Source organism: Rhizobium sp. YJ-22 (genome assembly GCF_029601685.1).
Lineage (GTDB): Bacteria > Pseudomonadota > Alphaproteobacteria > Rhizobiales > Rhizobiaceae > Metarhizobium.
Map to the genome: position 1 here is coordinate 452,657 of NZ_JARRIR010000004.1, position 54,546 is coordinate 507,202.

General features: G+C 64.2%; 57 protein-coding genes and 2 pseudogenes (2 of these 59 only partly in view). 37 read left to right on the forward strand and 22 right to left on the reverse strand.

Annotated elements, in window-relative coordinates; translation table 11 throughout:
* The 3 genes in view from P7F60_RS12760 to rsmA are tightly spaced (at most 6 nt apart) and all read left to right on the forward strand, a layout consistent with a single transcriptional unit that may run on beyond the window.
* On the forward strand, positions 1–321 hold the 3' end of the coding sequence (locus tag P7F60_RS12760; protein ID WP_277918099.1) for a peptidylprolyl isomerase. It extends 615 nt beyond the left edge of the window; 321 of the gene's 936 nt are visible here — the last part of the coding sequence; its start codon lies beyond the left edge, outside the window; the stop codon is at positions 319–321.
* A gap of 6 nt (positions 322–327) precedes the next feature.
* Positions 328–1,344 carry a 4-hydroxythreonine-4-phosphate dehydrogenase PdxA gene (gene pdxA / locus P7F60_RS12765; RefSeq protein ID WP_277918100.1) on the forward strand — a complete coding sequence of 339 codons (1,017 nt, stop codon included), beginning with the start codon at positions 328–330 and terminating at the stop codon, positions 1,342–1,344.
* Entirely contained in the window at positions 1,344–2,171 is an 828-nt protein-coding gene (rsmA, locus tag P7F60_RS12770) for a 16S rRNA (adenine(1518)-N(6)/adenine(1519)-N(6))-dimethyltransferase RsmA (protein ID WP_277918101.1), read from the forward strand. Before pdxA ends, rsmA begins: the two co-directional genes overlap by 1 nt.
* Before the next feature lie 199 nt (positions 2,172–2,370).
* Here the strand turns inward: rsmA and gmk are convergent, their stop codons facing one another.
* The 7 genes from gmk to fabD form a co-directional block, all read right to left on the reverse strand.
* Positions 2,371–3,039 carry a guanylate kinase gene (gene gmk / locus P7F60_RS12775; RefSeq protein ID WP_277918102.1) on the reverse strand — a complete coding sequence of 223 codons (669 nt, stop codon included), beginning with the start codon at positions 3,037–3,039 and terminating at the stop codon, positions 2,371–2,373.
* Positions 3,040–3,042: 3 nt separating this feature from the next.
* Positions 3,043–3,930: a YicC/YloC family endoribonuclease gene (locus tag P7F60_RS12780; RefSeq protein WP_277918103.1), complete on the reverse strand. Its 888-nt coding sequence runs from the start codon at positions 3,928–3,930 to the stop codon at positions 3,043–3,045.
* A gap of 68 nt (positions 3,931–3,998) precedes the next feature.
* Complete coding sequence (mltG, locus tag P7F60_RS12785; protein WP_277918104.1) at positions 3,999–5,231, reverse strand: endolytic transglycosylase MltG; 1,233 nt, start codon at positions 5,229–5,231, stop codon at positions 3,999–4,001.
* Positions 5,232–5,411: 180 nt separating this feature from the next.
* A complete protein-coding gene (fabF, locus tag P7F60_RS12790; RefSeq protein WP_277918105.1) occupies positions 5,412–6,674 on the reverse strand; it encodes a beta-ketoacyl-ACP synthase II in 1,263 nt (420 codons plus the stop codon).
* Between the two features lie 120 nt (positions 6,675–6,794).
* Positions 6,795–7,031, reverse strand: a complete 237-nt coding sequence (locus P7F60_RS12795; protein WP_006727438.1) for an acyl carrier protein — start codon at positions 7,029–7,031, stop codon at positions 6,795–6,797.
* Positions 7,032–7,318: 287 nt separating this feature from the next.
* Positions 7,319–8,056, reverse strand: coding sequence for a 3-oxoacyl-[acyl-carrier-protein] reductase (fabG, locus tag P7F60_RS12800; protein WP_277918106.1), 738 nt, complete (start codon positions 8,054–8,056; stop codon positions 7,319–7,321).
* Between the two features lie 19 nt (positions 8,057–8,075).
* Positions 8,076–9,020 (reverse strand): ACP S-malonyltransferase, encoded by a 945-nt coding sequence (gene fabD / locus P7F60_RS12805; RefSeq protein WP_277918107.1) that lies wholly within the window; start codon positions 9,018–9,020, stop codon positions 8,076–8,078.
* A 179-nt stretch (positions 9,021–9,199) separates the two neighbouring features.
* Between fabD and P7F60_RS12810 the strand changes: the two genes are divergently transcribed.
* From P7F60_RS12810 to rplI, 6 genes and pseudogenes are all read left to right on the forward strand, one after another.
* Complete coding sequence (locus P7F60_RS12810; protein WP_277918108.1) at positions 9,200–10,243, forward strand: aldo/keto reductase; 1,044 nt, start codon at positions 9,200–9,202, stop codon at positions 10,241–10,243.
* Between the two features lie 17 nt (positions 10,244–10,260).
* A pseudogene (locus tag P7F60_RS12815) lies at positions 10,261–10,770 on the forward strand (ClbS/DfsB family four-helix bundle protein).
* Between the two features lie 278 nt (positions 10,771–11,048).
* Positions 11,049–11,480 carry a 30S ribosomal protein S6 gene (gene rpsF, locus P7F60_RS12820; RefSeq protein WP_277918109.1) on the forward strand — a complete coding sequence of 144 codons (432 nt, stop codon included), beginning with the start codon at positions 11,049–11,051 and terminating at the stop codon, positions 11,478–11,480.
* Between the two features lie 12 nt (positions 11,481–11,492).
* Positions 11,493–11,741, forward strand: a complete 249-nt coding sequence (gene rpsR, locus P7F60_RS12825; protein WP_277918110.1) for a 30S ribosomal protein S18 — start codon at positions 11,493–11,495, stop codon at positions 11,739–11,741.
* A gap of 141 nt (positions 11,742–11,882) precedes the next feature.
* Complete coding sequence (locus P7F60_RS12830; protein WP_277918111.1) at positions 11,883–12,857, forward strand: DUF2232 domain-containing protein; 975 nt, start codon at positions 11,883–11,885, stop codon at positions 12,855–12,857.
* Between the two features lie 24 nt (positions 12,858–12,881).
* Positions 12,882–13,457 (forward strand): 50S ribosomal protein L9, encoded by a 576-nt coding sequence (rplI, locus tag P7F60_RS12835; RefSeq protein WP_277918112.1) that lies wholly within the window; start codon positions 12,882–12,884, stop codon positions 13,455–13,457.
* A gap of 70 nt (positions 13,458–13,527) precedes the next feature.
* Here the strand turns inward: rplI and P7F60_RS12840 are convergent, their stop codons facing one another.
* The 3 genes from P7F60_RS12840 to P7F60_RS12850 all read right to left on the reverse strand — a co-directional run bounded on the left by P7F60_RS12840 (position 13,528) and on the right by P7F60_RS12850 (position 16,690).
* Complete coding sequence (locus P7F60_RS12840; protein WP_277918113.1) at positions 13,528–14,592, reverse strand: HlyD family secretion protein; 1,065 nt, start codon at positions 14,590–14,592, stop codon at positions 13,528–13,530.
* 8 nt (positions 14,593–14,600) lie between these two features.
* On the reverse strand, positions 14,601–16,172 hold the full coding sequence (locus tag P7F60_RS12845; protein WP_277918184.1) for an MFS transporter: 1,572 nt from the start codon (positions 16,170–16,172) through the stop codon (positions 14,601–14,603).
* A 62-nt stretch (positions 16,173–16,234) separates the two neighbouring features.
* Entirely contained in the window at positions 16,235–16,690 is a 456-nt protein-coding gene (locus P7F60_RS12850) for a MarR family winged helix-turn-helix transcriptional regulator (protein WP_277918114.1), read from the reverse strand.
* A 282-nt stretch (positions 16,691–16,972) separates the two neighbouring features.
* On the opposite strand from P7F60_RS12850, the gene P7F60_RS12855 reads away from it, so the two are divergent.
* Positions 16,973–18,466 (forward strand): replicative DNA helicase, encoded by a 1,494-nt coding sequence (locus P7F60_RS12855; protein ID WP_277918115.1) that lies wholly within the window; start codon positions 16,973–16,975, stop codon positions 18,464–18,466.
* A 12-nt stretch (positions 18,467–18,478) separates the two neighbouring features.
* Here P7F60_RS12855 and P7F60_RS12860 read toward each other — a convergent pair whose 3' ends face one another.
* From P7F60_RS12860 to P7F60_RS12870, 3 genes are all read right to left on the reverse strand, one after another.
* On the reverse strand, positions 18,479–18,781 hold the full coding sequence (locus P7F60_RS12860) for an AzlD domain-containing protein (RefSeq protein WP_277918116.1): 303 nt from the start codon (positions 18,779–18,781) through the stop codon (positions 18,479–18,481).
* Positions 18,778–19,491: an AzlC family ABC transporter permease gene (locus P7F60_RS12865; RefSeq protein ID WP_277918117.1), complete on the reverse strand. Its 714-nt coding sequence runs from the start codon at positions 19,489–19,491 to the stop codon at positions 18,778–18,780. The genes P7F60_RS12860 and P7F60_RS12865 overlap by 4 nt, the downstream gene beginning before the upstream one ends.
* A gap of 85 nt (positions 19,492–19,576) precedes the next feature.
* A complete protein-coding gene (locus P7F60_RS12870; protein ID WP_277918118.1) occupies positions 19,577–20,440 on the reverse strand; it encodes an AraC family transcriptional regulator in 864 nt (287 codons plus the stop codon).
* Positions 20,441–20,546: 106 nt separating this feature from the next.
* Between P7F60_RS12870 and alr the strand changes: the two genes are divergently transcribed.
* From alr to cimA, 10 genes are all read left to right on the forward strand, one after another.
* Positions 20,547–21,707: an alanine racemase gene (gene alr / locus P7F60_RS12875; RefSeq protein WP_277918119.1), complete on the forward strand. Its 1,161-nt coding sequence runs from the start codon at positions 20,547–20,549 to the stop codon at positions 21,705–21,707.
* A 75-nt stretch (positions 21,708–21,782) separates the two neighbouring features.
* Positions 21,783–23,186: a DNA repair protein RadA gene (gene radA, locus P7F60_RS12880; protein WP_277918120.1), complete on the forward strand. Its 1,404-nt coding sequence runs from the start codon at positions 21,783–21,785 to the stop codon at positions 23,184–23,186.
* A 184-nt stretch (positions 23,187–23,370) separates the two neighbouring features.
* Positions 23,371–23,970 carry a CvpA family protein gene (locus P7F60_RS12885; RefSeq protein ID WP_277918121.1) on the forward strand — a complete coding sequence of 200 codons (600 nt, stop codon included), beginning with the start codon at positions 23,371–23,373 and terminating at the stop codon, positions 23,968–23,970.
* A gap of 146 nt (positions 23,971–24,116) precedes the next feature.
* Positions 24,117–25,601, forward strand: a complete 1,485-nt coding sequence (gene purF, locus P7F60_RS12890) for an amidophosphoribosyltransferase (protein WP_277918122.1) — start codon at positions 24,117–24,119, stop codon at positions 25,599–25,601.
* Positions 25,602–25,637: 36 nt separating this feature from the next.
* Positions 25,638–26,378, forward strand: coding sequence for an SDR family NAD(P)-dependent oxidoreductase (locus P7F60_RS12895; protein ID WP_277918123.1), 741 nt, complete (start codon positions 25,638–25,640; stop codon positions 26,376–26,378).
* Between the two features lie 199 nt (positions 26,379–26,577).
* Positions 26,578–27,963, forward strand: a complete 1,386-nt coding sequence (gene cysS, locus P7F60_RS12900) for a cysteine--tRNA ligase (RefSeq protein ID WP_277918124.1) — start codon at positions 26,578–26,580, stop codon at positions 27,961–27,963.
* Positions 27,964–27,987: 24 nt separating this feature from the next.
* Positions 27,988–28,389 carry a VOC family protein gene (locus P7F60_RS12905; RefSeq protein WP_277918125.1) on the forward strand — a complete coding sequence of 134 codons (402 nt, stop codon included), beginning with the start codon at positions 27,988–27,990 and terminating at the stop codon, positions 28,387–28,389.
* A complete protein-coding gene (locus P7F60_RS12910; RefSeq protein ID WP_277918126.1) occupies positions 28,386–28,865 on the forward strand; it encodes a GFA family protein in 480 nt (159 codons plus the stop codon). Before P7F60_RS12905 ends, P7F60_RS12910 begins: the two co-directional genes overlap by 4 nt.
* The gene (gene pip, locus P7F60_RS12915) at positions 28,862–29,815 is read left to right on the forward strand and encodes a prolyl aminopeptidase (RefSeq protein WP_277918127.1); all 954 of its coding nucleotides are present in this window, start codon (positions 28,862–28,864) and stop codon (positions 29,813–29,815) included. The genes P7F60_RS12910 and pip overlap by 4 nt, the downstream gene beginning before the upstream one ends.
* 37 nt (positions 29,816–29,852) lie before the next feature.
* Complete coding sequence (gene cimA, locus P7F60_RS12920) at positions 29,853–31,469, forward strand: citramalate synthase (protein ID WP_277918128.1); 1,617 nt, start codon at positions 29,853–29,855, stop codon at positions 31,467–31,469.
* Positions 31,470–31,494: 25 nt separating this feature from the next.
* Here cimA and P7F60_RS12925 read toward each other — a convergent pair.
* Positions 31,495–31,584: pseudogene (locus P7F60_RS12925) on the reverse strand (invasion associated locus B family protein); the annotation flags it as partial.
* Positions 31,585–31,738: 154 nt separating this feature from the next.
* Between P7F60_RS12925 and rarD the strand changes: the two are divergent.
* Entirely contained in the window at positions 31,739–32,647 is a 909-nt protein-coding gene (rarD, locus tag P7F60_RS12930) for an EamA family transporter RarD (protein ID WP_277918129.1), read from the forward strand.
* A 20-nt stretch (positions 32,648–32,667) separates the two neighbouring features.
* Here the strand turns inward: rarD and P7F60_RS12935 are convergent, their stop codons facing one another.
* A complete protein-coding gene (locus P7F60_RS12935; protein WP_277918130.1) occupies positions 32,668–33,288 on the reverse strand; it encodes a TIGR00730 family Rossman fold protein in 621 nt (206 codons plus the stop codon).
* 267 nt (positions 33,289–33,555) lie between these two features.
* Here P7F60_RS12935 and P7F60_RS12940 point away from each other — a divergent pair, with 267 nt between their 5' ends.
* The 5 genes from P7F60_RS12940 to P7F60_RS12960 all read left to right on the forward strand — a co-directional run bounded on the left by P7F60_RS12940 (position 33,556) and on the right by P7F60_RS12960 (position 39,869).
* On the forward strand, positions 33,556–35,595 hold the full coding sequence (locus tag P7F60_RS12940) for a LysM peptidoglycan-binding domain-containing protein (protein WP_277918131.1): 2,040 nt from the start codon (positions 33,556–33,558) through the stop codon (positions 35,593–35,595).
* Positions 35,596–35,858: 263 nt separating this feature from the next.
* Entirely contained in the window at positions 35,859–37,745 is a 1,887-nt protein-coding gene (locus tag P7F60_RS12945) for an ABC transporter ATP-binding protein/permease (protein WP_277918132.1), read from the forward strand.
* 139 nt (positions 37,746–37,884) lie between these two features.
* Positions 37,885–38,583 (forward strand): phosphatidylserine decarboxylase, encoded by a 699-nt coding sequence (locus P7F60_RS12950; RefSeq protein WP_277918133.1) that lies wholly within the window; start codon positions 37,885–37,887, stop codon positions 38,581–38,583.
* 20 nt (positions 38,584–38,603) lie between these two features.
* On the forward strand, positions 38,604–39,476 hold the full coding sequence (gene pssA / locus P7F60_RS12955; protein WP_277918134.1) for a CDP-diacylglycerol--serine O-phosphatidyltransferase: 873 nt from the start codon (positions 38,604–38,606) through the stop codon (positions 39,474–39,476).
* A gap of 237 nt (positions 39,477–39,713) precedes the next feature.
* A complete protein-coding gene (locus tag P7F60_RS12960; protein WP_277918135.1) occupies positions 39,714–39,869 on the forward strand; it encodes a hypothetical protein in 156 nt (51 codons plus the stop codon).
* 98 nt (positions 39,870–39,967) lie between these two features.
* On the opposite strand, the gene P7F60_RS12965 is transcribed toward P7F60_RS12960, so the two are convergent.
* Positions 39,968–40,738: an SOS response-associated peptidase gene (locus tag P7F60_RS12965; RefSeq protein ID WP_277918136.1), complete on the reverse strand. Its 771-nt coding sequence runs from the start codon at positions 40,736–40,738 to the stop codon at positions 39,968–39,970.
* A gap of 21 nt (positions 40,739–40,759) precedes the next feature.
* Positions 40,760–41,083: a YnfA family protein gene (locus P7F60_RS12970; protein ID WP_277918137.1), complete on the reverse strand. Its 324-nt coding sequence runs from the start codon at positions 41,081–41,083 to the stop codon at positions 40,760–40,762.
* A 153-nt stretch (positions 41,084–41,236) separates the two neighbouring features.
* Between P7F60_RS12970 and P7F60_RS12975 the strand changes: the two genes are divergently transcribed.
* The 8 genes from P7F60_RS12975 (at position 41,237) to P7F60_RS13010 (ending at position 46,153) form a co-directional block, all read left to right on the forward strand.
* The gene (locus tag P7F60_RS12975) at positions 41,237–41,656 is read left to right on the forward strand and encodes an NUDIX domain-containing protein (RefSeq protein ID WP_277918138.1); all 420 of its coding nucleotides are present in this window, start codon (positions 41,237–41,239) and stop codon (positions 41,654–41,656) included.
* Entirely contained in the window at positions 41,653–42,096 is a 444-nt protein-coding gene (locus tag P7F60_RS12980; protein ID WP_277918139.1) for a TIGR02301 family protein, read from the forward strand. The genes P7F60_RS12975 and P7F60_RS12980 overlap by 4 nt, the downstream gene beginning before the upstream one ends.
* 101 nt (positions 42,097–42,197) lie before the next feature.
* Positions 42,198–42,455, forward strand: coding sequence for a hypothetical protein (locus tag P7F60_RS12985; RefSeq protein WP_277918140.1), 258 nt, complete (start codon positions 42,198–42,200; stop codon positions 42,453–42,455).
* A 50-nt stretch (positions 42,456–42,505) separates the two neighbouring features.
* Entirely contained in the window at positions 42,506–43,228 is a 723-nt protein-coding gene (locus P7F60_RS12990; RefSeq protein WP_277918141.1) for a hypothetical protein, read from the forward strand.
* A gap of 72 nt (positions 43,229–43,300) precedes the next feature.
* Positions 43,301–44,134 carry a folate-binding protein YgfZ gene (locus tag P7F60_RS12995; protein WP_277918142.1) on the forward strand — a complete coding sequence of 278 codons (834 nt, stop codon included), beginning with the start codon at positions 43,301–43,303 and terminating at the stop codon, positions 44,132–44,134.
* Positions 44,131–44,751 carry an HD family hydrolase gene (locus P7F60_RS13000; RefSeq protein WP_277918143.1) on the forward strand — a complete coding sequence of 207 codons (621 nt, stop codon included), beginning with the start codon at positions 44,131–44,133 and terminating at the stop codon, positions 44,749–44,751. Before P7F60_RS12995 ends, P7F60_RS13000 begins: the two co-directional genes overlap by 4 nt.
* On the forward strand, positions 44,748–45,287 hold the full coding sequence (locus P7F60_RS13005) for a tyrosine phosphatase family protein (RefSeq protein WP_277918144.1): 540 nt from the start codon (positions 44,748–44,750) through the stop codon (positions 45,285–45,287). The genes P7F60_RS13000 and P7F60_RS13005 overlap by 4 nt, the downstream gene beginning before the upstream one ends.
* A gap of 59 nt (positions 45,288–45,346) precedes the next feature.
* The gene (locus P7F60_RS13010; protein WP_277918145.1) at positions 45,347–46,153 is read left to right on the forward strand and encodes a mechanosensitive ion channel family protein; all 807 of its coding nucleotides are present in this window, start codon (positions 45,347–45,349) and stop codon (positions 46,151–46,153) included.
* Positions 46,154–46,182: 29 nt separating this feature from the next.
* Here the strand turns inward: P7F60_RS13010 and P7F60_RS13015 are convergent, their stop codons facing one another.
* Positions 46,183–46,689, reverse strand: coding sequence for a superoxide dismutase family protein (locus P7F60_RS13015; protein WP_277918146.1), 507 nt, complete (start codon positions 46,687–46,689; stop codon positions 46,183–46,185).
* Between the two features lie 124 nt (positions 46,690–46,813).
* Between P7F60_RS13015 and P7F60_RS13020 the strand changes: the two genes are divergently transcribed.
* From P7F60_RS13020 to P7F60_RS13030, 3 genes are all read left to right on the forward strand, one after another.
* The gene (locus tag P7F60_RS13020; RefSeq protein WP_277918147.1) at positions 46,814–49,531 is read left to right on the forward strand and encodes a DUF2339 domain-containing protein; all 2,718 of its coding nucleotides are present in this window, start codon (positions 46,814–46,816) and stop codon (positions 49,529–49,531) included.
* A 34-nt stretch (positions 49,532–49,565) separates the two neighbouring features.
* Positions 49,566–50,234 carry an HD domain-containing protein gene (locus P7F60_RS13025; protein WP_277918148.1) on the forward strand — a complete coding sequence of 223 codons (669 nt, stop codon included), beginning with the start codon at positions 49,566–49,568 and terminating at the stop codon, positions 50,232–50,234.
* A gap of 97 nt (positions 50,235–50,331) precedes the next feature.
* Entirely contained in the window at positions 50,332–51,186 is an 855-nt protein-coding gene (locus tag P7F60_RS13030; RefSeq protein ID WP_277918149.1) for an MOSC domain-containing protein, read from the forward strand.
* 97 nt (positions 51,187–51,283) lie between these two features.
* Here the strand turns inward: P7F60_RS13030 and recO are convergent, their stop codons facing one another.
* The 4 genes from recO to era form a co-directional block, all read right to left on the reverse strand.
* Complete coding sequence (recO, locus tag P7F60_RS13035) at positions 51,284–52,033, reverse strand: DNA repair protein RecO (RefSeq protein WP_277918150.1); 750 nt, start codon at positions 52,031–52,033, stop codon at positions 51,284–51,286.
* Between the two features lie 50 nt (positions 52,034–52,083).
* Positions 52,084–52,452, reverse strand: a complete 369-nt coding sequence (locus tag P7F60_RS13040) for a response regulator (RefSeq protein WP_277918151.1) — start codon at positions 52,450–52,452, stop codon at positions 52,084–52,086.
* Positions 52,453–52,797: 345 nt separating this feature from the next.
* Positions 52,798–53,547: a Crp/Fnr family transcriptional regulator gene (locus P7F60_RS13045; protein WP_277918152.1), complete on the reverse strand. Its 750-nt coding sequence runs from the start codon at positions 53,545–53,547 to the stop codon at positions 52,798–52,800.
* Positions 53,548–53,633: 86 nt separating this feature from the next.
* Positions 53,634–54,546, reverse strand: partial view of a GTPase Era gene (gene era, locus P7F60_RS13050; protein ID WP_277918153.1) — the 3' portion only. 35 nt of this gene lie beyond the right edge of the window; only the last 913 of its 948 coding nucleotides appear in the window; its start codon lies beyond the right edge, outside the window; the stop codon is at positions 53,634–53,636.

Sequence of the window (54,546 nt, forward strand, 5' to 3'; positions counted from 1 at the left end):
GGCTGCGAGCAGGCGAAGGTGTTCGCCGCGACGATGAAGGACGTTTCGATCCGCAGCCTCGGCCGCGTCCTCGAGCCCGAACTGCCCGCCGACTGGAAGCCTTTGATCGAGAAGGCCAATGGCGTGACCACCGGCACCCGCGTCACCGAGCGCGGCGTCGAATATCTGGCGATCTGCAACAAGCGTCAGGTCAATGACGACTACGCCGCCGAAGTCGTGTTCCGCGCCGAAGATCTCGGCAAGGAAAAGAACGGCAAGAATCCGCGCGAGGAAAAATACCTCGACGACCTGCGCAAGAAGGCCCGCATCGTCTATTACTGATCCGAGATGACGATGCCACCCCTCGCCTTGACCCAGGGCGACCCCGCCGGGGTCGGCCCCGACATTACGCTGGCCGCCTGGGAAAACCGGGCGGTGCTGAACCTGCCGCCCTTCCTCTATCTCGGCGATCCCGACGTACTGGCCGCCCGTGCGAAAACGCTCGGGCGCGATGTGCCGTTGCGCGAGGCCGACCCGGCAAGCGCTGCGGCCATCTTCGCCAATGCCCTGCCCGTCCTGCCGATCGCGGCCGGTGCGACCGTTACGCCCGGCCAGCCGGATTCGAAGACGGCACGCGGCACTATCGCCGCCATCGAGATGGCGGTCGCGCTGACCATCAGTGGGCAAGCCGCTGCCGTCGTCACCAATCCCATCGCCAAGGCGGTGCTGTATGAGGCCGGTTTCGCTTTTCCCGGCCATACGGAATTCCTGGCCGACCTCGCCACGCGCGCCATCGGCAAGCCGCTGTTGCCGGTCATGCTGCTCGCCGGCCCAAAACTGCGGGCCGTGCCGGTCACCATCCACATCGCGCTGAGCGCGGTGCCCGCGGCGCTGACGACCGAGCTGATCCTCGATACCTGCCGCATCACCCATGCCGACCTGCGCGACCGCTTCGGCATCGCCGCGCCGCGGCTGGCGGTCTCTGGCCTCAATCCCCATGCCGGCGAGAACGGCACGATGGGGCGCGAGGATGATGCCGTCATCCGTCCGGCGGTCGAAGTCTTGCGGGCCGAGGGCATTGATGCGCGGGGGCCGCTGCCGGCCGACACCATGTTCCACGATGCGGCGCGCGCCACCTATGACGTCGCCATCTGCATGTATCACGACCAGGCGCTGATTCCCGCCAAGGCGCTGGGTTTCGACGATTCGGTCAATGCCACGCTCGGCCTGCCCTTCATCCGCACCTCGCCGGACCATGGCACCGCCTTCTCGCTGGCCGGCACCGGCGCGGCCAAGGCCGACAGCCTGATCGCGGCGTTGCGGCTTGCCGGCGAACTGGCCGCCACATCGAAGAAGGAAGGCTGATGGCCGCGTTGGACGGACTACCGCCGCTGAGGGATGTCATCCAGCGGCACGGGCTCGACGCGCGCAAGGCGCTCGGCCAGAATTTTCTGCTCGATCTCAACCTGACCCAGAAGATCGCCCGCACCGCCGGCCCTTTGGAGGGCGTGACGGTGTTCGAGGTGGGACCGGGACCGGGCGGGCTGACGCGCGCCATCCTGGCGCTGGGCGCCAAGAAGGTGATCGCCGTCGAGCGCGACACGCGCTGCCTGCCGGCGCTCGCCGAAGTCGCCGACCATTATCCCGGCCGGCTGGAAGTCATCGAAGGCGATGCGCTCAAGACGGATTTCGAGGCTTTGGTGCCGGAAGGCCCGGTGCGCATCATCGCCAACCTGCCCTACAATGTCGGCACGCAGTTGCTGGTCAACTGGCTGCTGCCGAAAGAATGGCCGCCATTCTGGCAATCGCTGACGCTGATGTTCCAGAAGGAAGTCGGCCAGCGCATCGTCGCCCGCGAGGACGACGACCATTACGGCCGCCTCGGCGTACTCTGCGGCTGGCGCACACGGGCGCATATGGCCTTCGACGTGCCGCCGCAGGCGTTTACGCCGCCGCCCAAGGTGACCTCATCCGTCGTGCATCTGACTCCGAACCCCGAGCCGCTGCACTGCGATGTGGCGAAGCTGGAGCGCGTGACCCAGGCCGCCTTCGGCCAGCGCCGCAAGATGCTGCGCCAGAGTGTCAAATCCCTCGGCGGCGAAGCGCTGCTGACCAAGGCCGGCATCGATCCGCAGCGGCGGGCCGAGACGCTGTCGGTCGAGGAATTCGTGACGCTGGCGAATTGTCTTTGAGACAGGCTGGGGGCAAGCGCCCCCTCATCTGCCCTTCGGGCATCGTCTCCCTAGGGGAGAAGAGTCGCCGCAACGGCTATACTTCTCTTTTCCAATAGCAGACGCTGATAGAATGCGGCATTCACCGCAAATCCCTTTGTCCCGTCGGGGAGCCCGTCGGGGAGAAGGTGGCCCTTAGGCCGGATGAGGGGCCGGCGCCCTACTTCAGATCCGGTTCTTCTTCCAGAAGCTGCTGCACGAAACCGCCCATGCCGAGGCGGCGGGTGCGTTTCAGGCGCTCGGCCTTGACGATGGACTGCACGGCGTCGAAGGCCGAGTTCAGGTCGTCGTTGATGATGACGTAATCGTATTCTTCCCAATGGCCGATTTCGGCGCGGGAATTGATCAGCCGGGTGCGGATAACCTCTTCCGAGTCCTCGGCGCGGCGGTGCAGGCGCGATTGCAGCTCGGTCATGGTCGGCGGCAGCACGAAGATCGAGACGACGTCGCTCGCCATCTTTTCCTGAAGCTGCTGGGCGCCCTGCCAGTCGATGTCGAACAGCATGTCGCGGCCCTCGGCCATGGCGGCCTCGACCGGCTCGCGCGGCGTGCCGTAGAAATTGCCGTGCACCTCGGCCCATTCCAGCAGCGAGTTGGAATCGCGCAACCGCTCGAATTCACGGGCCGAGACGAAATGATAATGCACACCGGCGATTTCGCTGGGGCGGCGCTGGCGGGTGGTGACGCTGACCGACAGGCCGATGCCCTTGTCGGTTTCCAGCAGCGTGCGCGCGATCGTCGACTTGCCGGCGCCGGAGGGCGATGAAATCACCAGCATCAGGCCACGGCGGGCAATCGGGACTAGGTTGGCGCTTGTCGCGGCACTCATGGTTTACTCCAGATTCTGAACCTGTTCGCGGAACTGATCGATGACCACTTTCAGCTCGATGCCGGCCGCCGTCACGGCCGCCGAATTCGATTTCGAACAGATGGTATTCGATTCCCGGTTAAATTCCTGTGCCAGGAAATCCAGCTTGCGACCGACCGGCCCGCCCCTGGCGATCAGTTCGCGAGCAGCAGCGACATGGGACGTCAGCCGGTCGATCTCCTCGCGCAGGTCGGCCTTGGTGGCGAGCACGGCGGCCTCTTGATGCAACCGGTCGCGATCCAGCGACGGCGCGGCCTCCAGCAGCGCGGCGACCTGGGCGGTCAGGCGCCGGGCGATCTCTTCCGGCGTGCGCGACGGATCCTGTTCGACGGTCGCAGCCAATTCGGCGATTTTCGCGATCTGGCCTTGCAGCAGGCCGGCCAGCGTCTCCCCCTCCCGGCGGCGCATCTCGCCGAGATCGGCAAGGGCGGCCGCGAAGCCATCGAGAATGGCGGCATCGCGACTTTCTGTCTCGGCCGTATCTTCCTCAACCTCACGGAAATCGACGATGCCGCGGATCGACAGCAGGCTATCGAGGCGAAGCGGCGCCGGGTCGATCAGGTCGCCGAGTTCGCCGCGCAGGGTCAAAAGGGCCGCCAGCGCGTCGCGATTGATAACGGCGGCGAGCGGCGCGTCGCTGGCCGAGACGCTCAGAGACACCTGCATGTTGCCGCGCGAAAAGGCTTCCGACAACAGGCGGCGAACATCGGCTTCCAGCCGCTCAAAGCCCGGCGGCAGGCGCAGGCGGAAATCCAGCCCCTTGCCGTTGACGGAGCGCAGCTCCCATACCCAGCGATAACGGCCGACCGTTCCCTCGCGCCGCGCAAAGCCGGTCATGGACTGCAAAGACATGGAAACCCCTGGTGTTTGTTTTGTCGCAGTTCCGGACGCAAGACCGCTGCACACTTTTGCTGGAATTGCTAGTTCGTCGTTTTCTTCTTGCCGGAAGCCGGCGTGGCGGTCGGGTCGGCCTGATCGGCGGGCTGGCCGTCGACGGCGACGTTCGGATCGCCGCCACGGTCGGCCTCCAGCTTGCGCCAGCGGCGGACATTGGCGTTGTGCTCGTCCAGCGTCGCCGCGAACACATGGCCGCCGGTGCCATCCGCCACAAAATAGAGGTCTTCGGTGCGCCAGGGATTGGCGACCGCTTCCAGAGCCGCCCGGCCGGGATTGGCGATCGGCGCCGGTGGCAGGCCCTTGATCTTGTAGGTATTGAACGGCGTGTCCTTCTGCAGGTCGGACTGGTAGATCGGCCGGTCGGCGGGCTTGCCGTCACCGCCGAACAGGCCGTAGATCACCGTTGGGTCGGATTGCAGGCGCATGCCGCGCGCCAACCGGTTGATGAAGACCGAAGCCACGTGGGCGCGCTCGTCGGCCTTGCCGGTCTCCTTCTCGACGATGGAGGCGAGCGTGACGAAATCCTCCTTCGACTTGATCGGAACGCTGGCATCGCGCTTGTCCCAGATCTGGTCGATCAGCTTTTCCTGCGCCGCCAGCATCTGCTCGACGATCTCGCCGCGCTTGGTGCCGCGCGAGAATTTATAGGTGTCGGGACGCAGGCTGCCTTCGGCGGGCATGTCGTTCGGCACCTCGCCTTCGAGCACGGGATCGTCGGCGAGACGGCGATACATCTGGCGCACCGTCAAGCCCTCGGGGAAGGAGATGGAATAGAGGATCGACTTGCCGGATTTCAGCAGCTCCATGATTTCCTTCATGGAGGCGCCGGCCTTGATCTCGTATTCGCCGGCCTTCAGCGATTCGTTGTCCTTGAGATAGGTCGCGGTCATATAGCGGAAGATGCGCCCGTCGGAGACGATGTCGTTGCGCTCCAGGCTGGAGGCGATCTCGGCCAAGCCCGCGCCGTTGCGCACGATGAAATTGGTGTTGGTTTCCAGCGGCCCCGGCGCCTGATAGGTGGAGACGGCATAATAGAATGCGAAGACGGCAGCGGCCGAGACGAACACGACCAGCGTCATCAGGAAATTCAGGAAAATCACCAGCTGGCTGCGCGCCTTGCGCGAGCGGCGCGGCGGATCGGGAACCCGCTCCGGCCGCAGCGCCTCGTTGGCGGATTTGGGAATGATCGGGCCCTTGGCGCCCGAAGCACCGTCCCGGCCGAAACCCGTTTCGCCATTCTGGTTCGTATCGCTCACCGGCAATCCTCTTCATTTCGCATCGGCGGTGTTTGGCTAACCAATGCGGCAAAAAACAGGTTCAGGAAGCGACCGCGCCGCTCCAGGCAATCGTGACCAAAACGGCCCGCCCTCTTTTGAAAAGCAATTCCGGCAAAACCGCTCTACGCTTTTGCCGGAAAATCTTTGCAGGGCCAACCGTCAGTTCTGATAGCGGCGGAGCACCAGCGATGCGTTGGTGCCGCCGAAGCCGAAGGAATTCGACACGGCAACGTTCACCTCGCGCTCTCGCGCCTTGTGCGGCACCAGATCGATGGCCGTCTCGCGCTCGGGATTGTCGAGGTTGAGGGTCGGCGGCACGATGTTGTCGCGAATGGCGAGCGTCGCGAAAATGGCCTCGATCGCGCCCGCCGCGCCCAGCAGATGGCCGGTGGCTGACTTCGTCGAGGACATGGAGATGCGCGCGGCGGCTTCGCCGACCAGGCGTTCGACGGCGCCGAGCTCGATGGTATCGGCCATGGTCGAGGTGCCGTGGGCGTTGACATAGTCGATATCGGCAGGCGTCAGGCCGGCGCGCTTCAACGCCATGGCCATGCAGCGATAGGCGCCCTCGCCGTCCTCGGACGGCGCCGTGATGTGGAAGGCGTCGCCCGAGAGGCCGTAGCCGACCACTTCGGCGTAGATCTTCGCGCCGCGCGCCAGCGCATGCTCCAGCTCCTCGAGGACGACGATTCCAGCGCCCTCGCCCATGACGAAACCGTCACGGTCCTTGTCATAGGGGCGCGAGGCCTTTTGCGGGTCGTCGTTGTGCTGGGTGGAGAGCGCCTTGCAGGCGGCGAAACCGGCCAGCGAAATGCGGCAGATCGGCGATTCCGCGCCGCCGGCGACCATGACGTCGGCATCGCCCAACGCGATCAGCCGGGCGGCGTCGCCGATGGCGTGCGCGCCGGTCGAGCAGGCGGTGACGACCGCGTGATTGGGACCGCGCAGCTTGTGGCGGATCGAAACCTGGCCCGAGACGAGATTGATCAGGCGGCCGGGAATGAAGAAAGGCGAAATGCGGCGCGGCCCCTTGTCGCGCAGCGTATAGCCAGCCTCGACAATGCCTTCGAGACCGCCGATGCCAGAGCCGATCAGCACGCCGGTGGCGATCTGGTCCTCGTCGGTCTCAGGATGCCAGTTGGCGTCGGCGAGCGCCATATCGGCGGCGGCCATGCCGTAGATGATGAAGGGATCGACCTTGCGCTGCTCCTTCGGCTCCATCCAGTCATCGGCATTGTAGGTGCCGTCGGAACCGTCGCCCACAGGAATACGGCAGGCGATCTTGGCAGGCAGATCCTCGACTTCGAATTCAGTGACGAGTCGGGCGCCGTTTTGCCCTGCGAGCAGGCGAGACCATGTCACCTCCGTTCCGCATCCCAAAGGAGATACCATACCGGTACCGGTGATCACGACACGTCTCATCGTCCGTCAGCCCACCCTATAATTCAACGTATTCTTATGAAGAGAAATGCCCGGAAGACCGGGCAAAACGGGGCGAACCGGACAAGGGTCCGCCCGCGGAATCCTGAGAAGGATTCGATATCAGGCCTGGGCCTTCTCGATGAACTTGACGGCATCGCCGACGGTCAGGATCGAGTCTGCGGCGTCGTCCGGGATTTCGACGCCGAATTCTTCTTCGAACGCCATGACCAACTCGACGGTGTCGAGCGAATCCGCACCGAGATCGTCGATGAAGCTGGCGCCTTCGACAACCTTCTCGGCGTCAACGCCCAGATGATCAACCACAATTTTCTTAACGCGTTCTGCGATATCGCTCATGTCGGTTTCCTCGACCTTTGACTTCACCAGAATGCCGTTATGGCATCCGTACCCTGCTCTTGGCCTGCGGCGCCGAAAAGGCGCCCGGCAAACCGTTCATCCCCGTCGTCCCGTAGCGGTCCGGTCGCTGCGAAAGTCGAACCGGTCACGCCTGTTCGCGGGGCGACTGTTCACAGTCATGGCCCGCTTAACACGGTTTAAGGCCGCCGCAAAGCCAGAAAATCGTCGGCTATGGGCTTGGTCAACATGCATTTTAGCTGCATTCGACCAAATCGCCCATGCACGCCTCAGATCATCGCCATGCCGCCGTTGACATGGATCGTCTGGCCGGTGACGTAGCTTGCCTCGTTCGAGGCCAGGTAGAGCACGGCCGACGAGACTTCGGCGCCGGTGCCCATCCGTTTCATCGGGATGGCGCCCAGGATGGCGTCCTTCTGCTTGTCGTTCAGCTTGCCGGTCATGGCGCTTTCGATGAAGCCGGGGGCGACGCAGTTGACCGTCACGTTGCGGGTGGCGATTTCCTGGGCCAGCGACTTGGAAAAGCCGATCATGCCGGCCTTGGAGGCGCAATAGTTCGCCTGGCCGGGATTGCCGGTGACGCCGACGACCGAGGTGATGTTGACGATGCGGCCGAAGCGGCGGCGCATCATCGGATGCGCCAGTTCGCGCGTCAGGCGGAAGACGGCCGTCAGGTTGACTTCGAGCACGCTGTCCCAGTCCGCATCGCTCATGCGCACGAACAATCCGTCCTTGGTGATGCCGGCATTGTTGACGAGGATATCGACGCCTTCGAGATCTGCCTCGGCCTTTTCGCCGAGCGCCTTGACGCTGTCGCGGTCCGAGAGATTGGCAGGGAAGATCTTTACCCGCTCGCCGAGTTCGCCGGCCAGCGCTTCCAGCTTCTCGACACGCGTGCCGTGAAGGCCGACGATGGCGCCGCGGGCATGCAGCATGCGAGCGATTTCCTCGCCGATGCCGCCGGTGGCGCCGGTTACCAGCGCCTTACGTCCGGTCAAATCAAACATGGTCAAATTCCTTCGTTTGTCAGCTAAGGATAGCCGAAAGCGCCGCGTCGACATCGGCGGGCGTATTGATGGCGATGCCGGTAACGGACTTGTCGATGCGGCGGGCAAGCCCGGTCAGCACCTTGCCGGAGCCCACTTCATAAAGCGTGGCGACGCCGTTCTTTGCAAACCATTCGATCGTCTCGCGCCAACGCACCTGGCCGGTCACCTGCTCGACGAGAAGGGCGGCGATTTCCTTGGCATCCGAAACCGGGGCGGCGCGGACATTGGCGATGAGCGGCACGACCGGATCGTTGATCGCCACACCAGCCAGCGCCTCACCCATGGCCTCTGCGGCCGGGGCCATCAGGGCGGAATGGAAGGGTGCGGAGACCGGCAACAGGATGGCGCGCTTGGCGCCCTTGTCGGTGGCAAGGCCTGCCGCCTTTTCCACCGCCGCCTTCTCACCGGAGATGACCAACTGGCCGCCGCCATTGTCGTTGGCGATCTGGCAGGGGCCGATGGCGGAGGCTTCCGCGCAGACCGCTTCGACATCGCCCTGTTCGAGGCCGATGATCGCCGCCATGGCGCCGGCGCCGACCGGGACTGCGGCCTGCATGGCATTGCCGCGAATGCGCAGCAGGCGGGCGGTGTCGGCCAGCGAAAAGCTGCCGGCGGCACAGAGCGCCGAATATTCGCCGAGCGAATGGCCGGCGACATAGGCCACCTTGTCCTTCAGCGACAGGCCGCGGCTTTCGAGAACCCGGATCGCCGCGATGGAAACGGCCATCAACGCCGGCTGGGCATTGGCCGTCAGCGTCAGCATGTCTTCAGGGCCCTCCCACATGACGGCGGAAAGTTTCTGGCCGAGCGCCTCGTCGACCTCTTCGAAGACGGCGCGGGCTTCGGGAAAAGCCTCGGCCAGATCCTTGCCCATGCCGACGGACTGGCTGCCCTGGCCCGGAAACGTGAATGCGATTGCCATAGGGATGTCATCCTCCGGTCTGTTTTCTTTCCATTCGCCAAGTGTCAACGGCATGTCAAGCCTGCCTTGCTTGCTGCACCGCCAGATTTTCCGGCGTTTTCCCGTGGTATTTCGCACTTGCGTTCAATCAAAACCGGCCTACATTGCCGGCGTCTTACCCAAGCACGGATCTTTTTTTCATGAAGTACAAGAAGCTGGGCCGCACCGATATCTCGGTGTCGGAAATCTGCCTTGGCACGATGACCTGGGGTAGCCAGAACAGCGAAGCAGAAGCGCATCGCCAGATGGACTATGCACTGTCGCAGGGCGTCAATTTCTTCGATACCGCCGAACTCTACCCGACGACACCGGTCTCCGCAGAAACGTGGGGCGACACCGAAGCCTTCATCGGCACATGGCTGCAAAAGAGCGGCAAGCGCGGCGACGTCGTCCTCGCCACCAAGGTCGCCGGGCCCGGCCGCCCCTATATCCGCGGCGGTCGCCCCATCGATCCCGCCGGCATCCGCGAGGCGCTCGACAACAGCCTGATGCGGTTGAAAACCGATCATATCGATCTCTACCAGGTCCACTGGCCGAACCGTCCGCATTTCCACTTCCGCCATGCCTGGCAATACAATACCGCCAGGATCGACCGCGAACAGGCGACCGCCGACATCCTGGCGATCCTCGACACGCTGGACGAGGCGGTGAAGGCCGGCAAGGTTCGCGCCATCGGCCTCTCCAACGAAACGACGTGGGGCACGCAGAAATATCTGTCGCTGTCGGAGCGCAAGGGCCTGCCGCGCGTCGCAACCGTCCAGAACGAATACAATCTGCTCTACCGGCATTACGATCTCGACATGGCGGAGCTGTCGCATTTCGAGGATGTCGGGCTGCTCGCCTATTCGCCGCTGGCGGCCGGGCTGCTCTCGGGCAAATATCTCGGCGGCACGATTCCGCCCGGCTCGCGCGCCTCGATCAATGCCGATCTCGGCGGCCGCTTGCAGCCGCTGCAGGAAAAGCCGGTCGCGGCCTATGTCGAGATCGCGCGCCGCCATGGGCTCGATCCGACGGCAATGGCGATCGCTTTCTGCCTGACGCGACCGTTCATGGCCTCAGTGATTATCGGCGCGACGACGATGGAACAGCTCGCCACGGTGATCGGCGCAAAGGACATCACCTTGTCCGAGGAAGTCCTGAGGGACATCGCTGGCGTGCATCGGCAGTATCCGATGCCGATATAAGAAAGCGAGAGACCATCATGGCCGTTCCTGAAAACGCAGAACAACTGCACAAGGCCATAGAGTCCGGCTTCGTCAAGCTGGTCCGGGAACTGGAAACCGTTCCAGCCGACCTGGCGGGGATACGGGAACTGGATGGCCATGCGGCCGGAACGGTCATGAGCGTCAACGATCTGCTGGCCTATCTGATCGGCTGGGGCGAGCTCGTGCTCAAATGAGTGCAGGCTCGCCGTGCCGGAGCGGACCCCGACTTTCCGGAAACGGGATATAAATGGAATGCACTCGGCGCCCTCGCCCAGAAATTCTACAGCGATTATGCGATGCTTTCCTATCAGGAGCGGCTGGAACGGCTCGAGACCGTGAAAACGCAAATCCTGGGGGTGGTCGACGAGGAGGCCGGCAAGGGACTTTACGAGCCCGGCTGGTATGGAAAATGGTCGCTCGGACGAATGATCCAGTTCAACACCTCGTCTCCTTATGCCAATGCGCGCGGGCGGCTGCGCAAATGGAAAAAGTCCCGAAGCCTTTGAGGTTTTTCCGGCACCGGATCGAATATCCTTGCTTTCCGAGCAAATCCGCGTATAAGGCGCGCTGTTCGCAACCCGGTCTTCAGGCTGGTGGCTGAACGGAGGGCCGGCTCGCTGTCTCAGCGCGCCGCTTGGGAGCCACAAGGTTCCAGCCTCCCGTGTCTCCGCTCTCGACCGTCTCGAAAAACGCTTTCTTGCCGGGGGTTTCCCCTTCAGGAGCAGTCGTTGAGGCTTAGCCGCCGAGGTCCGGGTCCATGAAACGCAAGAAAGGCAAAGCCTCAATGGCTCTTTATGAACACGTATTCCTGGCCCGCCAGGACGTTTCGCCGCAGCAGGTCGACGGTCTCGTCGAACAGTACAAGGCTGTCATCGAATCCTTCGGTGGCAAGGTCGGCCGCGTCGAGAACTGGGGCCTCAAGTCCCTTACCTACCGCATCAAGAAGAACCGCAAGGCGCACTACGCCCTGATGGACATCGACGCTCCGGCGGCTGCCATCCAGGAAGTCGAGCGCCAGATGCGCATCAACGAAGACGTTCTTCGCTACATGACGATCGCCGTCGAGAAGCACGAAGAAGGCGCCTCCGCCATGATGCAGAAGCGCGACCGCGACGACCGCCCGCGCCGCGATGGCGACCGCCCGGAGCGCAGCTTCGGCGACCGTCCGCGCCGTGACGACGACCGCCCGCGCCGTCCGCGCGAAGACCGTGCATAAGGAGATATGAACATGGCTGAATCCTCTTCCTCTCCGGCACGCCGCCCGTTCCATCGTCGTCGCAAGACTTGCCCCTTCTCGGGTGCAAACGCTCCGCGGATCGACTACAAAGACGTTCGTCTCCTGCAGCGCTACATTTCCGAGCGCGGCAAGATCGTTCCGTCCCGCATCACGGCCGTTTCCCAGAAGAAGCAGCGCGAACTCGCCCAGGCGATCAAGCGCGCCCGCTTCCTCGGCCTGCTGCCCTACGTCGTTTCCTAATCCTTTAGCGAAACGCAATCGACCTCCGGAAAGGCGGCTCGTCCGCCTTTCTTCCCTTTCCGCGGTGGGCGCGGATCGGAACCCTTAAAATCCCATGTTGGGGAGCAAGCCTCCTCTAACTGCGTGACGCAGGACAGCGACGTGAAGACCTTCGATCCGAAAATGCTGCTGATCGGCCTTGTCGCCGGCATCACCGCCGCCCTCCTGGTGTTCGGCGCGGGTGCGCAGCCGTCTTTCGCGGCGGTGCTTTATGCGGCTTCGGCGCTTCCCATCCTGCTTGCCGGCCTCGGCTGGGGCAATCTCTGCGTCGTCATCGCGATTGCGACGGCGGCGGCCATCGGCGCGGTCTTCGTCAGCCCAAGCTTTGCCATCGTCATGACGGCGGTGACGCTGGCGCCGGCCGGCTGGATCAGCCATCTCGCCAATCTGGGGCGCCCGGCCTCGGAAATCGGCGGTCCCTCGCACCTGATGGCCTGGTATCCGCTCTCCGACATCATGCTGCAGCTTTGTGCGCTGGTCGCCGTCGGCGTCATCATCGTCGGCTTCATGGTCGGCTACGGCCCGCACCTGACCGACCAGCTCGTCGACCTGATGATGGAGCAGATGCAGGCGCAGCAGCCGGAACTGGCCAGCAGCGCGGAAGTCGTGGCGCAGACCAAGCGGCTCGTCGTTCTCGTCCTGCCGATGACGCAGGGCGGGCTTTGGGTGCTGCTTCTGTTCTCGGCCTATTATGTGGCGACCCGCATCGTCGCGGCTTCTGGCCGTGGCCTGCGGCCGCGCGAGGACATGCCCTCGTCGCTGCGCATGAACCGCTATGCGATCTTCGCCTTTCTCGCCGGCCTTGCCGCCTGCTTCGTCGGCGGCCTGCCGGCGCTGATCGGCGCGACCGTCGTCGGCACCTTTGGCGCGGGTTTTCTCATTTCCGGGTTTGCCGTCTTGCATTTTCGCACGCGCGGAAAACCCTGGCGGATGCCGGCCCTGATCCTCGCCTATCTGGCGTCGACCATGCTGCTCCCCGCCTTCCTGATCGTCGTGCTCGGCCTTGCCGACACGAGACGGGCGATCTCGCTGACGCCCGGCCGCAATCCGCAATCCTCGAATTCCACCGAAACCTGAAACACCAACAAAAGGAAAAGACAAATGGACGTCATTCTCCTCGAACGCATCGCCAAGCTCGGCCAGATGGGCGAAACCGTCAAGGTTCGCGACGGCTACGCCCGTAACTACCTGCTGCCGCTCGGCAAGGCGCTGCGCGCCAACGAAGCCAACAAGAAGCGCTTCGAATCCGAGCGCGCGACGCTCGAAGCCCGTAACCTCGAGCGCAAGTCGGAAGCCCAGAAGGTTGCCGAAGCCCTCGACGGCAAGACCTTCGTCATCGTTCGCTCCGCCGGCGAAACCGGCCAGCTCTACGGCTCGGTCGCAGCCCGCGATATCCTCGAGACGCTGGCCGCCGAAGGCTTCAACGTCGGCCGGAACCAGGTCGACCTGAACCATCCGATCAAGGCCATCGGCCTGCACGAAGTCACGCTGCACCTGCATTCGGAAGTCGAAATCACCATCAAGGTCAACGTTGCCCGCTCCGCCGACGAAGCCGAGCGCCAGGCCAAGGGTGAAACCCTCACCTCCGCCGACGCCATCTACGGCGTTGACGAAGACGCCCTTCGTCCGGAAGACTTCTTCGATCCGGAAGCCGACCAGGACGGCGACGACGAATAAGACTTTTCGCCTGCAGGGCGAAATGAAAGAGGCCCGGATCAAAACGATCCGGGCCTTTGCTGTTTGGCGATCAATGCGCGGTGAATTTCGGATCGGGTGAAGAGGCCTTGTCGACGGTGACGACCACCGAAAGGCCCGGCGCCAGAAGGGCAGCCGCGTCCTGACCCTCGTCGAGACGAATACGCGTGCCGATACGCTGGGCGATCTTGGTGAAGTTGCCCGTCGCGTTGTCAGGCTTGATGACCGCGAATTCCGATCCCGCCGCCGGCGAGAAGCCTTCGATATGGCCGGTGAGATGACGATGGCCGAGCGCATCGACGGCGATGGTCACGGGCTGGCCGACCTTCATGCCGTCGAGCTGGGTTTCCTTGAAATTGGCGATCACCCAGACATCGGCGGGCACCACGGCCATCAATTGCGAACCGGCCGTGACATATTGCCCGAGACGCACGCCGACCTCGCCGATGCGCCCGTCGCGCGGGGCGGTGATGACGGTGTTGCCCAGATCGATTTCGGCGAGCTGCACGGCGGCTTCGGCGCCGCTGACGCCGGCTTCCAGCGATGAACGGTTGCCAACGATGACGGCGAGGTTCTGGCGGGCGGTTTCGATCGCCGCCTGCGCCTGGTGCACCGAGGCGCGCGACTGCTCCAGCGTCGCCTGTGCCTGCTCGTAGTCGCTGGTGGCGGAAATGCCCTTGTGGACCAGCGAGGCGATACGTTCCCAGGCAAGCTCGGACCGCTTGGCGGCTGCCTCGGCGCTGTCGAGCTGGGCCTCGGCCGCATCGATGCTGGCCTTGGCGGCAAGCTGCTGCTGGGTAGAATTGGCGAGCAACGCCTTCTGCGAGGCGAGCGTCGCCTTCGCCTGCGCCAGCTTTTCGGCATAGATGCGGTCGTCGAGCCGCACCAGCACGTCGCCGGCCTTGACCTTGGCGTAGTCGGTGATGGCGACCTCGGAGACATAGCCGCTGAGCTGCGGGCTGATCAGCGTCACATAGCCTTTGACATAGGCGTTCTCGGTCGATTCGACGCTGGTGCGGAACGGCGGCAGGTGCCACGCATAAAGCACCAGCACGACACCGGCGATGCCGATCAGGATGGCGATGACCTCGATGGGGATGCGAAGGAATTTAGGCATGGGCGAACTCACGAAGCGGTGGATGCGGCCTGCGGCGCGGCGAAGCGCCGATGCAGGGCCTGAAGGGAAAGATGGACAAGGAGCGCGGCGAGCGCCAGGCTCGCCAGAACCCCGCCGGCCAGGAAGGCATCGCCATAGGCCAGCATGTAGGATTCGCGGCTGATCTGTTGCGCCAGCAGCGAGATGCCTTCGCTTTTCAACAGCGCGGCATCGCCGATCACCTTGCCATAGGCACCGGAGAGCTGGGCGACGCGCTGGGCGACAAGCGGATCGGACATCACCACATGCTCGGCCAGCATGTTCGAATGGAATTTTTCGCGCAGCGTCACCAGCGAGCCGTAAAAGGCAGAGCCCATCAGGCCGCCGATGCTCTGGGTGAAGAGAAAGACGACGATGAAGCTGACGAAATAATTCGGCCCCCTGGCGAGAGCTGCCTTGAAGCCGCTGGCCATCGCCGGCGGCAGGAACAGCGCCGCGCCCAAGGCGATGAGCCCCTGGCCGAGATAGAGCTGTTCCGGCCGGGTGAGATTGGTGATGCTGCTGTCGAGGAAGCAGCCCGCCGCCATCATCGCCAGCGCCACGACATGGATCGAGGAATCGAAGCCGTTCTTCATCAGCGCTGCGCAGGTGACGCCGCCGAAGATCGAGGCGCCGAGGATGATGGCATAGAGCGTCATCGTCTGGTCGTATTGCAGGTTGAGCGTCTGCTGCCAGAGCGAGGGAACGCTCGATTGCGCCGAGGCGATGAGCCGAAAGACCAGCAGCACGCCGGTGAAATGAACGAGCCCACGGCTTGCCAGCCAGCGGATGTCGATCAGCGGATTGTCGCGGCGCAGCTCGATGGCGGCGGCAAGGCTGAGCGAGGCGATCGACACCGCCAGAAGCCAGCCCAGCCAAGGTGCCTCGAACCACCAGTAGACGCGGCCGAGGGACAACACCACCGCCAGCGCCCCGAAACCGAGCGCGATCAGCATATAACTACCGATATCGGTGACGGTGATGACTTTCGCACGCGGCACCGGCGTCAGCGGCAAGAGGTAGATGATCGGAAACACCATCAGCGCCAGCGCCAGCTCCAGCATGTAGAGCCCGTGCCACTGGCCGAAATCCAGCAATGTCGGCGAAACGAGGCGGCTGAGCGGGGCAGACAGCGTCGTGTTCATCAGGGCGAGGCTGATGCCGATGGTCATCTTGCGCGCCGGCTCGAAGACTTCCAGCATGTAGAGGAAGCCGAGCGTTGACAGGGGGGCCGCCGCAATGCCACTCAGGAAGCGCACGACGAGCGCCGATTGCAGATCGGATACGAAGACGTTCATCACCGAGGCGATGGCGAAAAAGATGATGCTGACCTCGGCGAAATTGCGCAGGCCGTATTGGGTGCGGATCTTGACCAGCAGCACCGCAAGACTGGCGCTCGGCGCCATATAGGCTGCGCTGAGCCAGGCGGATTCCGCCGAGGTGGCGGCGAGCGTGCCCTGCAATTGCGTGAGGTTGGCGAGCGCCAGGTTCATCCCCAGTCCCTGCGTCACGAACAGGGCGACGGAACTCAGCATGTAGAGCGCGGCGTTCCAGGCTGGCATGGGTTGCGGCGACGCCGGCGCGGGCGCAGCAGGCGTCGGCGCGCCGATGGCGGCGACGTCGCTCATTGCTCGTCCTCCACGGCCCGCATTTCCTTGAGGCGCGCATTCATCTGGCGCACCACGCGCAGCGTCACCTCCAGTTCGGCCTCGGAAATGTTGCCGAGCACCTGCTGGCGCAGGGCGGCGGCCATGCTTTCGATGTCGTCGGCCAGCATCCTGCCGCCGGGGGTCAGGTGGACGAGCTTGGCGCGGCGGTCGGCCTCATCGGCGCGGCGCTCGATGACGTCCTGCGCTTCCATGGAATCGAGCAGGCGCACCACGGTCGGGGTTTCCAGCTCCAGTTCTTCGGCCAGTTCCCGCTGGTTCAGCCCGTCGCGGCGGGAGATGGCGAACAGCGCCCGGGTGCGCGGCAGCGTCATGCCGCGCTGGCGCAGGCGCGCATCGAACAGTGCGCGCAATTTGCGCGTGAACGAGGCGACTTCGTCGAACAGCAGCCGGTGCGATACGGAACGCGACATCGCTATCGCTCCTTTATAATTAGTGTGCTTATTATGCTCGCACTATCTAATCTGGAAAATCGCTTTTCGCAAGTCTGTCGCGGCCGATTCGGCATGCATGGAAATGCACGGCTGACCACCCATATGTGCATGAAACCATCGGAGCCTGTGGATTGGGGGGATGAGGCGGCCCGCAGCCTCGCCATCGTCGGCCAGCCTGCTTTTCCGGTTGACTGAAACCCTCCGCAGGCTCAAACGAAAGGTTCGACCTTCAGACGGATGGTTCCGTTTCCAGAGGACAGGATGAACGAGACAGCCCGAAAGACGCCCGTGCCCGCACCGACCGAGCCGCATTATCGCGAAGCCCCGAACAACATCGAGGCCGAACAGGCCCTGCTCGGCGCGATCCTCGTCAACAACGATGCCTTTTACCGCGTTTCGGATTTCCTGAAGCCGGTGCATCTCTACGAGCCGCTGCACCGAAAGATCTTCGAGATCGCCGGCGATATCATCCGCATGGGCCGCATCGCCAATCCGGTGACCATCAAGACGCATCTGGGCGACGCCAAGGTCGGCGAGATGAGCGTCGCGACCTACCTGGCGCGATTGGCGGCGGAAGCCGTCTCAATCATCAATGCCGAGGACTACGGACGCACTATCTACGACCTGGCGCTGCGCCGGGCGCTGATCACCATCGGCGAGGACATCGTCAACATCGCCTATGACGCGCCCGTCGACATGCCGCCGCAGGCGCAGATCGAAGACACCGAGCGCCGCCTGTTCGAACTGGCCGAAAATGGCCGTTACGACGGCGGTTTCCAGGCTTTCAACGATGCGGTTGCAACCGCCATCGACATGGCGGCGGCGGCGAAGGAACGCGACGGCGGCTTGTCGGGCATTTCCACCGGTATCCAGTCTCTGGATTCGAAGATGGGCGGGTTGCAACGTTCGGACCTGATCATCCTCGCCGGCCGCCCCGGCATGGGCAAGACCTCGCTGGCCACCAACATTGCCTACAACATCGCCGCCTCCTACGAGGGCGACGTGCAGCCGGATGGCTCGATGAAGGCGAAGAATGGCGGCGTCGTCGGTTTCTACTCGCTGGAAATGTCGTCCGAACAGCTCGCAACCCGTATCATCTCCGAGCAGACGGAGGTCTCCTCGTCGAAAATCCGCCGCGGCGACCTTACCGATACCGATTTCGAAAAACTGGTCGCCTGCTCGATGATGATGCAGAAGGTGCCGCTCTATATCGACCAGACCGGCGGCATTTCCATCGCCCAGCTCGCCGCCCGCGCCCGACGGCTCAAGCGCCAGCGCGGCCTCGACGTTCTCGTGGTCGACTACGTGCAGCTGATGACCGGCTCGAAGAAAGCGGGCGAGAACCGCGTGCAGGAAATCACCGAGATCACCACCGGCCTGAAGGCTCTGGCCAAGGAGCTGAACGTTCCGATCGTGGCGCTGTCACAGCTCTCGCGTCAGGTGGAAAGTCGCGAGGACAAGCGCCCGCAGCTTTCGGACCTGCGCGAATCCGGCTCCATCGAGCAGGACGCAGACGTGGTGCTGTTCGTGTTCCGCGAGGAATACTACGTCAAGAACCAGGAGCCGCGCGATCCGCACGACCCGAAATATGTCGAATGGGAGACTCTGTTCGACAAGGTCAAGGGCACGGCCGACGTCATCATCGCCAAGCAGCGCCATGGACCGACGGGAACGGTGAAACTGGCCTTCCAGGCGGAATACACCCGCTTCGCCGATCTCGCCGACTCGTCCTTCATCCAATACGAGGAGCATTGACCGGATATCCGGTCAAACGCCCATGAAGCGAAGAGCAGCGACGGTCGCGACACCGAGCGCGACGGCGGCCAGCATCGGCAGGCGGAAGGCGGCCAAAGCCGTCACCGCGCAGGCGATGCTTTCGGCGATCCCCGTTGCCAGCGCCGTCGGCGTCACCACCGCCATCAGCACCGCCGGCGGAATGGCGCCGAGCGCCCGCTTCTGGCGTTTCGACAGCGTGACGTAGCGCAGGAGCACAAGGCCGCTGATCCGCGTCAGGATCGTGGCGGCGGCCATCGCCAGAATGGCGGCCAGGGTCGAAAGATCGAGGGTCATCGCGCCGCCTCCCCGTCGTCTTCATCATCCCCACTCATCAGGCCGGCGACGACCAGCCCGGCGACCGCGCCCGCCGCGACATACCAGACGCCCGGCAGCAGCCAGTGGACGACATAGGCGGCAGCCGCACTTGCCAGCAGCACGAAGCCGGTCTCCCGTCCCTTCCAGAAGCCGGCGACCAGCACGATAAATACCGCCGGAAAGGCGAAATCCAACCCGACCACGGCGGGATCGCCGAGGAAGGCGCCGAGCAGCGCCCCTGCCAACCCGGACAGCACCCATGCAGCATAGAACGGCACGACCACGCCGCAATACCAGACCGGCGTCAGCGTCGCGATGCGGGCGCGAAATTCCGAGACGGCCCAGATCTCGTCCGCCAGAAACAGCATGGCCGCATATCTTTTCGGCCCCGAAAATTGCTGCATGTGCAGGCCGATGGAAGCGCTCATCAGCAGGTGGCGGATATTGACCAGCAGCGCCGCGAGCCCGAGGCTGACCCAGCTCGCCGGATGCGTCCAGAGATCGAGGGCCACGAACTGCGCCCCGCCGGCAAAGACCAGCAAGCTCATCAGCGTCGTTTCCAGCGGCGACAGGCCCTTGGTCGCCGCGACCGCGCCATAGACCATGCCGATCGGTATGAGGGCGACGATCAGCGGCGCGATGGCGCGAGCGCCGCCAGCGAAGTCGCCCCAGGCGGTTTTCGATTGCATTGCTGGTCTTCCATGAATGTTCATGCGGCCGGCTTTAGCCAGCCAGACTTGCCGGCGTCTTGAACGAAAGTGACATGGAGAATGGTTATCGGCCGGCCCCGCGAAACTGGCCGGGCGTCACGCCGGTGCGCGCCTTGAAGTGGCGGGTCAGGTGCGCCTGGTCGGCAAAGCCGCAGGCGAGCGCGACTTCGGCGGGGGTCTGGCCGGCGCGCAGCCGTTTTCGCGCCTGGCGGATGCGGATATCGGTCAGGAAGGCGTGCGGCGTCGTGAAAAATTCGCGGCGGAAGGAGCGGATCATATGGGCGCGGCTCAAACCCGCGACGGCCGCCAGTTCCTCCAGCCCCGGATCGTTCTCGTAATGCGCATCGATGTAATCGCGCACCCGCCGCGCCGCACTGCTTTCGCGGCTGGCGAGCGGGCTGACCCGCACCGCCCCATGGCGCACGAAGATCGCCGACAGCAGCCGGAACATCGATTCGTCGGTCTCCAGCCGTCCGGTTTCCTGTTCCATCGTCCTATGGGCATGATGGAAAGCGGCCGCAAGTTCGGGATCGCTGACCAGCCGGCGGGAAAAGGAGGGTGTGCCCTTCAGTTCGCGGCCGGAAACATCCTCGAGAATATCGGCGAACAACTCCGCAGCCGGATAGACCATCCGGTAGCGATAGCCGCTTTCGCCGGGCGCACCGTCATGAATGTCGTCGGGATTGATCAGATAGAGTCCGCCGGGGCCGGTTTCCTCGCGCTCGCCGCGAATCGAGGCGATCTGGCTGCCTTTCTCGATCGCGCCGATGCTGAAGGTATCGTGGGTGTGCGGCGCATATTCATGGGTGTGGAAGGTGGCGCTCAGGCATTCCATGCCGCGAAACCGCCCCGCGCGCCAGAAGCGTGCCGCCTCCATCCCCGTCAGCGGCTGCTCCGAGGCCGCATGTTCCTGCGATATGCTCTTCATGAATGCACCATAGCATGGGTGTTCAAACGGTCTTGAACAAAAGTGACGGGTTTATCCCCACGCAAAACGTGATACCTCTCCGAAAAGGCGAATGGCAGGCAGGCTCATGACGACACACGATTTCAATGAAACCGATCCCTTCGACGTGGCGCCGCTGCGCCTGACCGTCGATCTCGGCGCCATCGCCGAGAACTGGCGCGCCATGGCCAAACGCTCCGGCAATGCCCGGGCCGGAGCCGTCGTCAAGGCCGATGCCTACGGGCTCGGCATCGAGGATGTCGGGATTACCCTCTATGAGGCGGGCGTTCGCGATTTCTTCGTCGCCGCCGCCGAAGAAGGCGCGACGCTGCGCAGCTTTGCGCCGGAGGCCCGCATCTTCGTGCTCTCCGGCATCTGGGCCGGGCGCGAGCCGATCTTCTTCGAAAACGACCTCGTGCCGGTCATCGCCTCGGAAGAACAGCTCGCTTTCTGGATGGGTGTGCTCGCCGAACATGGCGACTATCCCTACGCACTGCATGTGGACACCGGCTTCAACCGCCTCGGCGTGCCGCTGGAGGATGCGCTGGCGCTTGCCGACGACACCTCGCGGCCGGCGAGCTTCTCGCCGGTGCTGGTGATGTCGCATCTGCATAGCGGCGACAATCCCGCCTCGCTGCTCAACCGCCAGCAACTCGAATCTTTCCGCAGGGTTGCCGCCGCTTTCGAAGGCATCGAATCAAGCCTCTCCGCCTCGGCCGGCATCTTCCTCGGGCCGGATTATCATTTCGACCTCACCCGCCCCGGCGTCGCCCTCTATGGCGGCGAAGCGGTCAACGGCGTCGCCAACCCGATGCGCCCCGTCGTCAAAGCCGAGGCGCGCATCATCCAGATCCGCAATGCCCGCCAGGGCGAAACCGTCAGCTATGGCGGCACCTACCAGCTTTCGCGCGAAAGCCGCCTCGCCATCGTCTCCGCCGGTTATGCCGACGGCTACCTGCGCTCGCTCTCCGGTTCCGGACTTCCCCTGCGTCACGTGGTGCGCGACGGCGCCTTTGGGTATGTCGCCGGGCGCAAGGTGCCGGTCATCGGCCGCATCACCATGGACATGACCATCTTCGACGTCACCGATATTCCCGAAAACGAAATCCACGCCGGAGATTACGTCGAACTCTTCGGAGACAACATCCCGCTCGACGACGTCGCCCGCGCCGGCGGCACCATCGGTTACGAACTGCTGACCGGCCTCGGCCTGCGCTATGAGCGGCGTTATCTCGACGACGACAGTTGAGGCTTGGAACGCTGCGGTGGTTATGGTAGATGAGAACAAAAAGTGATCAAACCGCAGCAGTAACGAGACTATCCGATGGCAAAATCCAAGACCCAGTTCATCTGCCAGAACTGCGGCGCAGTCCATAATCGCTGGGCCGGCAAGTGCGAAGGCTGCGGCGAATGGAACACCATTGTCGAAGAAGACCCGATGGGCGGCATCGGCGGCGGGCCGGGCAAGACGCCGAAGAAGGGTCGGCCGGTGGCGCTCTACAATCTCTCCGGCGAAAGCGAGCAGGCGCCGCGCATCCACACCCACATTGCCGAACTCGACCGTGCCTTGGGCGGCGGCTTCGTGCGCGGCTCGGCGGTGCTGATCGGCGGTGATCCCGGAATCGGCAAATCGACGCTGTTGATGCAGGCCGCAGCCGCCCTGTCGCGCAACAAGCATCGAATCGTCTATGTCTCCGGCGAAGAAGCGGTGGCGCAGGTGCGCCTGCGCGCCCAGCGCCTCGATGCGGCCGAGACCGAGGTGCTGCTGGCGGCCGAGACCAATGTCGAGGATATCCTCGCGACGCTGAGCGAGGGCAAGCGGCCCGATCTGGTCATCATCGATTCGATCCAGACGCTGTGGAGCGACATCGTCGAATCGGCGCCGGGCACGGTGGCGCAGGTGCGCACCGGCGTGCAGGCGATGATCCGCTTCGCCAAGCAGACGGGCGCCGCCATGGTGCTGGTCGGCCATGTCACCAAGGAAGGCCAGATCGCCGGCCCGCGCGTCGTCGAGCACATGGTCGACGCCGTGCTCTACTTCGAGGGCGATCGCGGCCATCACTACCGCATCCTGCGCACGGTGAAGAATCGATTCGGCCCTACGGACGAAATCGGCGTCTTCGAAATGTCCGACAAGGGCCTGCGCGAGGTCGCCAATCCCTCCGAACTCTTCCTCGGCGAGCGCAATGCAAAGGCGCCGGGCGCCGCCGTCTTCGCCGGCATGGAGGGCACGCGTCCGGTTCTGGTCGAGGTGCAGGCGCTCGTCGCCGCCACCTCGCTCGGCACGCCGCGCCGCGCGGTGATCGGCTGGGATTCGGCGCGATTGTCGATGATTCTCGCGGTGCTGGAGGCCCATTGCGGCGTGCGGCTCGGCCAGCATGACGTCTATCTCAACGTCGCCGGCGGCTATCGCATCAGCGAGCCGGCCGCCGACCTGGCGGTGGCGGCAGCGCTCGTCTCGTCGCTTGCCGGCCTCGCTTTGCCGGCCGATTGCGTCTATTTCGGCGAAATCAGCCTGTCGGGGGCGGTGCGCGCCGTCTCGCAGACCGCCCACCGGCTGAAGGAAGCGGATAAGTTGGGCTTCGCCTCGGCCGTCCTGCCCTCCGGCTCGTCCGATTTGCCAAAGGCTTCGGGCGGGCGCTGGCATGAGGTCGAGGCGCTGGCCGATCTTGTCGCCCGCATCGCCGGATCGAAAAATGCACTGAAACCGGTCGAGGAGGATGCCTGATCCTTTCGGAATGATTCAGGACGGAAACCGCTTCGCACTTTTCGTAAAAATGCCGGATATCGTTTGTCGCATTTTCGAACGGAAAACCGCTTCGCACTTTTGCTGAAAATGCTCTATAGCAGGCGTCGAACGAGACCGGCGGGGAAGCGGCAGGGCCGTCGGACCGCGATGGAGTTTAAAAAATATGCCCATTACGATTTTTGACGGCGTTGTCATCGGCGTGACCCTCTTCTCGGCCGTGCTGGCCATGGTGCGCGGTTTCTCGCGCGAGGTCCTGTCGATCGCAAGCTGGGGCGGCGCAGCCGCTGCGGCCTATTATTTCTATGGCATGCTGGTGCCCTATGCGCTGAAATACACCGACGACAAGCGCATCGCCATCGCCGGCTCCGCCGCCGTCATCTTCGTCGTGGCGCTGATCGTCATCTCCTTCATCACCATGCGGATCGCCGATTTCATCATCGACAGCCGCGTCGGCGCGCTCGACCGCACGCTCGGCTTCCTGTTCGGCGCCGCGCGCGGACTGCTGCTGCTGGTCGTCGCCGTCGCCTTCTGGAACTGGCTGGTCGACGCCAACCACCGCCCGGACTGGATCAACAACGCCAAGTCCAAGCCCTTCCTCGACGCCATGGTGCTGAAGCTGGAAGCCGTACTGCCCGACGACATCGAGCCGCAGATGCGCGCCCGCATCCTCGGCAAGGAAGCCCCGGCCAACGGCAATGCCGCCGATCCGGCCAATACCAACGAACCTGCCCCCGAAGAAGAGGCCCCGGCGACGAACGGTTGACGGACCGTTTTCGCCTTGAAACACTTGATGCCCGAGGCCATTTATGGCATCGCAACCTCGCTCCGCCGCAGCTTGAAAAAGCGCCGCGGGGCGTTCGGCATTTGAGCGACCGCTTAACCGTTCCGTAGAGAGCAAAGGCCACGGCAATGACGCATTCGAGCCATATCGACGATGTCATCGATGGTGACACCCTTCATGAGGAATGCGGCGTGTTCGGCATTCTCGGACATCCGGATGCGGCGACGCTGACGGCGCTCGGCCTGCATGCGCTCCAGCATCGCGGCCAGGAAGCGGCGGGCATCGTCTCCTTCGACGGCAAGCAGTTCCACACCGAAAAGCGCATGGGCCTGGTCGGCGACCACTACACCGATCCGGCGATCCTCGCCAAGCTGCCGGGCAACGTCTCCATCGGCCATACGCGTTATTCGACGACCGGGGAAGTCGCGCTGCGCAACGTCCAGCCGCTGTTTGCCGAACTGGAAGTCGGCGGCATCGCCATCGCCCATAACGGCAATTTCACCAACGGCTTGACGCTGCGCCGCCAGATCATCGCCACCGGCGCCATCTGTCAGTCGACCTCGGATACCGAAGTCGTGCTGCATCTCATCGCCCGCTCGCGCCACACTTCGGCCGTCGATCGCTTCATCGATGCCATCCGGCAGATGGAAGGCGGCTATGCCATGGTGGCGATGACCCGCACCAAGCTGATCGCCGCCCGCGATCCCACGGGCATCCGCCCGCTGGTCATGGGCGAACTCGACGGCAAGCCGATCTTCTGCTCCGAGACCTGCGCGCTCGACATCATCGGCGCGAAATTCGTGCGCGACGTCGAGAACGGCGAAGTCATCATCTGCGAAATCCAGGAGGACGGCAGCATCAAGATCGATGCGCGCAAGCCCGTCAATCCGCCCGCCGAACGCCTCTGCCTGTTCGAATATGTCTATTTCGCCCGTCCCGACTCGGTCATCGGCGGCCGCAGCGTCTATGTGGCGCGCAAGAACATGGGCATGAACCTCGCCAGGGAAGCCCCGGTCGAAGCCGACGTCGTGGTGCCGGTGCCGGATGGCGGTACGCCGGCCGCGCTTGGCTTTGCCCAGCAGAGCGGCATTCCCTTCGAATACGGCATCATCCGCAACCATTATGTCGGCCGCACCTTCATCGAGCCGACGCAGCAGATCCGCGCCTTCGGCGTCAAGCTGAAGCATTCGGCCAACCGGGCGATGATCGAGGGCAAGCGCGTGGTGCTGGTCGACGATTCCATCGTGCGCGGCACCACCTCGGTGAAGATCGTGCAGATGATCCGCGAGGCGGGCGCCACGGAAGTGCATATCCGCGTCGCCAGCCCGATGATCTTCTTCCCCGATTTCTACGGCATCGACACGCCGGACGCCGACAAGCTGCTCGCCAACCAATATGCCGATATCGATGCGATGGCGAAATATATCGGCGCCGATTCGCTGCAGTTCCTATCCATCGATGGGCTCTATCAGGCCGTGGGCGGCGAGATGCGCAATCCCGACAAGCCACAGTTCACCGACCATTATTTCACCGGCGACTATCCGACGCGACTTCTCGACAAGAACGGCGAAATGCCGGGCCGCAAGGTCTCCATGCTCTCGACCAGCGCCTGATCGCGCGGTTTCCTACATACGCATTCCGGAGGAACGATGACTGTCAACCTCAACGGCCGGCTGGCGCTGGTCACCGGCGCTTCGCGCGGCATCGGCTATTTCACGGCGCTCGCGCTCGCCAAGGCGGGGGCGCATGTGATTGCCTGCGCCCGCACGGTCGGCGGCCTCGAAGAGCTTGACGACGCCATCCAGGCAGCCGGCGGCAGCGCCACGCTGGTGCCCTTCGATCTCGCCGACATGGGCGCCATCGACAAGCTCGGCGGCTCGATCTTCGAGCGCTGGGGCAAGCTCGACATACTCGTCGCCAATGCCGGCGTACTCGGCACCATCTCGCCGATCGGCCATGTCGAGGCCAAGGTGTTCGAGAAGGTGATGACCGTCAACGTCACCGCCACCTGGCGGCTGATCCGTTCGGTCGAGCCGTTGTTGCTGAAATCCGATGCCGGCCGGGCGCTGATCCTCTCCTCCAGCGCTGCTCACAAATGCAAGCCCTTCTGGGGCCCCTACTCCGCCTCCAAGGCCGCGGTCGAGGCGTTGGCCCGCACCTGGGCCGGCGAGACGCAGCGCACGCCGTTGCGCATCCTTTCCGTCGATCCCGGCGGCACCCGCACCGCCATGCGCGCCCAGGCCATTCCCGGCGAAGATCCGATGACCGTGCCGCATCCGTCCGAGGTCGCCGAGGCGCTTCTGCCGCTCGTCGGCCCCGAGCAGACCGAGACCGGCAAGCTTTTCCTCGTGCGCGAGAAGAAGATCGTCGACTACCGGATGCCGGAATAAGGAGAGAGGGCGGCACGACCGCCCTTGACCGCTCGCGCGCCACGCGGCATAACGTGGCCCATGAAAACGGCAATTCGCATCTGCTGGATTATTATTCGCTAGCGTCTTCGCTGGCCTGGCCGTTTTCGTCTCCTTGAAGAGCTTCCCGAGCAGACAGACGACCCGGTCCAGCCGGAGGTTTGGCATATGGGAGACTTCGATGGGCGTGACGCTCAGGCTTTACAACACGCTGACGCGCGACAAGGCTGAATTCCGGCCGATCGACCCGGATAATGTCCGCCTGTATGTCTGCGGCCCGACGGTCTATGATTTCGCCCATATCGGCAATGCGCGCCCGGTCATCGTCTTCGACGTGCTCTACCGGCTTCTGCGCCATGTCTACGGCGCCGATCACGTCATGTATGTGCGCAACATCACCGACGTCGACGACAAGATCAATGCGCGCGCGCTTCGCGATTTCCCGCATCTGCCGCTGAACGACGCCATCCGCGCCGTCACCGAGAAGACCGAGCGACAGTTCCATGAGGATGTCGCGGCTCTCGGCTGCCTGCCGCCGAACGTCGAGCCGCGCGCCACTGACAACATTCCGCAGATGATTACCCTCATCGAGACGCTGATTGCGCGCGGCCATGCCTATGTGGCCGAAGGCGAAGTGCTGTTCGACACCCGCTCGATGGCCGATTACGGCCAGCTTTCCAAGCGGCCGCTGGACGAGCAACAGGCGGGCGCGCGCATCGCCGTCGATGCCCACAAGAAGAACTCCGGCGATTTCGTGCTATGGAAGCTTTCGAGCGAGAGCGAACCCGGCTGGGAGAGCCCCTGGGGACGCGGCCGCCCCGGCTGGCATATCGAATGCTCGGCGATGAGCGGGCGCTATCTCGGCGAGGTCTTCGATATCCATGGCGGCGGGCTGGACCTGATCTTTCCGCATCATGAGAACGAAATCGCACAATCGCGCTGCGCCCATGGCACAAAGGTCATGGCCAATGTCTGGATGCATAACGGCTTCGTGCAGGTCGAAGGCCGCAAGATGTCGAAGTCGGAAGGCAATTTCGTCACCATCAACGAATTGCTCGCCAGCGAAAAATTCGGTGGCCGTCAGTGGCCGGGCGACGTGCTGCGGCTTGCCATGCTGATGACCCATTATCGCGAGCCGATCGACTTTTCGGTCAAGCGACTGGAAGAGGCTGAGCGGCTGCTTTCCAAGTGGCCGGTCGTGGAGCCCGGCGATGCCGAACCCGATGCCGCGATCCTCGCAGCGCTCACCGACGATCTCAACACCGTCGCCGCCGTACAGGCGCTGCATGCGCTGGCCCAGGCCGCCCATGGCGACCCGCAGGCCAGCGCGGCGTTTGCCGCCAGCGCCGCCTTGCTCGGCGTGCTGCCGCAGGCCGCCGAACTGGACGAGGCGGTGGCCGCCGACATCGACGCCAAGGTCAAAGTGCGCCTCGACCTGCTGAAGGCGAAGAATTTCGCCGAGGCCGACCGCATTCGCGACGAGCTGGCCGCCCAGGGCATCCAGCTCAAGGACGGTAAGGACAAGGATACCGGCGAGCGCATCACCAGCTGGGACATCAAGCGTTAAACGAGACTCGGGAAGGACGATACAATGATCGATCACATGGGCATCACGGTCGCCGATTTCGACCGCGCCAAGGCCTTCTACGATGCGGCGCTGGCGCCGATCGGCGCATCGCTCACCTATATGGTGCCGTCGGAATATACTGGTGGCGTCAAGGTCGGTGGCTTCGGCCGCGACGGCAAACCCTCCTATTGGATCACGGAAGGCAAGCCGCCGGCAAATCACCTGCACGTCGCCTTCACCGCCCGCAGCCGCGCCGAAGTCGACGCCTTCTATGAAGCAGCAATGGCCGCCGGCGGCCGCGACAACGGCAAGCCGGGCCTGCGCCCGCACTACCATCCGAATTATTACGGCGCTTTCGTCTTCGATCCGGACGGCAACAACATCGAGGCTGTCTATCATGGCGAGGCCGGGGGAGCGCATCCATGACCATCCACACCGGAGGGTGCCAGTGCGGCGCCGTCCGCTTCCGGGTGGACGGCGACCTGCATGACAGCTCGATCTGTCACTGTCGCATGTGCCAGAAGGCCTTCGGCGCCTATTATGCGCCGCTGGTCTCGACGCGTGGCGCGAACCTGAGCTGGACACGCGGAAGGCCGAAAACCTTCCGATCCTCCAACTACGCCACGCGCGGCTTCTGCGTCGATTGCGGCACGCCGCTGACCTTCGAGGCCCCCGATGGCATCGCGCTCGCCGCCGGCGCCTTCGACGATCCGGCCGGCCTGCCGCCGCATGTCCAGTTCGGCATCGAAAACAAGATCGATTTCGTCGACCGGCTATACACCCTGCCCGGCCACGACACGCTGGAGGACGCGGACGCCGCGCCTTATCTCAACGATGTCGTCTCCTATCAACATCCCGACCACGACACCGACGTCTGGCCGCCCCTGGAAAAACCTTCATGACATTGCGCACGCTCTATCCCGAAATCGAGCCCTATGCATCCGGCCATCTCGACGTCGGCGACGGCCACAGCATCTATTGGGAGCGGGTCGGTACGCCGGGTGCGAAGCCGGCCGTCTTCCTGCATGGCGGGCCGGGCGGCGGCTTTTCCCCCAGCCATCGCCGCCTGTTCGATCCGGCGCGCTATGACGTCGTGCTGTTCGATCAGCGCGGCTGCGGCAAATCCGTGCCGAACGCCGATCTCAACGCCAATACAACCTGGCACCTCGTCGCCGATATAGAACGGCTTCGCGAGATGGCTGGCGTCGAGAAATGGCTGGTCTTCGGCGGGTCCTGGGGCTCGACGCTGGCGCTTGCCTATGCCGAGACCCATCCGGGCCGTGTCTCCGAACTGGTCGTGCGCGGCATCTACACGCTGACCAAAGCGGAGCTCGACTGGTACTACCAGTTTGGCGTCTCGGAAATGTTCCCGGACAAGTGGGAGCGTTTCCTCGCGCCGATCCCGCCCGAGGAGCGCCACGAGATGATGCTCGCCTATCACCGCCGCCTGACGCACGAGGACAAGCAGGTGCGGATGACCGCCGCCAGGGCCTGGAGCCTCTGGGAAGGCGAGACGATCACGCTGCTGCCGGAAATCTCCACGTCCGGGCCGTTCGGCGGCGATGCGTTCGCCCATGCTTTCGCCCGCATCGAGAACCATTTCTTCGTCAATGCCGGCTGGATGGAAGACGGGCAGTTGCTGCGTGATGCGCACAAGCTGACCGGCATTCCCGGCGTCATCGTCCACGGCCGCTACGACATGCCTTGCCCGGCGAAATATGCCTGGCAGTTGCACAAGAACTGGCCGGAGGCGGAATTCTATCTGGTCGAAGGCGCAGGGCACGCCTATTCCGAGCCCGGCATTCTCGACCGGTTGCTCTATGCGACGGACAAGTTCGCCGGCAAGGCATAACGGCATCTCTTCCGAACGAAAGCGACGGAACACGGCAATGAAACGCGAAAAAATCTACCTCTTCGACACGACGCTGCGCGACGGGCAACAGACGCCCGGCATCGACTTTTCGCTCGAGGACAAGATCGCCATTGCCGCGATGCTGGACGAGTTTGGCCTCGATTACGTCGAGGGCGGCTATCCCGGCGCCAATCCGACCGATTCGACCTTCTTCTCCGCCAAGCGCACGAAGAAGGCGGCCTTCGTCGCCTTCGGCATGACCAAGCGCGCCGGCATCTCCGCCTCCAACGATCCGGGACTGGCTGCGCTCTTGCAGGCGAAAAGCGACGCCATCTGTTTCGTCGCCAAGAGCTGGGATTACCATGTGAAGGTGGCGCTCGGCTGTTCGAACGAGGAGAACCTCGACTGTATCCGCGACAGCGTGCTCGCCACGCGCGCGGCAGGCAAACAGCCGATGATCGACTGCGAGCATTTTTTCGACGGTTACAAGGCCAATCCGGATTACGCGCTCGCCTGCGCCCGAACAGCCTATGAGGCCGGCGCGCGCTGGATCGTGCTTTGCGACACCAATGGCGGTACGCAGCCGGCCGAAATACGCGACATCGTCGCAGCGGTCATCGCCGCCGGCGTGCCGGGCGGTCACCTCGGCATTCATGCCCATAACGACACGGGACAGGCGGTCGCCAATTCGCTGGCCGCCGTCGAGGCCGGCGTGCGCCAGATCCAGGGCACGCTGAACGGTATCGGCGAGCGCTGCGGCAATGCCAACCTCGTCACGCTGATCCCGACGCTGGCGCTCAAGGACACCTATAACAGCCGTTTCGAGACCGCCGTCGGCCCCGAGAAGCTGACGGAGCTGACACGCCTCTCGCATGCCTTCGACGAGTTGCTGAACCGCTCGCCGGACCACCAGATGCCCTATGTCGGCGCCTCCGCCTTCGCCACCAAAGCCGGCATCCATGCCTCGGCGCTGCTCAAGGATCCGCGCACCTACGAGCATGTGCCCCCCGAAAGCGTCGGCAATTTCCGCAAGGTCATGGTCTCCGACCAGGGCGGCAAGGCGAATTTCATCAACGAGCTGAAACGGCGCGGCATCACCGTGGCCAAGGACGATCCGCGCCTTGACCAGCTGATCTCCATTGTCAAGGAGCGCGAAGCCTCCGGCTATGCCTATGAGGGCGCCGACGCCAGCTTCGAGCTTCTGGCGCGCCGCACGCTGGGCACTATCCCGGAATTCTTCACCGTCGACGGCTTTCGGGTCATGGTCGAGCGCCGCTTCGACAGCAATGGGCGGGTCAAGACCGTTTCCGAAGCCGTGGTGCGCATTTCCGTCGATGGCGAGATGCTGATGTCGGTCGCCGAGGGCGACGGTCCGGTCAACGCACTCGACCTTGCGTTGCGCAAGGATTTCGGCAAGTATCAGCATGAGATCGACGACCTTGAACTCGCCGACTTCAAGGTGCGCATCCTCAATGGCGGCACCGAGGCCATCACCCGCGTGCTGATCGAATCCACCGACAGCGACGGCGTGCGCTGGTGGACGGTCGGCGTCTCGGAAAACATCATCGACGCCTCCTTCCAGGCTTTGATGGATTCGGTGATCTACAAGCTGATGAAGAACCGCCACCTCGCCGGCCGTATCGCCGCCGAATAGCCGCCGGCTTTGGAGCGCCGTTCGATCTGATCGAATCAGATCGGCGCTCTAAGCTCTTTTGTTTGAAGCATAGCCTTGTCGATCCTCGTTTCACGCCGGTCGGGTTGTGCTCTATTCTTCACCGAAATGAATTGGTGCATTCATCGCCCTTGCGGTAATCCGGGGGCCATGAAATGAGCAGCCGGCGCAAATTTTCGCCCGGGCCGCCGAAACGAGAATGGAGCCGCTTCCCCGTAAGGGACGGCTCCGATGTCCGGGACGCAACATCAATGTCAGTCGAATCGGCGCCTGTGCGCGAAAACGTCGACAGCGCGAGAGGCTTCGCCTTCGCGCTTGCGGCTTATGTCCTGTGGGGGTTCCTGCCTTTCTACATGAAGGCGGTGGCGCATATCCCGCCGGCCGAAGTCATCGCCCATCGCATCGTCTGGTCGGTGCCGGTCGCCGGCGCCGTGCTGGTGGCGCTGGGGCGCACCGGCGACGTCAAGATGGCGCTGCGCACACCGCGCATGATGGCCATGGCGACGCTGACTGCGGCGCTGATCACCGTCAACTGGGGCATCTATGTCTGGGCGATCGGCGTCGGGCGAACGCTGGACACCGCGCTGGGCTATTTCATCAATCCGCTGTTTTCCATCCTGCTCGGCGCGGTGCTGCTGCGCGAGAAGCTGAGCCTCGGGCAGAAGGCGGCAATCGGGCTGGCCGCGCTCGGCGTTGTCGTCCTGACGGTCGAGTCGGGCTCGCTGCCCTGGGTGTCGCTGATGCTGACGCTGACCTGGGGGTTCTACGCCTTCTTCCGCAAGACCCTGCCGATCGGCCCCAACCAGGGCTTCTTCCTCGAAGTGCTGCTCCTCGCCCTGCCGGCCCTTGCCTATATTGTCTATCTTGAAGCGACCGGACAGGGGCACCTGCTGAATGGCACGACGCAGGATGCCGTGCTGCTGCTCAGCGCCGGCGTCATCACTGCCGTTCCCCTGATCATCTATGCCAACGGCGCCAAGCTCCTGCGCCTCTCCACCATCGGCATCATGCAGTATATTGCGCCGACGATGATTTTCCTGATCGCCGTCTTCATCTTCGACGAGCCGTTCGGAACCGCCAAGATGATCGCCTTCCCGCTGATCTGGCTGGCGCTGGTGGTCTATTCCGTGTCGATGCTGGCGGCGAGCCGCAGGAAATAAGGGCCGAACCGGCCCTTTCGTTACATCTTCGCAATCACCTCATCCTCGCCGTCGCGCTGCGCTCCGGCAACGGCGTGCTTGCGGATGGCGGGGATAATGTCCTCGACACGGTCGATCAGCATCGGCTGGACCAGATGCGAGGTGTGGATGAAACCCTGCTCGCGCATGTGCTGCAGCAGGTCGATCATCGGGTTCCAGAAACCCTTGATGTTGGCGAACACCATCGGCTTGCGATGCCGGCCGAGCTGCGCCCAGGTCATGATCTCGACGATCTCCTCCAGCGTGCCGATGCCGCCGGGCAGCGCCACGAAGGCATCCGAGCGCTCGAACATCTTGTGCTTGCGCTGGTGCATGTCTTCGGTGACGATCAACTCGTCGAGCTGGCCGAGCGACTGGCGCGTCGCCTCCATATCGACAAGAAATTCGGGGATGATGCCGGTGACCGTGCCGCCATGGCCAAGCACGCCGCTGGCGACCGCACCCATGACGCCCTTGGTGCCGCCGCCATAGACCAGGCTCATGCCGGCTTCGGCGATGGCTTTGCCGAGCGCACGCCCGGCCTCCATATGGGCCGGATCGAGCCCGGGGCGGGAGCCGCAATAGACGCAGATGGATCGAATCGGGACAAGTTCTTCGTTCATGGCCCCAACAAGACTATGCTGCACCTGCTGCGTCAAGAAAAATGGCGGAAAAATCGATGCTTAACATCGCCGCCGACGCCTGAAAGCTTGTGCGCAACCATGGAAATCGTTAGCACTTTTTCAAGGATCGTCATGACGGCTGCGCAACACGACAGGAATCGCAGCCGGCGCGGGACGAAGAATAGTAAGGCGGACTGACTTCGTCAAGGAGGCAGGCCGGTGGGGTTTCAAGGGGTTTAGGCGGAAGCATCCGCCCGGAGACGTAAGATGAAAAACAGGCGTGCCGGCTTGCTGGCCCTCTTGGTTGTCGTGGCGGCAACCCTTCTGATGGTGTTTTTCGTGCTGCCGCGCATCGGCAATGACGACAAGGCGAAGGAGACGGCATCGAAGCCGGCCCCGCAGACGGAAACGGCCGCCCAACAGCCGCCTGAGCCGGCCGCCCCTGCCGCCATCGATGCCGCCAAGTTGACCGGGACGCTGAACGGTCTTTCGAAGGACGCGCTTGCCGCGATCGGCACGCTGAAGACCCTGTTCTCGGCTGCGACCGCGCCCGATGCCAAGGCGGTTTCGGAAGCGAAAGCCAAGTCTGTGGACGCGCTGCAAGCGGTTGCCGATTTCGCCTTGCCACAAGGCCTCGACACCACGGCCGCCGCGCCGCTGAACCTGATCCGCGACGGCGCCCGCAAGGGCCTCGACCTGCTCAAGACCCTGCCGGACGCGCCGGCCGATGCACTGAAGGTGCTGGCCGAGATCGAATCCGCACTGACCGGCAAGCCGGTCGCGGCTCCGGCCGATGCGGCCGCCTCGGCCAAGACCGACCGGCCGAGCGCCGCTGCAGCCTCGGACGAGACCATGCCCGCCTTCGACGTATTGCGCGTCGAGCCCGATGGCTCAACCGTCATCGCCGGCCGCGCCGCGCCGAATTCCAAGATCGAGATCATAAGCGGCGACAAGGTCGTCAGCAGCGTCGATGTCGGCGCCAGCGGCGATTTCGCCGCCATCCTCGATGCACCGCTGCCGGCCGGCGACCATCAACTCGTGTTGAAGGCGACCGCCAAGGACGGCAAGTCGGTGATCTCCCAGGAAGTGGCGACCGTTTCCATCCCGCAGGACAAGAGCGGCGAATTGCTGGCCATGGTCACCAAGCCCGGCGAGGCGAGCCGCATCATCACCGCACCGGACGAGGTCGCCGCCAAGCCGCAAGCGCCCGCAAATGGCGCGGCGACGCCCGAATTGCCCGCCGCTTCCGGCGATCTCGCTTCGACCGCGCCAGCCGTCTCCACCAATGGCACCGCCGCGCCGCAGCCGACGAATGCCGACAATGCCGATGCCCAGCTTCGCGTCACCGCCGTCGAAATCGAGGGCAGCAAGATTTTCGTGGCCGGTATCGCCGCCTCCAAGGCCAATGTCGCCGGCTATGCCGACGACAAGCCGATCGGCAAGGCGACCGCAGCGGCCGAGGGCCATTTCGTCATCGAGGGCATGATCGATCTCGACGTCGGCGACCATACGATCCGCGTCGACATGCTGGACGCGGCCGGCAAGGTGGCGGTGCGCGCCTCGGTACCGTTCACACGTCCGGCCGGCAACCAGGTCTCGGTCGTTGCCCAGCCGGGCAATGCCGCCGGCATCGACGCCGCCAGCCTCGACCCGGCCTTCCGCAAGCTCCACAGCGACCTGTCGACGGCGCTCGGCCTGCTGCGCAATCTCTTCGCGGGCGGTCAGCTTCCGGCCGGCGATGCGCTGGCCGCCGCCCGCTCAGCGACGGAGATCGCGCTGAAATCGCTCTCCGATTTCCAGGCCGCCCCCGACAGCACCGCCGGCTTCAAGGAGATCGCCGCCAAGACCAGCGCCAGCGCCGCCAAGGCATTGACGGCGTTGCAGGCCCTGCCGCGCGACGCCAAGGCCTTCGGCGCCTCGCTGGAGATACTGACGGCGCTGATCGACGACACGCTGCGTCTGGCACCGCAGGCGACTTCGCCCGCCGTGGCGCAGGCGCCGCAACCGACTGCACAAGCGCAGGCCGATGCCGGCGCGGAAGCCGCGGGCGCACCGGTGACCATCTCGCAGGCGCCGCTGACGCAGAGCAACGAGTCGGTGATCATCCGCCGTGGCGACACGTTGTGGCAGATCTCGCGCCGCGTGTATGGCGCCGGCGTGCGCTACACCACGATCTATCTCGCCAACCGCCAGCAGATCAACAATCCCGACCGCATCCGCCCCGGGCAGATTTTCGGCCTGCCGAAGGATGCCCGCCCGGATTCGGAAGAATTGCACCGCAAGCGCCTGCACGGTGACAGCCTGTAAGCACCCGCTTGCGCAATTGAATGACCACAATGGCCGCGAAGTTCGTTTGCGGCCATTGTCTTGAGCACCTGCAGGGCCTATCTGGCTAGAGCATTTCCAGGAAAGTTGCGTCGCGGTTTTCCGTCTGGAAATGCGTAAAATGAGTGAAACGCATTTTCGCGATTCAGAGAAAAGCGAGAATGCTTCAGCGGCAGTCTCGGCAGCGCCCGTCCGGGCCGCGCTTTTTCCTGCACAGAATTTGTCAGACGAGTTCGGAGGACGCGATGGCGTCTCAGAAAAAAACCATTTCCGCCGATAGCAGCAATCCGTTCGGGACGCTCGTCAATCTCTGGCCTTACATGTGGCCGGCGGAGCGGCCGGATCTGAAAGCGCGGGTCGTCTGGGCGACCGTGCTGCTGCTGGTCGCCAAGTTCGTGCTGCTGTCGGTGCCCTATTTCTTCAAATGGGCGACGGATGCGCTGAACGGCAAGCTTGATGTCACCGGTGTGCTGCCGGCGTTGCTGGCTGGCGCTGTGGCGCTGATCATCGCCTATAACGTCATGCGGCTGGTCCAGCTCGGCCTCAATCAGTTGCGCGATGCGATGTTCGCCAGCGTCGGCCAATATGCGGTGCGCCAGCTCGCCTATCGCACCTTCGTCCACATGCATCAGCTCTCCTTGCGTTTCCATCTGGAGCGCAAGACGGGCGGGTTGTCGCGCATCATCGAGCGCGGCACCAAGGGCATCGAGACCATCGTCCGCTTCACCATCCTGAACTCCGTGCCGACCGTCGTCGAATTCATCCTGACGGCAGCGATCTTCTGGTGGGGCTACGGCTTTTCCTATCTGTTCGTCACCGCCGTCACCGTCTGGGCCTATGTCTGGTTCACGGTGCGGGCCAGCGACTGGCGCATCTCCATCCGCCGGGCGATGAACGACAGCGACACCGACGCCAACACCAAGGCGATCGATTCCCTGCTCAACTTCGAGACCGTCAAATATTTCGGCAACGAGGACATGGAAGCCCGTCGCTTCGATGCCTCGATGGCGCGCTACGAGAAATCGGCGACCGAGGTCTGGACCTCCCTCGGCTGGCTGAACTTCGGCCAGGGCGTCATCTTCGGCATCGGCTCGGCGGTGATGTTGGTGATGTCGGGGCTGGCGGTGCAGCGTGGCGAGCAGAGTATCGGCGACTTCGTCTTCGTCAACGCCATGCTGCTGCAGCTTGCTGCGCCCCTGAACTTTATCGGCTTCGTCTACCGCGAAATCCGCCAGGGGCTGACCGATATCGAGCAGATGTTCGAACTGCTGGAAGTCGAGGCGGAAATCGAGGATGCGCCTGATGCCACCGAACTGAAGATCGAGCGCGGCGGCATCGTCTTCGAGGACGTGCATTTTTATTACGATCCCGACCGGCCGATCCTCAAGGGTATCTCCTTCGAGGTGCCGGCCGGCAAGACGGTGGCTGTCGTCGGCCCTTCCGGGGCGGGCAAATCGACGATTTCGCGGCTGCTCTATCGTTTCTACGACGTGCAGCAGGGCGCGATCCGTATCGACGGACAGGATATCCGCACCGTCACGCAAAAGAGCCTGCGCCAGGCGATCGGCATGGTGCCGCAGGATACGGTGCTGTTCAACGACACCATCGCTTATAACATCCGCTACGGCCGCCCCGCCGCCTCCGACCAGGAGGTCACCAAGGCGGCGGAAATCGCCCAGATCGGCCACTTCATCGAGGCGCTGCCGGAGGGTTTTTCGACCAAGGTCGGCGAGCGTGGCCTGAAACTGTCTGGCGGCGAGAAGCAGCGCGTGGCGATTGCCCGCACCATTCTCAAGGCACCGCCTATCCTCATCCTCGATGAGGCGACCTCCGCGCTCGACACCACCACCGAGCGGGAAATCCAGACGGCGCTCGACGTCGTCTCGAAGAACCGTACGACGCTGATCATCGCCCACCGCCTGTCGACGGTAATCGGCGCCGACGAGATCATCGTGCTCAAGGGCGGCGAGATCGCCGAACGCGGCGCCCATGCCGAACTGCTGGCCCAGAACGGTCTTTATGCCGCCATGTGGGACCGGCAGCGCGAGGCGACACAAGCCGAGGAGCAACTCAAGAAGGTGCGCGAGAGCGACGAGCTTGGCATCGTCAACCGATTGGAACCGGCGCGCTGACCGGCGCGTTCCCGATCAGGACTGCGTCGAATTGGCCGCAGTGAATTCCCGGCTTCTTCGGGGATTTTGGGCGGCAGGCTTTTGACCCGGCCGGCATTTGCCTGTAACCAGCAGACAGAAACTTGCGGAGACTATCTGAATGAGCCTCATCGACACCGTGCGCAATACGATCGTTCCTGTTCACAAGGAAGGATATATCTTCGTCGCCGGTTTCTTCGTCGTCTCGCTGATCCTAGGCTGGCTCTGGGAACCTTTGTTCTGGATCGGCTTCGTGCTGACACTGTGGTGCGCCTATTTCTTTCGCGATCCTGAACGCGTGACGCCACAGGACGACGACCTGGTCATCAGCCCGGCCGACGGGCGCGTTTCGGCCATCCAGATGATGACGCCGCCAGCGGAACTCGATCTCGGCAACGAGCCGATGCTGCGCATCTCGGTGTTCATGAACGTCTTCAACTGCCATGTGAACCGCTCGCCGATGCGCGGCCGCATCGTCAACATCGCCTATCGCGAGGGCAGCTTCCTCAATGCCGAGCTGGACAAGGCGAGCCATGACAACGAGCGTAACGGGCTGGTGATCGAGACCGCGCACGGCGAAATCGGCGTGGTGCAGATCGCCGGGCTCGTCGCGCGACGCATCGTCTGCTGGTCGGCAAAGAACGAACCGCTGGCCGCCGGCGAGCGTTTCGGCCTCATCCGCTTCGGCTCGCGACTCGATGTCTTCCTGCCAATCTCGGCGGCGCCGCGCGTCGCGGTGGGCCAGACGGCGATTGCCGGCGAGACGGTGCTTGCCGAATTCGGCTCCACCAAGGGGCCGGTCATCAGCCGCCGGGGCTGAGGCCGCAAAGGAGCCAGCCGATGGAGACACCGTTTCCGCCCTTCGACCCGCATGGCCATGAGAAGGAAGAGGATGCCCGCGGGCCTCGCCTGCGCGAAATTCCGCTACGGCTGATGATCCCCAACATCATCACGATCCTGGCGATCTGCGCCGGGTTGACCGGCGTGCGCCTCGCCTTCGAGAACCGTTACGAGCTGGCGGTCGGCATGGTGCTGGTCGCCGCATTCCTCGACGGCATCGACGGGCGCATCGCGCGGCTGATGAAGGCGACCTCGAAATTCGGGGCGCAGATGGATTCGCTGGCCGATATCGTCAATTTCGGCGTCGCGCCCGCCCTCGTCCTCTATGTCTTCCTGCTCGATCAAGCCCGCTCGATCGGCTGGATCGCGGCGTTGATCTATGCCATCGCCGCCGGCCTGCGCCTCGCGCGCTTCAACGTCATGGACGAGCGACAGCAGAAAGCGAGCTGGCAATCGGAGTATTTCGTCGGCGTGCCGGCGCCGGCCGGGGCACTGGTGGTGCTGCTGCCGGTCTATCTCGGCTTTCTGGGAATGGCTCCGACCAAGGGCTTCGCTTATGCGGCAGCCGCCTATACCGTCGTCATCGGCCTGTTGCTGGTCAGCCGCCTGCCGGTCTGGTCCGGCAAATCCGGCGGCAGCCGGGTGCGACGCGATCTGGTCCTGCCGCTGATGCTGGCAGTGGTGCTCTATGTCGCTCTGCTGATGAGCTTTACCTGGGAAGTGCTGGCGCTGACCGTCGTCGCCTATCTCTGCACCCTGCCCTTCGGCGCCCATAGCTGGAAAAAGAAATACGGCACACTGACCGTCGAGAGCGTGCCTGCCGATCTCCATGGCGAACAGCCGCGCGAGGACGATTTCGACCGCGGCCTTTGAAGCCTTGCCGGTGGCAGTTGCCTGCCGGCCACGGCCACCGTTTTCGGTTCGAAATCTCCGGATAAAAGCTGCGGAATTCACGAAAGCTTAACTGTCACCATCGTTACAGCCTCTCCTCGCGAAATATGGTTCCTTTTGTCTAAAGTTGATCGTCTCGGCCTCGCTTTCGTCACGAATCCGTGATCAACTTTACAACCAGAACAAAACAAACCGGTGGAAACACGCAAGGAGATTGAAATGACTGCGCAGAACGACGCCCCGGCCAAGGCTCAGCCCGCCAAGGCGCCCAAGACCGACCTTACCGCCCTGTACCGCCCGCTGGGCCTGAAGGCTGTTCTGGCCGCCTCCATGATGCAGAAGAAAAAGGCTCCGCTCGTCAAGAAGCACGCCTGATTTCCAGCGGCCTCGCCGCGCTCCTTAGAACGAAAAAATCGAATGCCTTCTAACGCCGTTGCAACCGCACGGCGTTTTTGTTTGGGCGGTTGCCTGCCTTAGAACAGGGTCAACTGCGCATCGTCCGACGGGGGCTTGCGTTTCGGCGCGGCGGGCTTCGACATCGGCGGCCCGGTGGGCGCCTGGACGTCCGGTCCCATATTGGCGACCTTGTTGACCAGATCGGACACCGGTATCGCCTCGAAGAAATCGTCTTCCACGGGGCGCAGCAAATCGGCGACGTCGCGAGGCTCCTGCGTCTTGCAGTCCAGCCAGCGGGAAAAATCCTCCTGGCGGATGACCACCGGCATTCGCTCATGGATCGGCGCCATCACCGCATTGGCGGAGGTGGTGAGGATCGCCGCGGTATCGACCTCGGAGCCGTCGGCGGACGACCAGGTTTCCATCAGCCCGGCGAAGGCGACGACTTCCTGGTTGCGCGGGCGGATCCAGTAGGCCTGCGCCTTCTCGCCACTCTCCTTCGAGGGGCGATGCCATTCATAGAAGCCGGAGGCGGGAACGAGGATGCGGCGATGGCGCATGGCGGCGCGGAAGGAAGCCTTTTCCGCCGCCGTTTCGGCACGGGCATTGATCAGCAGCGGAAAATCGCGCGGATCCTTCACCCAGCCCGGAATGAAGCCCCAGCGGGCTAAAAGCGCCCGGCGCTGCGGCATGTTGCTGCCCGGCTCCCGGCTTTCCCCCGCGATCACCACGAGGATCGGCTGGGTCGGGGCGATGTTGTAGCGCGCTGGCGCGTTCTCCTCGAGAAGCAGCGCCAGGAATTCTGCCATCACCCGCTTTTCGGCGGTCAGCGCGAATCGTCCGCACATGTCGTCACCTCCCGATTTCCATCAGCCGCGCGGACCGAACAGGATGATCGCCGCCCCGGCCAGGCATATGGCGGCGCCCGAGACATCCCAGCGGTCCGGCACCCGGCTCTCGACGATCCACAGCCACAGGATCGAGGAGAGGATGTAAACCCCGCCATAGGCCGCGTAGGCGCGGCCCGCCGCCTCGCTCGGTATCAGCGTCAGCAGCCAGGCGAACAACGCCAGCGACACCATGCCCGGTGCCAGCAGCCAGACGGAGCGACCCATGCGCAGCCATGCCCAGAAGGCAAAGCAGCCGCCGATTTCCGCCAGCGCCGCAAGCCCGTAAATCGCAACCGACGCCATCGTCCCCCTATATCCTGTAGACCCCGCGCACGCATCTTCACCCACAAAGCCGGAGCATGCTTTCGTCTTATCCGGGCGAAAAACGATTCCGATTTGCGCGGCGATCCTGTAGCCTGTCGAGGCATTATTTACCTGACCGGCTCCGGAACGTCCATGACAGCGACTGCCAAACCTGCCTCCTCCGCCATTCTCGAACGCGACGGCCGTTACCTGCTGGTGCGCCGGGCCAACCCGCCGGCGGCGGACATGTTCGCCTTTCCGGGCGGGCGCGCCGAGCCGGGCGAGACGCCCGAGGAGACGGCGATTCGCGAGTTTCGCGAGGAGACCGGGCTGGACGTCGCCCGGCCCCGCCTGTTCGCCACCTACGATCTGGAGACGCGCGGTCCGGACGGGGCGCTGCAGAGCCATTATTTTCTGTCCGTCTTCCAGGTGGAGGCCTGCGACGCGGCGGAAGCCGTCGCCGCCGACGATGCCGCCGAGCTCGGCTGGTACAGCCTTGCCGAAATCCGCGGGATGAATGTGCCCGACAGCGTACTCGACTGCATCGACCGGCTGGAGCGCGCCGCCGCATGACCTGCCCTTCACGCCGAATCGGCCGGTCGCTGGCCGCCCTTACCCTGATCGTCCTGACGCCGTTCAGCGTGCTTGGCGCATCGGCGAAAGCAAAGGCGCCCGTGGCGGAGGCCGCTCCCCCGCCGCCGGCAAAACCTACGCCTTATGACGATCGGCTGTCGCGCTTCGCCGAGATCCTCGGCTCGGTGCATTACCTGCGCAGCCTGTGCGACCCCGGCAAGGCGGAGGAATGGCGCAGCGGCATGCAGACGCTGCTCGACGTGGAAACCGCCGACGAACCGGCGCGGCGCGAACGCCTGACCGCCGCCTTCAACCGCGGCTACCGCGCCTTCGCTTCGGTCTATACCCAATGCACCCCGGCCGCCGTGACGGCTGAGGAACGTTACCGTAACGAAGGTGCAACACTGGCCGGGGAAATTACCGCCCGTTTCGGTAATTAGCATTTTATTTACCTCTTTGCGTGGCAGGCAGTGCCGAATTGAGAGAAGACTGCTAAAGGTGTTAACGTAGCGGTAAGATCTGAACGTTCCGAGGAAGAGTGATGCAAGCAAGCCTCAACGAAATCGACGACATGATCGTCCATGAAAAGATGCAGGCGGCGATGGAGTATCAGCACGAAGCCTGGGCGGACGGCATGGCCGACGGCATCGAGCCGGAGATCATCGCGGACGCGGCGATCGTGCTGGCCATGCGCGAAACCGTGCGCATCCATGGCGAGGACAAGGCGGAAGCCCTGCTCGAATCTCTGCGGGAGCGTATCCTCGCGGGCGAATTCTCGCCCAAACGGACGGTACAGTAATCAGGCCGGAGGCAGCCCGAATCATTATGACGGCAAGACGGAATACCGAAATGACCCCCTGGACGGGATTGTTGGCGGGGGCGCTCGGCACCCTTCTTCTGGCGCAGGCCGCTCCGGCGCTGGCGCTCTCCGAACTCAAGCAGGTTCCGGGACAACAGCAGCAGGCGCAGACCCAGACCTCGCAGGCGACCACGCCGCCCACTGCGCCCGCCCCGGCCGCACAGGGCGCGCCGGCGGAACTGCCGCAGCCCGATCCGCTGGTCAATTCCGGCGCGGCCGGCGGCGCCGCCAAGACCGATGACGGCAAGTCCGTCGAAATCATCTACGACGTCAGCAAGGTGCCCGAGCCCGTGCGCCAGATGCGCGAGAAGATCGTCGAGGCGGCGGCCTCCGGCGATATCGAGCGCCTGCGCCCGCTGCTGACCGGGGCCATGCCGACCCAGGTGACCATCGGCGAGACCACTGACGATCCGGTGCGCTCCCTGAGGGAGCTTTCCGGCGATTCGGACGGCATCGAGATTCTCGCCATCCTGCTCGACGTGCTGCAGACCGGCTTTGCCCATGTCGGCAAGGGCACGCCGGATGAGATGTATGTCTGGCCCTATTTCACCGAAAAGACGCTCGCCAACCTGACGGCGCCGGAAAAGGTGGAGCTGCTGCGCATCGTCACCGCCGGCGATTATTCCGACATGCTGGAATTCGGCGGCTATAATTTCTATCGCGTCGGCATCACGCCGAAGGGCGACTGGAAGTTCTTCGTCGCCGGCGATTGACCGGCGGCCCTTGCGCCGGATCGGCGAAGGCATTACCTCGGGACGACAGCATCCACCATCCGAGTCCGAGCGATGACCGACGCCTTTCTTCCCGACCGCGCGCTTCTTCGAGTTTCCGGGGCGGACGCCGAAAGCTTCCTGCACAACCTCGTCACCACGGATGTGGCCGGCCTGTCGGCCGGCGAAGCGCGTCCCGGCGCGCTGCTCACCCCGCAGGGCAAGATCCTCTTCGACTTCCTGATCTGGCGCGAGGGCGACGGCTTTCTCATCGAAACCGATGCGGAGCAACTGGACGCGCTGACCAAGCGCCTGACGCTCTATCGCTTGCGCGCCGCCGTCACGCTGGCGCCGGCCGGCCAGGGCGTCACCGTCTCCTGGGCTCCGCCGGCGGAAGGCGCCGCCGACGCCCGATTCGCCAAGGCCGGCATCACGCTCACCCGCCGCGCCGGCCGGCATGGCGATGGCGATCCATCCGCCTATCACGGCTTGCGCATCCGCGCCGGTCTGGTCGAGGCCGGTCGTGATTACCCGCTGCAGGATGCCTTTCCCCATGACGTGTTGCTCGACCTGACGCAGGGGCTCTCCTTCCGCAAGGGCTGCTATGTCGGCCAGGAAGTGGTGTCGCGCATGCAGCATCGCGGCACGGCGCGCCGCCGCGTCGTGCTCGTCGAGGCCGATACCGCGCTGCCCGCCACCGGCACGGACCTCACCGCCGGCGGCAAGCCGCTCGGCACGCTCGGCTCCGTTGACAATGCGCACGGCCTCGCCATCGTGCGCATCGACCGCGCGGGCGACGCCATGACCAATGGCTTGCCGATCCTGGCCGGCGACGTGCCCGTGCGCCTGACGCTCGCCGGATGGACCGGCCTCACCTTCCCGTCCGGTGGCGACGAGGCGCAGGCGTGAGCCGGGTGAAACCGCCGCGCGCCTGGCAGAGAATGCTTTCGGGCCGGCGGCTCGACCTGCTCGATCCCTCCCCGCTCGACGTCGAAATCACCGACATCGCCCATGGGCTGGCGCGCGTCGCGCGCTGGAACGGCCAGACGGCCGGCGACCATGCTTTTTCCGTCGCCCAGCATTGCCTCGTGGTCGAGGAAATTTTCCGCCGCTGCCATGGCGAAACGCCCGAGCACCTGCTGGTGGCGCTGCTGCATGACGCGCCGGAATATGTCATCGGCGACATGATCTCGCCGTTCAAATCCGTTGTCGGAGGCGATTACAAAAGCGTGGAATTGCGCCTCGAGGAGGCCGTGCATCGCCGTTTCGGCCTGCCGCCGCATACCTCGCGCGAATTGAAGGACCGCATCAAGAAGGCCGACCGCATCGCCGCCTATTTCGAGGCGACAAAACTGGCCGGCTTTTCGGCGACGGAAGCCCGCAAATTCTTCGGTGAGCCGCGCGGCATCACCGGCGACATGCTGCCGATGTCGCCCTGGCCGTCGCTGGAGGCGCAACGCCGCTTCCTTACCCGCTTCGAAGAACTGGAGGCCGCCCGCCACGCCGCCGCAGGAGCCAAGCCATGACCGCCATCATCGTTTCCCCGCTGTCGCGCATCGCCGAAATGGCCGTGCGCCATGGGTCGCGCGAAATGATCAGCCTGCTGGCCAAGGGCCAGGACTTCCATCGCCCGGCGGTGATTTCCGCGACGCGCCACCTGCTTCTCGGCCTCAACGACATCACCTTCGCCGGCACGGCCGACCTCGTCGCGCCGCAGGAGGCGCATGTCGAGGCGATCGTGAATTTCGCGCGCGCCTGGGACCGCAGCGCGCCGCTGCTGATCCATTGCTGGATGGGCGTGTCGCGCTCGCCGGCGGCGGCGGTGATCGCAGCACTCGCCATCGAGCCGGACCAGGACGATGCCGAGCTTGCCGCGCGCCTGCGCCAGGCCTCGCGCTACGCAACCCCGAATGCGCGGCTGATCGAGATCGGCGATTCCGTTCTCGGGCGCGGTGGCCGGCTGAAATCCGCCATCGCCGGCATCGGCCGCGGCGCCGATACGGATGGCAACATGCCTTTCGTGCTGCCGCTGGCGCCGGCCGGAAACATCGCCTGCGGTTGACCTGCCGCCCCTGCGCTCCATCTTGTTGAAACGTTCAACAACGGAGCCCATGCCGGATCATGAACCAGGAAGCAGCGGATTTCATCGTGGCGACGCGCGCGGCGCTGACCCAGGCCAGCGCGCTCGCGGTGCATTATTCCTTCTCGATCGTCGGCGCCGTCATCATTCTCGTCATCGGCTGGCTGTTCGCGGGCGTGCTGCAACGCTGGGCCTATCGCGGCCTGGAAGCCATCCACGGCATTGACGAGACGCTGGCGCGCTTCTTTTCCAACCTGTTGCGTTATGTGGTGCTGATCCTCGTCTTCATCACCGTGCTCGGCCAGTTCGGCGTGCAGACCGCCTCGATCATCGCTACCCTCGGCGCCGCCGGTCTGGCGGTCGGGTTGGCGCTGCAGGGCACGCTGCAGAACATCGCCGCCGGCATCATGCTGCTGGTGCTAAGGCCCTTTAGGGTCGGGGAATATATCGAGACCTCCAGCGTCAGCGGCACGGTGGAGGAAATCGGCCTGTTCGCCACCGAATTGCGCACACCCGAGGGACTGTACCGGCTGGCGCCGAACTCGACGCTGTGGAACACGCCGGTGACCAACTATTCCCGCCGCGCGTTGCGTCGTCACGAGATCAGCGTTCCGGTGGCGGCCGGTGACGATGTAAAGGGTGTGGAGCGGCAATTGCTGGCGCTTGCAAGGGCGCAAGGCACGACGGAAAACAGCCCGCCCCCGGAAACCTTCATTTCCGATCTCACCGCCGCCAATGCCACGGTCACGCTGCGCTACTGGGTGCGCAATGCCGACTGGGACCGGGTGACCAGCCGCATGCGCGAGGCTGTGCGCAACGATATCTTCAGCCGGAAGGATGCCGCCTGAATGGCGGCATCCTCTCATATGAGGCAAACTTACTTGACCACGGCGCAGGCAAGCCTTTCACCGGCATCGCCGGCCGGCTGGCTGCGGTAATCGTCGGAGCGGGCATGGATCATCAACGCCTTGCCTCGAATGGCGTTGTCGTCGTTGAGGGTGACATGGCCGTTATAGACATGGGCGCGGGCGGTGCCGTCCTTGTCGACATAGAGATTGGGCATGTCGCCGGCATGGGGGCCGTTGGCGGCAAGGAAACCGTGCTCCTTCTTGCCCGGATTGAAATGTCCGCCGGCGGATTCATGATGGCTCTTGGCATCACAGACACCGTTTTCATGAATATGAAAGCCGACCCATGTGCCGGGCGGCAGACCGGAAACCTCGACTTCGATCAGAACCCCGTCCTTGCCCTGAGTCAGGGCGGCACGGCCGGTTTCCTTGCCGTCGGCACCGATGAAATCGGCAACCGCAGTCTGCGTCTGCTGGGCGAAAGCCGGCAAGGCAAGGCTTGGCAAGCACAAGGCCGCCATCAGGATGCGTTTCATGGGATGTCCTTTCCGTTGCTCCTTGCAATCAGGAAAGAACCCGTCAGGCGCGAACCCGTTCCCTCTGCCCTTTTTTCGCAACCGTAAAAGCGGATAGAGTAACGACGCGCAACCGGACAGAATCATGCTCGAAACGCTTATCCTCGCCGTCATCCTCCTCTGGTTCATCATCGCCCGCCAACGTGCCAACGACCGGCGTTTTGCCGCGCTGGAAGCGCAGGTCGCCGAATTGCGCGCCGCCCTTGCCGGCACGCAGCCGATGCCGGCGGCGGCAGCCGTCGCCGAGGTCGAGATTGTTGCGGAAGAGCCCGTCGCCGAAGCCGAAGCCCCCGTCTCGGTCGCGGCCAGCGAAACCGCAGAGCCGGTTGCGGAAGCGGAGCCCGCACCTGAAACATCGGGCGATACGCTGGAAAGCTGGCTCGGTGCGCGCTGGGCGGTCTGGGTCGGCGGCATCGCGCTGGCGTTGGGCGGCATTTTCCTTGCCAAATATTCCATCGAAAGCGGATTGCTCAGCGCCTCGGTGCGGCTGTCGCTGGCGGCCCTTTTCGGCCTCGTGCTGTTTGCAGCCGGAGAAATCGTCCGACGGCGGGCGCTGCCGCAACAGTCTCGCGCCTTTGCCAATGCGCTGATCCCCGGTGTGCTGACGGCGGCGGGTGCAGTGACGCTGTTCGGCACCGTCTATGTCGCCTACGCCTTTTACGGCTTTTTCGGCCCGGCGACGGCCTTCACGCTGCTGGCGGTGGTGGGGCTGGTCACGCTTGCGCTGTCGCTGCTGCATGGGCAGGCGCTGGCTGGCCTCGGCCTGCTCGGCTCGATGCTGACGCCAGCGCTGATCGCCTCGACCGCGCCGAGCATCTGGGCGCTGTTTTCCTTCCTCACCTTCTCCTGGGTCGCCACGGCGCTGGCCGCGCGGCTGCGCCGCTGGACGCTGGTGCCGGCGCTCGGCAATCTCGGCCTCTGCCTGTGGGCGCTCGCCTATATCGTCAATGCCGGCATGCTCGATACCGTGCCGCTGACGCTCTCGCTGCTCTGCCTGATCGCCGGCCTGACCTTCCTGTGGCCCGGCAACGCGGATTTCGCCCGGCCGGAACCTGCGCCCGCCCCGACGGACAATGCCGATGCGCCTGCGCCGCGTTCGCGCGGCGCATGGGAAAGCCTGCTGACGCACCCGCCGCTCGGCCTGACGATCTCGGGCGCCTTCGCCGTGCTGCTTCCCGCCCTGGCGCTGGCGGCGATGCCGGCGGCGGCCACGTTCGATCCGGCCCTCTGCTTCGCGGTGCTGATCGTCACGCTCGCCGCTTGGGGTGCTTCGCGCCTGAATGCGCAATGGGCGGCGCTGCTGGCGGCAACGGGTTCTATCTGTGGCGTGGCGGCGCTGGCGCTCTCCGGGCTCGTTCCCTTGGTGATAGACTTGCCTGGCGCGACATCCGGCGTTCCCCTGTCCTACGCCACAGAAGTGGCAGTCAGCCTCGGGCTCGGCCTCGCCTTCGTACTGCTCGGCCTTGCCTTCCTTCTGCGGCATGGAGCGGCGCAGCCGCAGATGGCGACGCTCTGGGCAGCGCTGATGGCCATCGTGCCGGTCGCCAACGGGGCCATCAGCCTCGTCAATTTCGGCAATCTTTATCGAGATCTGCCGCATGGACTTTATGGACTGGCGATCGCCGCCGCCCTGCTCGCCATTGCCGAGCTGCAAAGCCGCCGGGCCGACGCCCGAGGCGGCGCGATGCACTGGCTGGTCGGCGGCGGCTTCTTCGCGTTGCTGCTGGCGCTCCAGGCATTGACCAACGGAATCTATACCATCGTCGGCGTCGCCATCGCCGGTTATGCCTTCGTGCTTGCCGGCCGCTGGCGGATATGGCCGGCGCTACCCTGGATGATGGCTGTCGCCTGCTTCATCGTGCTGGCGCGCATCGCCGTCGATCCGACCATCGTCGGGCCTGAAAACCTCGGCACCACCCCGGTGTTCAATGCGCTTGCCATCGGTTACGGCCTGCCGGCGCTGCTGGCGGCGCTTTCCGCCTATCACCTGCGCCACTGGCCGGACCTTCGCCTCCGCAACCTGATGCAGGCGCTTGCCAGCCTGATGGTGTTCCTGACTGTCGCCATCCTGTTGCGTCACGCCATGCATGGCGGACGGCTGGCCTCGGACACGCCGACGCTTGGCGAGCAGTCGATCTATACGCTGCTGACCATCGGCATGGCGATCGTCCTGATGTCGCTGGATTTCCGCAGCCCGAGCCCCGTTTTCCGCTACGGCTCGATGATCGTCGGCGCGCTCTCGATGGTCTCGGTGCTGACCACGCATCTGATCGTGCTGAACCCCTATCTCACCGGCGAGGATACCGGCCGCTGGCCGTTCTTCAACCTGCTGCTGCTTGGCTATCTGCTGCCCGGCATCGCCTATGGCGGGCTGGCGGCCTATGCCCGCAATCGCCGGCCGCGCGGCTATGTCGTTCTCGCCGCCATCAGCGCCGCCGTGCTCGGCTTCGTTTGGGCAACGCTCGGCGTGCGGCGTTACTGGCAGGGTTCCAATATCGCCGACTGGAAGGGGTTTTTGGAAAGCGAGACCTATACCTATTCCGTCGTATGGCTGCTGATCGGCATCGGCCTTCTCGGGCTCGGCTCACGCTTCGATGCGAAAAGCCTGCGGCTTGCCTCGGCGGCGCTGGTGATGATCGCGGTGCTGAAGGTATTCCTGGTCGACATGGCCAATCTGGAGGGCGTTCTGCGGGCGTTGTCCTTCATCGGGCTCGGCATCGTGCTGATCGGCATCGGCCTGTTCTACCAGCGTATTCTCGGCAATCGCGGCCGCGCGATTGCGCCGGAGCGTCGTGGCGGGTAAGCAGGTTTTCCAACACCATGCTTGCGGAGACCCCATGCCGCCCGAGGACATCGTCACGGCGTTCGCGCCCTTCGAAACGCTGGCGTCGACGCTGATCGGTCACGCCACCGAGAACGACGACGGCTCTCACGACATCGCCCATATCCTGCGCGTCTTCCGCAACGCCATGCGCATCCATGCCGCCGAGGGTGGCGACGGGCGGCTGCTGGCCGCCGCTGTGCTGCTGCATGATTGCGTGGCGGTGGAGAAGGATTCGCCGCTGCGGGCGCAGGCCTCGAAACTGGCGGCGGACAAGGCGCGCGGCATTCTGGCCGACCTCGGCTGGATGGCGGCAGAGATCGAGGCGGTCGCCCATGCCATCGAGACCCACAGCTTTTCCGCCGGCCTGCCGCCGGTCTCACTTGAGGCGAAAATCCTGCAGGATGCCGACCGGCTGGATGCGATCGGCATGGTGGGGGCGGCGCGCTGCTTCTATGTCGCGGGGCGGATGCGCTCGGCGCTCTACGACCCCTTCGACCCGCGCGCCGAAGCGCGGGCGCTGGACGACCGACGCTTCGCCATAGACCATTTCGCGGCAAAACTGTTCAAGCTGGCCGACGGTTTCCAGACGGCGACCGGCCAGGCGCTGGCCGCCGACCGGCACCGGCGGCTCGAAACCTTTCTTGATCTCTTTCTTGACGAAATCCAGGGGCTATCGGGCTGATGTTGAATCCGATAGAGTCCGGTCATCTCTTGTTTTTGTTTGTCTTTTCGGGGAAATCGCTTCCCGCTTTTCCCTGAGAAATCCTGAAGGAACCGCGATGCGCGTCAGCGAACTGAACATCTACCCCGTCAAGAGCGCGCGCGGCATTCCGCTTTCCGCCTCCGCCGTCGATGCCTTCGGCCTGACCGGCGACCGGGTGGCGATGCTGGTCAAGCCGGACGGCATGTTCATCACCCAGCGCGAGATGCCGGCGTTGGCGCGATTGAACGTGCATCCCGAAGGCGACGGGCTCGTGCTCAGCTATGACGGCCGTGACGGCAGCGTGCATGCCGTCAGACCCGAGAACGGCCGGCGGCAGACGGTCGAGGTGTGGAAGACACCGGTCGATGCCGCGATCTGCGACGATGCGGTCAATGCGGCGCTTTCCGACTGGCTGGGCCAGCCGGTGCAACTGGCGGTTTTCGACGGAGCGTCGCACCGCACCGCCAGCGAGGACTGGGCCGCCTCCGAGACGCCGGTCCGCTTCGCCGACGGCTACCAGATCCTCGTCACCACCACGGCATCGCTAGCAGCGCTCAATGAGAACATGGCGGCGAATGACGAGGCGCCGGTCGGCATGGACCGCTTTCGCCCGAACATCGTCATCGACGGCGCGGAGGCGTGGGGCGAGGATCGCTGGGCGGCGATCGAGATCGGCGGCATCCGCTTCGATCTGGTCAAGCCCTGCTCGCGCTGCATCATGACCACGCAGGACCAGCGCACCGGCTCGCGCGAGGGGGCCAATCCGATGCCGGCCATGGGACGGCTGCGCATGTCGGGGGACCGGCGCGTGCCGGGGCCGCTGTTCGGCTGGAACGCCGTGCCACGCGGCAACGGCCGCATCGCGGTCGGCGATGCGGTGCGCGTTCTCGATGGGCGGCCGGAAGGCTGGGCGCTGAAGCGGCGCGGCTAGAGCATTTCCAGGAAACGTGTGAAACGGCTTTCCGTCCGGAAATGCGACAAAATAAAGAGTTAGAGCGTTCTCACGACTCGAAGAGAAGCGAAACGCTCTAAACTCCGACGGGCGGCGGCGCCGTCATCGCCTTCATCACCGCCTGAACGAAACCATCACGGGCAATGTTGGGCTGGACGCCGCGCGGCTCGTAGACGTGGCGGTGCAGGAAATAGGCGGTCAGGCGGAAGGCATCTGCCAGCCCCTGCCCATCCGCGGCGCGCCGGTGCTCCGGCGTCAGAAAATCCGGCAGCGCCAGCAATCTTCCGGCATAAGGCGCCCCGGCGGCGCGACAGACGGCGCGGCCTGTCTTCGGCGAGACATAGACCAGATCGTCGCGTGTGCCGGTGGCGGCGCATTCGCCGAGATCGAGCCCGAAGCCGAGATCGTTGAGCAGCGCCAGTTCGAAGCGCACGAACAGTTCGCCCGCCTCCGATGGTTCGTGCAGATGGCCGAGGATAACCTCCAGCGCCTCGAACAGATGCGGATGCGGATCGCGCTCCGGCAATAGTCGCAGCAGCGCCGCCATGGCCTGGATGCCATGCAGCGCGGTCGCCGTTTCCATCAGTTGGGCGGCGCGCAATTGCAGAGGCTCGACGCGGAACTCGCCGAGATGCTCGTCCAGCCGCGCTCGCCAGGTGACCTCCACCGAATTGCCGGGCTGCAGCACCGGCTGCATGGCGCGCGAGCGGCCGGAGCGGACGACGCCGAGATGGCGGCCATGGGCAAGCGTCATCATCTCGGCGACGACACTGCTTTCGCCAAGGCGCTTGACGCCGAGAAGGATGGCCTGGTCCTGCCATTGCATCGGAGGCTAGCTTTGCTTACACGCGGCCCGGGCAGCACGCCCGGACGGGATCACGGTGTAACGCCGTCGAACACCTGCTTCAAGTGATCACGGATCATCTCGTCGCCAAAAGGCTTTCGCAGCAGGGCGATCTGGCGCAGATCCTCGGGAAAATCCTCATTGTCGGGATAACCGCTGGAAAAGCCGAAGGGAATACCCCGCGCGCGCAGGTCGCGGGCGAAATCGAAGCTCATCATCGGCCCGAGATTGACGTCGAGCAGCGCGAAATCGATCGAATGGGCGTCGACTGCATTGCGTGCCTGGTCGAGATTGCTGGCGATGTGGACGAGGTCGGCTCCCAAGGAACGAAAGATATCCTCGGCCTCCATCGCGATAATGAGACTGTCTTCCAGAACCAGAATTTCCCGGGGTATCTTCACGGCACGATCCTCGTCAGGGAACAAAACGTCTGCGGTAAAGCGTATGACAGCCGCTGACGGTGATGGGTGTAACAGTCCCCAAGACGGAAACACAAGTATAGATTGATATTAACGTAAACTTCGGCAATTCTGGATTGCAGGAAGCCAGGATCTTTCCAAGATGGTCGGAAAGCCGGTTCGGACCTGGCCTCACAAACGACATACCGCTTCGGTCTCAATTCTCACCTCGAGGTCATGCCAGACAATCATGGCGAAATGGTGCGACCTGTGCAGACTACAGGGCAAGGCAGTGCCCCGCATTAAAGAAAGACATGCTTGACAAAGACTTACGACCTTTGCCCGCCTTCAGATGAAGGGGCGCCGCGTTTCCGGCAGGCCCTCCCAGCCGGCAACAGTCGCCAGCCCTTCGTCGTCCAGCACCAGACAGCCGCGGTCCTGCCAGCGGATCAACCTGCGGTCGGCCAGCTTGCGCAACGTCTTGTTGGTATGGACGATCGACAGGCCAAGCGTATCGGCCACATGTTGCTGGGTGATCGGCAACACCGCGCGGTTGCTGACCAGGCCGCTCGCGCGGCCGCGTTCGAACATGAAGGCCAGCAGGTAAGCGGCGCGCTCGATTGCCGTGCGCCGGCCGATGCTCAGCAGATGCTCGTCGAGGATGCGCTCCTCCTGCGCCGCGATCCAGGTGAGGTCGTAGGCGAGGCTCGGATAGCGGGTAAAAAGCTGGTCGAGCTTGTCGCGCTCGAAGACACAGAGCGTCACCGGCGACAGCGCTTCGATCGAATGCTGCATCTCGCCCTGGATCGAGCCCTGCAGGCCGACGAGGTCGCCGGGCACCGCATAATTGAGGATCTGGCGGCGGCCATCCGAAAGCAGCTTGTAGCGGAAGGCCCAGCCGGACAGAACGGTATAAAGATGCGCGCTGTGCGAACCTTCGACGAGAATGGTCGCCCCGGCATCGACCGAAAGCTCCCCGGTCTTGAAACGCGACACGAAATCCAGCTCGTCCGGTGTGAACTCGCGGAAATGTGCAAGCCCGCGCAAGGGGCATTGCTGGCAAGGCGTCTTTTGCGAATTGGTGGATTTTGGCGGCATCGCAATCGTATCGGCTGGAACTGACGATGGCGCACAAGACCACTGATTTGGCCACCGGTCAAATCACCGGAAGACCAAGCCCTGTCTCAATGCGGGAAGTCGAGACCCATCTCGCGGAAGCGCGCGGGGTCGTCGCCCCAGTTCTCGCGCACCTTGACGAACAGGAAGAGATGCACCGGCTGTTCGAGGATTTCCGACAGCTCCTTTCGCGAGGCCATCGAGATCGCCTTGATCGCCTCGCCGTCCTTGCCGAGCGCAATCTTCTTCTGGCTGTCGCGCTCGACATAGATGACCTGCTCGATGCGCACCGAACCGTCCTTGCGCTCTTCCCATTTCTCGGTCTCGACATGCGAGGAATAGGGCAATTCCTGATGCAGGCGCAGGAACAGCTTTTCGCGGGTGATTTCGGCGGCGAGCTGGCGCATCGGCAGGTCGGAAATCTGGTCTTCCGGATAATACCAGGGGCCTTCCGGCAGGGCGTTGGCCACGTAGTCCATCAGGTCGTCGCAGCCCGAGCCGGTCGTTGCCGAGACCATGAAGGTACGCTCGAAGGCGATCTTCTCGTTGGCGGCGGCGGCAAGCTTCAAAAGCTCCTCGGGGCGAACCTGATCGATCTTGTTAAGCACCAGCAGCTTGGGCTGGCGCACGTCCTTCAGCCCTTCGAGGATCTGTTCGATATCGCCGCGCAGGCCGCGCTCGCTGTCGATCAGCAGCATGATGAAATCGGCATCCTTTGCCCCGCCCCAGGCGGAGGTGACCATGGCGCGATCCAGCCGCCGGCGCGGCTTGAAGATGCCGGGCGTGTCCATGAACACGATCTGGGTGCGATCGTGAATGGCGATGCCGCGCACGATGGCGCGCGTCGTCTGCACCTTGTGGCTGACGATCGAGACCTTGGCGCCGACGAGACGGTTGAGCAGCGTCGACTTGCCGGCATTGGTCGGGCCGATCAAGGCCACGAAGCCGGAACGGGTCGCCGCCCCCTCCGCCGCCTGTTCG

Excerpts from the sequence above, each read along its gene's own strand:
- rarD (WP_277918129.1), top strand. The coding sequence starts at position 31,739 with ATGTCAGTCGAATCGGCGCCTGTGCGCGAAAACGTCGACAGCGCGAGA.
- alr (WP_277918119.1), top strand. The coding sequence starts at position 20,547 with ATGACGACACACGATTTCAATGAAACCGATCCCTTCGACGTGGCGCCG.
- P7F60_RS12780 (WP_277918103.1), bottom strand. The coding sequence starts at position 3,930 with ATGTCTTTGCAGTCCATGACCGGCTTTGCGCGGCGCGAGGGAACGGTC.
- P7F60_RS13020 (WP_277918147.1), top strand. The coding sequence starts at position 46,814 with ATGCTCGAAACGCTTATCCTCGCCGTCATCCTCCTCTGGTTCATCATC.
- pdxA (WP_277918100.1), top strand. The coding sequence starts at position 328 with ATGACGATGCCACCCCTCGCCTTGACCCAGGGCGACCCCGCCGGGGTC.
- P7F60_RS12985 (WP_277918140.1), top strand. The coding sequence starts at position 42,198 with ATGCAAGCAAGCCTCAACGAAATCGACGACATGATCGTCCATGAAAAG.
- P7F60_RS12950 (WP_277918133.1), top strand. The coding sequence starts at position 37,885 with ATGAGCCTCATCGACACCGTGCGCAATACGATCGTTCCTGTTCACAAG.
- P7F60_RS12905 (WP_277918125.1), top strand. The coding sequence starts at position 27,988 with ATGATCGATCACATGGGCATCACGGTCGCCGATTTCGACCGCGCCAAG.
- P7F60_RS13045 (WP_277918152.1), bottom strand. The coding sequence starts at position 53,547 with ATGCCGCCAAAATCCACCAATTCGCAAAAGACGCCTTGCCAGCAATGC.
- P7F60_RS12965 (WP_277918136.1), bottom strand. The coding sequence starts at position 40,738 with ATGTGCGGACGATTCGCGCTGACCGCCGAAAAGCGGGTGATGGCAGAA.
- P7F60_RS12940 (WP_277918131.1), top strand. The coding sequence starts at position 33,556 with ATGAAAAACAGGCGTGCCGGCTTGCTGGCCCTCTTGGTTGTCGTGGCG.
- rsmA (WP_277918101.1), top strand. The coding sequence starts at position 1,344 with ATGGCCGCGTTGGACGGACTACCGCCGCTGAGGGATGTCATCCAGCGG.
- cimA (WP_277918128.1), top strand. The coding sequence starts at position 29,853 with ATGAAACGCGAAAAAATCTACCTCTTCGACACGACGCTGCGCGACGGG.
- P7F60_RS12990 (WP_277918141.1), top strand. The coding sequence starts at position 42,506 with ATGACCCCCTGGACGGGATTGTTGGCGGGGGCGCTCGGCACCCTTCTT.
- P7F60_RS12850 (WP_277918114.1), bottom strand. The coding sequence starts at position 16,690 with ATGTCGCGTTCCGTATCGCACCGGCTGCTGTTCGACGAAGTCGCCTCG.
- recO (WP_277918150.1), bottom strand. The coding sequence starts at position 52,033 with ATGCAATGGCAGGACCAGGCCATCCTTCTCGGCGTCAAGCGCCTTGGC.
- radA (WP_277918120.1), top strand. The coding sequence starts at position 21,783 with ATGGCAAAATCCAAGACCCAGTTCATCTGCCAGAACTGCGGCGCAGTC.
- P7F60_RS12975 (WP_277918138.1), top strand. The coding sequence starts at position 41,237 with ATGACAGCGACTGCCAAACCTGCCTCCTCCGCCATTCTCGAACGCGAC.
- P7F60_RS12945 (WP_277918132.1), top strand. The coding sequence starts at position 35,859 with ATGGCGTCTCAGAAAAAAACCATTTCCGCCGATAGCAGCAATCCGTTC.
- P7F60_RS12935 (WP_277918130.1), bottom strand. The coding sequence starts at position 33,288 with ATGAACGAAGAACTTGTCCCGATTCGATCCATCTGCGTCTATTGCGGC.
- P7F60_RS13005 (WP_277918144.1), top strand. The coding sequence starts at position 44,748 with ATGACCGCCATCATCGTTTCCCCGCTGTCGCGCATCGCCGAAATGGCC.
- P7F60_RS12870 (WP_277918118.1), bottom strand. The coding sequence starts at position 20,440 with ATGAAGAGCATATCGCAGGAACATGCGGCCTCGGAGCAGCCGCTGACG.
- pip (WP_277918127.1), top strand. The coding sequence starts at position 28,862 with ATGACATTGCGCACGCTCTATCCCGAAATCGAGCCCTATGCATCCGGC.
- P7F60_RS12845 (WP_277918184.1), bottom strand. The coding sequence starts at position 16,172 with ATGCCAGCCTGGAACGCCGCGCTCTACATGCTGAGTTCCGTCGCCCTG.
- purF (WP_277918122.1), top strand. The coding sequence starts at position 24,117 with ATGACGCATTCGAGCCATATCGACGATGTCATCGATGGTGACACCCTT.
- gmk (WP_277918102.1), bottom strand. The coding sequence starts at position 3,039 with ATGAGTGCCGCGACAAGCGCCAACCTAGTCCCGATTGCCCGCCGTGGC.
- fabF (WP_277918105.1), bottom strand. The coding sequence starts at position 6,674 with ATGAGACGTGTCGTGATCACCGGTACCGGTATGGTATCTCCTTTGGGA.
- P7F60_RS12865 (WP_277918117.1), bottom strand. The coding sequence starts at position 19,491 with ATGCAATCGAAAACCGCCTGGGGCGACTTCGCTGGCGGCGCTCGCGCC.
- P7F60_RS12795 (WP_006727438.1), bottom strand. The coding sequence starts at position 7,031 with ATGAGCGATATCGCAGAACGCGTTAAGAAAATTGTGGTTGATCATCTG.
- cysS (WP_277918124.1), top strand. The coding sequence starts at position 26,578 with ATGGGCGTGACGCTCAGGCTTTACAACACGCTGACGCGCGACAAGGCT.
- fabD (WP_277918107.1), bottom strand. The coding sequence starts at position 9,020 with ATGGCAATCGCATTCACGTTTCCGGGCCAGGGCAGCCAGTCCGTCGGC.
- P7F60_RS12995 (WP_277918142.1), top strand. The coding sequence starts at position 43,301 with ATGACCGACGCCTTTCTTCCCGACCGCGCGCTTCTTCGAGTTTCCGGG.
- P7F60_RS13015 (WP_277918146.1), bottom strand. The coding sequence starts at position 46,689 with ATGAAACGCATCCTGATGGCGGCCTTGTGCTTGCCAAGCCTTGCCTTG.
- P7F60_RS12885 (WP_277918121.1), top strand. The coding sequence starts at position 23,371 with ATGCCCATTACGATTTTTGACGGCGTTGTCATCGGCGTGACCCTCTTC.
- rplI (WP_277918112.1), top strand. The coding sequence starts at position 12,882 with ATGGACGTCATTCTCCTCGAACGCATCGCCAAGCTCGGCCAGATGGGC.
- P7F60_RS13025 (WP_277918148.1), top strand. The coding sequence starts at position 49,566 with ATGCCGCCCGAGGACATCGTCACGGCGTTCGCGCCCTTCGAAACGCTG.
- P7F60_RS13030 (WP_277918149.1), top strand. The coding sequence starts at position 50,332 with ATGCGCGTCAGCGAACTGAACATCTACCCCGTCAAGAGCGCGCGCGGC.
- P7F60_RS12960 (WP_277918135.1), top strand. The coding sequence starts at position 39,714 with ATGACTGCGCAGAACGACGCCCCGGCCAAGGCTCAGCCCGCCAAGGCG.
- rpsF (WP_277918109.1), top strand. The coding sequence starts at position 11,049 with ATGGCTCTTTATGAACACGTATTCCTGGCCCGCCAGGACGTTTCGCCG.
- pssA (WP_277918134.1), top strand. The coding sequence starts at position 38,604 with ATGGAGACACCGTTTCCGCCCTTCGACCCGCATGGCCATGAGAAGGAA.
- P7F60_RS12910 (WP_277918126.1), top strand. The coding sequence starts at position 28,386 with ATGACCATCCACACCGGAGGGTGCCAGTGCGGCGCCGTCCGCTTCCGG.
- P7F60_RS12855 (WP_277918115.1), top strand. The coding sequence starts at position 16,973 with ATGAACGAGACAGCCCGAAAGACGCCCGTGCCCGCACCGACCGAGCCG.
- fabG (WP_277918106.1), bottom strand. The coding sequence starts at position 8,056 with ATGTTTGATTTGACCGGACGTAAGGCGCTGGTAACCGGCGCCACCGGC.
- P7F60_RS12860 (WP_277918116.1), bottom strand. The coding sequence starts at position 18,781 with ATGACCCTCGATCTTTCGACCCTGGCCGCCATTCTGGCGATGGCCGCC.
- P7F60_RS12895 (WP_277918123.1), top strand. The coding sequence starts at position 25,638 with ATGACTGTCAACCTCAACGGCCGGCTGGCGCTGGTCACCGGCGCTTCG.
- P7F60_RS12810 (WP_277918108.1), top strand. The coding sequence starts at position 9,200 with ATGAAGTACAAGAAGCTGGGCCGCACCGATATCTCGGTGTCGGAAATC.
- P7F60_RS12840 (WP_277918113.1), bottom strand. The coding sequence starts at position 14,592 with ATGCCTAAATTCCTTCGCATCCCCATCGAGGTCATCGCCATCCTGATC.
- P7F60_RS12980 (WP_277918139.1), top strand. The coding sequence starts at position 41,653 with ATGACCTGCCCTTCACGCCGAATCGGCCGGTCGCTGGCCGCCCTTACC.
- P7F60_RS12970 (WP_277918137.1), bottom strand. The coding sequence starts at position 41,083 with ATGGCGTCGGTTGCGATTTACGGGCTTGCGGCGCTGGCGGAAATCGGC.
- rpsR (WP_277918110.1), top strand. The coding sequence starts at position 11,493 with ATGGCTGAATCCTCTTCCTCTCCGGCACGCCGCCCGTTCCATCGTCGT.
- P7F60_RS13010 (WP_277918145.1), top strand. The coding sequence starts at position 45,347 with ATGAACCAGGAAGCAGCGGATTTCATCGTGGCGACGCGCGCGGCGCTG.